We start from the raw sequence: 55,502 nt of genomic DNA on the forward strand, positions 1-55,502 counted from the left end.
CACCCGGTCGCGGAACAGCGCCCGGTACCGCTCGCGCATGGTGGAGTGGCCCGCGGCGTGCCGGCGCTGCTTCGGCAGCGTCTCGACGATGAGGAACGCGACGCAGACGACGACCACGACGCCGTAGACCGCGAGCACCCAGAAGATGCCGCGCCAGTCCATCACCTGCAGGAGCTGCGAGCCGATGACGGGAGCGAGCACCGGCGCGAGCCCGTTCACGAGCGCCAGGCGGGACAGCATGCGCACGAGCGGCTTGCCGCCGAAGAGGTCGCGCACCATCGCCATCGCGACGACGCCGCCGGCGGCCGCGCCGAAGCCCTGCAGCAAGCGGAAGACGGCGAGCCAGGTGAGGTCGGGGGCGAACGCCGCCCCGACCGAGGCCGCGATGTGCAGGAGCGTCGACAGAATCAGCGGCAGCCGCCGGCCGACCTTGTCGCTCCACGGCCCGACGATGAGCTGTCCGAACCCGAAGCCGATCATCGTGCCCGTGAGCGTCAGCTGCACCGCGGCGGCGCTCACGCCGAGCTCGGCCTGCAGCACCGGGAACGCCGGCAGGTAGAGGTCGACGGTGAACGGCCCGAGCGCCGTGAGCGCCCCGAGCACGAGCACGTAGACGAGCCGCTGACGCCCGCTCAACCGGTCGCCGGGGTGCGCGTGGGCGGCGGACACCGCGCCGGTGTCGTCGGGGCGGATGATCGGGATGGAGGCGGTGGACATGGGCTCCCTGGGCGGATGCGGCGGCTGGGCGGTGCCGGCTCGGCGGGCCGGGTCGGCGGGGCGGGCTGGGCAGTGCGGGCTGGGCGGTGCGGGTCGGCGGGCGGGGCTGGGGGGTGCCGGCCCGGCGGGCTGGCTCGGCGGGCGTGCTCGGCGGGCTGCCGGGGCCCGTCGTGCACGGAATCGTGCGCTCGGATCGAGTGCGCGGATGGCGCGGTTCGAGTGCCCGCGCCCGGGGAGCCGATGGCGCCCGCGGAGTCGAATCGATTCGAGAACGTCCATGGTAGCGCATCTCCCGCAGCGGGGCGAGCAATGCGCGCCGCGGCATCCGCCCTCCCCTCCCGCCCCGCCCGTCCCCCTTCTCCTCACCTCGCAGAACTCAGGAACTTCCCCGGCCGCCCCGCCCGTCCCCCTTCCCCGCCCCTCGCAGAACTCAGGAACACCCTCGGCCACCCCTGCCCGCCCCCTCCCCGCCCTCTCCCACAACTCAGGAACCGCCCGCCGCCGACCAGGCCTTTCGGCATCCGTGTCGCCCAGAACCGCCAGATGTTCCTGAGTTGTCGGAGGGGGCGGGTGGGGGCGTTCCTGAGTTGTGGGAGGGAGGCAGGTGGGGGCGTTCCTGAGTTGTGGGAGGGAGGCGGGCGGGGGCGTTCCTGAGTTCGGCGAGGGGCCCGCCGGCGGCGGGGTGGACGCTCAGGCGCGGTGGGTAGGGTGGCGGGCGTGTCGAGTGACTTCCGCGCCTTCCCCGCAGATCCCGCCGCCGTCGCACGCCTCGGCGGGCTCGGCCTCGACTACCGCGTGCTCTCCCCCGACGATCGCGAGGCGCTCGCCGTCTGGTCCGGCGCCGAGCACCGCGGCTTCCATCACCCGCGGCCGACCCCCGAGACCGTCGAGCGCGAGGTCGCCCTGCTCCAGGAGCGCCGGGTGCACGGGGTCTACGACCCCGAACTCGGCGACGGCATCCCCGTCGGGACGGTCGCGAGCTGGCCGACGGGCCTCAGCGTGCCCGGCGGCCGAAGCGTCGACGGCTGGGCCGTCTCCGCCGTGACCGTCGCCCCGACCCACCGCCGTCGCGGCATCGCGAGGGCGATGATGCAGGCCGAGCTCGCGAACGCGGTCACCGCGGGCGCCGCCGTCGCGATGCTCACCGCCACCGAGGCGACGCTCTACGGCCGCTACGGCTATGCGCCCGCCGCGCGCGCGGCGACCCTCGAGATCGATCGCCGCCGGGTCGAGTGGGCGGGCGCCGAGGTGCCCGGCCTGGTGCGCTTCGTGACGGATGCCGCGGGGTTCCGCCGTTCGGCCGGGCAGATCGTCCGGCGCCAGGTCGCCCGCACGCCCGGCGAGATCGACCGCTGGCCCGCGCTCGTCGACCGGGTCCTCGGGCTCGACGACCCCGACGGCGAATCGGCGCGGGCCACCCGCGTCGCCCGCTACGACGACGCTCGCGGCCAGGCGCATGGCTTCGTCTCGTACCGCATCACGCGCGACGGGATGGGTGCCGGCGTCGTCGAGTTCGACTTCCTCGCCGCTGCGAGCGACGAGGCCGAGGCGGCGCTCTGGCGTTTCCTGCTGGAGCAGGACTTCGTCTCGACCGTGCGCGCCCGGCTCCGCTCCGTCGACGAGCCGCTCCGGTGGCTGCTCGTCGACCAGCGCGCGATCACGACGACGGTCGGCGACCATCTGTGGCTCCGCATCCTCGACCCGGCGGCCGCACTCGAGGCCCGTCGCTACGAGGGTCCCGGCTCGCTCGTGCTCGAACTCGACGACCCGCTCGGCCACGCGTCGGGACGCTACGCGCTGGAAGTCTCGGCGCGCGGGGTCGCCGAGGTGCAGCGCCTCGACGGCGGCGCGCAGGATGCCTCGGGCGCATCGACGCCGACCGGCGCGACGGCCCCGACCCGACGTTCGAAGCCCGCGCACGGTCTCCGGCTCGGCGTCGACGCCCTCGCCGCCATGTACCTCGGCGACGCCAGGGCGAGCCTCCTGGCACGCGCCGGCCGGATCGAGGAGACCGGCCCCGGCTCGCTCGCCGTCGCCGACCGTCTGTTCGCGACGAACCGCGCGCCCCGCCTCAGCATCTGGTTCTGAGTTCGCGCCGCCGCGGAGGCGGCCCGGCGCGCTCGCCTCAGCGGGCGTCCTGGCGGGGGAAGACGACCTTCTCGAGGATGATGATGATCGACGCCGCGACGGGGATGGCGACGAGCGCTCCCAGGACGCCGCCGAGCGTGCCGCCCGCGACCGCGGCGATGACGACGAGGGCGCCGGGCACCGCGACCGCCTTGTTCATGATGCGGGGGCTGATGACGTAGGCCTCGACCTGCATGTACACGAGGTAGTAGATCGCCGCGGCGAGCGCCGTCACGGGCGAGGCCGCGAACGACACGAGCGAGATGATGACGGCGCCCGTCAGCGTGCCGATGAGCGGCACGAGCGAGCAGAGGAACGCGACGAAGGCGAGCAGGATCGGCGCCGGCGCCCCGATGATGGTGAGGTAGATGAGGCTCAGCACCCCGTTCACGGCGCCGAGCGTGACCTGCCCGATGACGTAGCGGCCGACGGCGCCGGTGATGTCGCCGGCGACGTCGAGATAGCCGCGGCGCGAGCTGGCCGGCACGAAGCGGGCCGAGGCGCGCTTCATCGACCGCAGCGAGGCGAGGAAGTAGAGGGTCAGGATGAGCACGATGGTCGCGCCGGTGAAGCCGCCCGCGATGCCCGCGCCGACCGCGAGGAGGCCGCCGCCGAGCGAGCCGATGTGCGCCGGGTCGCTCAGCCAGTCGCCGATGGCCTGGATCGCCTGGTCGATCGAGTCGCCGCCCGTGAGCCCGTTGATCCAGTTCACCAGCTGGCTCTCGCGCACGGCGACGACGATGCGGTCCCAGTCGTTCACGATGCGCGTGCTCTCGGTGATGACGATCGGCACGATGGTCGCGATGAGGCCGACGAAGAGGCCGATCACCACGGCGAAGACGATGAGGATGGCGGCCCAGCGGGGCAGGCCGCGCCGCTGCATCCAGCTGACCACCGGGTCCAGGCCGAGCGCCAGGAAGAGCGCGAGCGCGACGTAGAGGATGACGGTCGAGAGCTGGCCGACGATGCCGCCGAGCGCGAGCGCGACGAGCACGCCCAGGGTCGCGGTGAAGCCGATCCGGAACGCGTTGACGCGGAAGGACGGCAGCTCGACGACGTCGGCCGGCTTGCTCGAGGCGTCGCGCGCGGCGGTCTCGGCCTTCGCCTGGCCGGAGGTCGATCGGGACTTCGGCGTGTTCCGCATGCTCCGCATGTTCCGACCGTAGCCGCGCCGGGCACGCCGCGGAAGGTCCGCCGCGGCGAGTTGACAGGGCGGATCTCCTGTGCTCGGAATGAACGGGCGCGGAGCGCGTTGACCTCAAAGGGAAGACGCGCCCATGGGCGACGCGCGCCCGCCGGAAGGAGCACCGTGACCGCAGAGACCGCCGTCGGATTCCGCTCGGAGCGCGGCCCCGTGCTCATCGCGCTCATGCTCGCGACGGGCCTCATCGCCATCGACTCGACGATCCTCGCCACCGCGGTGCCGTCCATCGTCCGCGATCTCGGCGGTTTCGCGCAGTTCCCCTGGCTGTTCTCGGTGTACCTGCTCGCGCAGGCGGTCTCCGTCCCGGTCTACGCGAAGCTCGCCGACACCGTGGGCCGGAAGCCGATCATGCTCGTCGGCATCGGGCTGTTCCTCGTCGGATCGGTGCTCTGCGGCTTCGCCTGGGACATGACCTCGCTCATCGTCTTCCGCGCCGTCCAGGGCCTCGGCGCGGGTGCCGTGATGCCGGTGTCGATCACGATCACCGGCGACCTCTACACGGTCCGCGAGCGCGCCAGGGTGCAGGGGTACATCGCGAGCGTCTGGGCGGCCTCCTCCGTCATCGGCCCGACCCTCGGCGGGCTCTTCGCCGGCTACCTCGACTGGCGCTGGATCTTCTTCATCAACATCCCGCTGTGCATCATCGCCGCCGTCGTGCTGTGGCGCCGCTACCACGAGTCGCTCGACCGTGAGAAGCACACGATCGACGTCACCGGGTCGATCGTGCTCACGATCGGGCTGACGCTCCTCATCCTCGCGGTGCTGGAGGGCGGCCAGGCCTGGTCGTGGCTGTCCTGGCAGTCCCTCGGCGCGTTCGGCATCGGCGCGGCGCTCATCGTCGCCTTCGTGTTCATCGAGCTGCGGGCCAAGGAGCCCGTGCTGCCGCTCTGGGTGTTCTCGCGCCGCCTGATCGTCACGACCTCGCTCATCTCGTTGGGCGTCGGCGCGGTGCTGATCGGGCTCACCTCCTATGTGCCGACCTTCCTGGAGGTGTCGGCGGGGACGAGCCCGCTCGTCGCCGGCCTCGCGGTGGCCGCGCTCACCCTGGGCTGGCCGATCTCGGCGTCGCAGTCGGGACGCCTCTACCTGCGCGTCGGGTTCCGGACGACCGCGCTCATCGGCCTCGCGATCGCGATCGCCGGCTCGGCGGCGCTCATCGCCGCGTCATTCGTGCCGAACCCGTGGACGGCGGCGCTCGCGTGCTTCATCGTCGGACTGGGGCTCGGCCTCGTCGCCTCGCCGACGCTCATCGCGGCGCAGTCCTCGGTGCCGTGGTCGGAGCGCGGGGTGGTGACGGGGGCGAACATGTTCCTCCGCTCGGTCGGCAGCGCGGTCGGCGTCGCGGTGTTCGGTGCGGTGGCCAACGGCGTGATCGAGCGCTCCGGCCTCGGCGACCACTCCCCCGTCGCGGTGCAGGGGGCCGCGACCGCGGTGTTCGTCGCGGTGATCGTCGCCGCCGCGGCGACGATCGTCGCCGCCCTCGTGATGCCGCAGGCGCGCGTGGAGGACGTGGAGCTCGCCCCGAGCGCGCCGGCGGCGGCCGGCTGACCACCCCCCGCCCGCGCCGTTCTTGCCCTACTCCCGCTCGCTTCCCCCGCGCCGAGAGGGTCGGATTCCGGCGGCGCGAGCGCGGTCGGCTCGTGCGGATGCCGGGAAACGACCCTCTCGGCGGGGGCGAGGGGTGGGGGCGCAGGTGGGGCGCGGGTGGGGGTGGGGGCCGGGGCGGCTACGCCCGCAGCTCGGGCAGGCGGATGCCGAAGCGCTCGCGCAGCGCGAGCCGGGCCGCGTACCAGCCGTTCATGCCGTGCACGGCCGGCCCGGGGGGCGTGGATGCGGAGCAGAGATAGACGCCCTCGAGCGGAGTACGCCACGGTGCGCGGGACACGACGGGACGTTTCACGAGCTGCGCGAGCGTCGTCGCCCCGCCGCCGAGGTCCCCGCCGACGAGGTTCGCGTTGCCGCGTTCCAGGGCGACGGCGGAGCTCGCGGCGGAGGCGAGCACGAGGTCCCGGAAGCCGGGCGCGAATCGCTCCACCTCGGCGGTGATGAGCTCGGTCGCGTCGAACGTCGAGCCGGCGGGCACGTGCGTGTACGCCCAGAGCACGTGCTTGCCGGCTGGCGCGCGGCTCGCGTCGAGCACGCTCGGCTGCGTGACGAGCACGAACGGATGCCTCGGCGCGCCGTCCGTGCCGGGCTGACGCCCCGCGGCGACGGCGTTCTCGGCGGCGGCGATCTCGGCGCGGGTGCCGCCGAGGTGCACGGTGGGTGCGAGTCCGACCTCCTCCGCCGCCCAGGGGACGGGGCCGTCGAGCGCGAAGTCGACCTTCGCGACCCCGCTGCCGAAGCGGAACCGGTCGAGCGCGCGCGCGTAGCGCCGGGGCAGTCGGGCGGTGCGGAGCAGGCCCGGCCCGGTGTCGAGCAACACCGCTCGGCTGCGCGGCAGTTCGCCGAGCTCGCGCATGCGGACGCCGGTCTCGATGCGCCCGCCGAGACGGCGGAGCTCGGCCGCGAGCGCGTCGGCGATGCGCTGCGACCCGCCCTCGGGATAGCCCCAGCCGGCGGCATGGCCGTGCGCGGCGAGGAGGAGCCCTGCGCCCGCCGAGGCGAGGTTCGGCAGGCGCCCGGCGGCGTGCGCGACGACCCCGGTGAAGAGTGCGGCGGCGACGGGGCCGACGAATCGGGAGCTCCACAGACTGGTGCCCTGATCGACCGCCCTGGCACCGAAACGCAGCGCGGCGACGGGGTCGCGCGGCATCCGGAGCAGCTGGGAGCCGGTGAAGTCGACGACCCCGTCGATGCGGGAGACGAGCGGGGCGAGGAGCCGTCGCCACTGGCCGCCGTCGGCGCCGAGTCCGGCGATCGTGCGGTCGAGCTCGCGCCAGGCGAGCCCCGCCCCGCCGCCGGGGATCGGGTGGGCGTAGGAGAGCTCGGGCACGATCCAGCGCACACCCCGGTCGGCGCCGGCCTCGCCGAGCAGGCCGAGCTCACGGAGCACGGGCGAGGCGAGGGCCGCGGGATGCACCGCCGAGCCGACGTCGTGGCGGAACCCGGGCAGGGTGAGTTCGGCGGTGCGGGTCGCCCCGCCGATCGTGTTCTCCGCCTCGAGCAGGAGCACGTCGAGCCCGGCGCGCGCGGCCACGACGGCGGCGACGAGCCCGTTCGGCCCGCTGCCGACGACGGTGACGTCGGTCATCTCAGAAGGCCGAGACGTACTGCCAGGGCAGGCCGGTCATGACGAGCCGGTGCCTCGGGCCGTCGGCCCCCGCGCCGTGCTCGGCGCCGTCGACGGCGAAGTAGGCCGCGTCCTCCTGCCAGAGGATCGTCGTGCCGGCCTCGTCGAAGCGCCCGGCGAAGCGGTGCAGCTCGCGCTGACGGAACCGGGTGAGCGCGGCGTCGACGGATCGTTCTGCGGCGAGCCCGTGCAGGGTGACCCAGGTGGGCGGCCAGAGCGTCATCGCCCCCGCGGCGTGGCGGTCGAGCGCCTCGGCCGGACGGATCCAGGCGACGGCCACGAGCTCCTCGGGCGCCGGGCGCAGCTCGCCGTCGGGCATGCGGGCGGCGAAGAAGGTCGTCACCAGCCGCTTCTGCGCGATCATCGGCGGTACCCAGTGCGAGAACGCGACGAGCTCGCCGGGATCGATCTCGATGCCGATCTCCTCGCGGGTCTCGCGCACCGCAGCCCGGCGGGCGCTCTCGACGTCGTCGATCGTCTGCCCGTGGGCGTCGGCCGGATCGACGGCCCCGCCCGGGAACACCCAGGCGCCGCGGAACGAGCCGCGGTCGTGCGGGCGCTCGGCGAGGAGCACCTCGAGGCCGAGTTCGCCGTCGCGCAGCAGCACGACGGTCGCGGCGGCGCCGAGGGCGGGCAGCGCGGCCGGCGGCGCGGGCGGCGGCGCGGGCGTGGCCGTGGGAACGGCGGCAGCAGGCGGGGCTTCGGGCGGAGCGGTGCTGGCCGGCACCTGGTCGTTCAGGGCGTCCATGCCGACAGCCTATGCCCGCACGCCGCGCGGGTACACTGCCTGCGTGAGCGAGCGGAATCGGGCGGACGGCGAGCGGGCGAGCGAGGAGGCGACGGTCCTGCTGGCGCCGAACGCCGGACCGATGACCCTCGACGGGACGAACAGCTACGTGCTCCGGACGCCCGGTTCGCCGAGCGCGATCGTCGTCGACCCGGGCCCGGACGACCCGGCGCACCTCGCCCGTCTCGCCGCGGCCGGACCGGTCGAGCTCGTGCTGATCACGCACCACCACGCCGATCACGTCGCCGGCGCCGCGGCCTTCGCCGCGCTCGTCGGCGCGCCGACGCGAGCGTTCGACCCGGAGTTCTGCATCGGGGCGGAGCCGCTCGTCGACGGTGAGACGGTGCGGGCGGCGGGGCTCTCGCTCGAGGTGCTGCATACCCCGGGGCACACCGCAGACTCCGCCTGCTTCCTCGTGCACGGCGCGGCCGGGCCGGCGATGCTCACGGGCGACACGATCCTCGGCCGCGGCACGACGATCATCGCGGATCCCGACGGCGCGCTCGGCCCGTATCTCGCCTCGCTCGAGCGGCTGCGGGCGCTCGCGGGACCGGCGGACGGCCCGGTGCCGGCGCTGCCCGCCCACGGCCCGGTGCTGCCGGACCTCGTGGCGATCTGCGACGCGTACCTCGCGCACCGGGCGGAGCGTCTGGCCCAGGTGCGTGCGGCGCTCGCGGAACTCGGCGCGGACGCCTCGGCCGAGGCGGTCACGGACCTCGTCTACCACGACACGGATGCCTCGGTCCGCCAGGCGGCCGAGGCATCCGTCCGTGCGCAGCTCGCCCACCTTCGTGGCGGGCGGAGCTGAGCCGCGCTACTTGACGAGCGCGAAGCCGGCGGTCCAGGAGATGCGCTCCTGCACCGCGAGGGTGAGCTGGAGGAAGCCGATCGACTCGAGCTCGCGGGCCCGGGCGAGGCTGCCGGCGTCGACGGCCTCGAGGCCGCCCGCACGCACGACCTCGGCGAGCGCGGCCTTCGCCGATTCGTCGTCTCCGGCGATGAGCACGGTGGTGGGCGCGGCGCCGCCGACGGTCTTCGACGCGAGGGTCGCGGCGAAGTTGGTGTTGAAGGCCTTCAGCACCTTCGAGGCGGGCAGCGCCGCGGCGAGCTCGGCCGCGGCGGAGCCGTCGGAGGGCACGACCAGGCGGTCGAAGGTCGAGAAGTCAAGCGGGTTCGTGAGGTCGACGACGATCTTGCCGGCGAGGGCGTCGCGGTGGCGTTCGACGATCTCGGCGAGCGAGGGGTAGGGCACGGCGAGGACGACGATCTCGCCCGTGATGGTGCTCGCCTCGCGGCCGATCACCTCGACCGAGTTGCCGCCCGCGGCGACGATCGCGCCGATCGCACTGCCCATGTTGCCGCTGCCGATGATGCTGACCGTGGTCATTGCCGTTCCTTCCGGGCGTCGGTGCGACGCCATTAGTTGTTCCAACAACCAACACCATACGCTGATTCAGTTGTTGCGTCAACTATTGCGGTAGACTCGGACCATGACCGACCCGACCCCTTGGCTCTCGCCCGAGGAATCCGCCGCCTGGGTGCGTCTCGTCGCGGTCGCCGAGCTGTTGCCGACCGCGCTCGACGCGCAGCTCGGCACCGACGTCGGGCTCACCCACTTCGAGTACGTGACGCTCATGTCGCTCGCGGGCGCCCCCGAGCGCACGATGCGCATGACCGCCCTCGCCTCCCTCACGAACGCGACGCTCCCCCGGCTCTCGCACGTCATGCGCCGGCTCGAGGCGCGCGAGCTCGTGCGCCGCTTCCCCTGCCCCGAAGACCGCCGGGCGACGAACGCGACCATCACCGACGCCGGCCTCGCGCTGCTCGAAGCAGCAGCGCCCGGCCACGTGCGCACCGTGCGGCGGAACGTGCTCGACGCCCTCACGCCCGCACAGCTCGAACAGCTCTACGACATCGCCGGCGCGGTGCTCGGCAAGCTCGACCCCGAGCAGCGGCTGAACGCCACCTCGTGCCAGTTCAGCGAGGGTCCGCGCACGCGGATCGCCTAGCGCCGCCGCACCCGGAACGACGATGCCCGCCCCGGGACGGATCACCGGGGCGGGCGGTTCGTGGCGGTGCGGCAGCGCACCGGGCGGAGCGGCGCTCAGCGCACCTCGTAGGTGAGGCAGTCGGCGTCGTCGGCACCGGCGCCGATGCGGACGGCCGGGGCACTGCACTCGAGCTGCTCGTTGTGGATGCACTCCGCGCGCTGGCAGGCGCCGACGTGCGTGACGACCTTGTCGAGCCCGCCCTTCGCGCTCAGCGGGATGAAGGTCGCGCACTCGGCGTCGCCGACCGAGCCGCCGATGGTGACGGCCGCGGCGTGGCAGTGCGAATGATCGTTGTAGGAGCAGCCGGCCACCGAACACTCGGTGACGCGGGGCAGCTCGTCGAGGGTCATGCTCATGTCGGCCTCCGTCGTCTCGTTGCGGGCGATGCTACTCCGGCGAGTCGCCTCCCGCCACGCATTTGCCCGCGTTTTTCCGCAGATCAGACGAGATTTCTTGCTTAGGATTGCCTCACCTTGCCGGGGTTCGCCCCGCTGCACGGACCGTCGCGGAGGGGGTTCCGCGGCGCCGCCCTCGGCGCGAGGATGGGAGGCATGGATGCCGCCGCCGCGCTCGACGAGATCGCCCTGCTGCTCGAACGCGGACTGGCGAATCCGTACAAGGCCAAAGCCTTCCGGCGCGCCTCCGCCGCGATCGCGGACCTCGACGCCGACGAGCTCTCCCGACGCATCGCCGACGGCTCCCTGCGCCGCACCTCGGGCATCGGCGACACGAGCTACACGGTCATCGCGGAGGCCGCCGAAGGGCAGGTGCCCGGCTACCTCGCCGAGCTCCGCGCCAAGCTCGGCGGCGGCGAGGCCGAGAGCCCGCTCCGGCGCGAACTCCGCGGCGACCTGCACAGCCACACCGACTGGTCCGACGGCACCACGAGCCTGCCGGTCATGGCCGCGGCGGCCCGCGACGCCGGGCTCGAGTACCTCGTCGTCACCGACCACTCGCCGAGCCTCCGCGTCGCGAACGGGCTGAGCGCCGAGCGCCTCGAGACCCAGCTCGAGCTCGTCGAAGCCCTCGACACCGGGCACGGCGAGCGCGACGGGGGCCTCGGCATCCGCCTCGTCCCCGGCATCGAGGTCGACATCCTGGCCCGCGGCGAGCTCGACCAGCGCGACGAGCTCCTCGGCCGGCTCGGCATCGTGGTCGGCAGCGTGCACTCGAAGCTCCGGATGCCCGCCGAGGAGATGACGCCGCGGATGCTCCGTGCCATCGCGCACCCGCGCCTGAACGTGCTCGGCCACTGCACCGGGCGGCTCGTGCGGGGTTCCCGCGGCACCCGCCCGCAGTCGGACTTCGACGCGCGCGCCGTGTTCGCCGCCTGCGCCGAGCACGGCGTCGCCGTCGAGATCAACTCCCGCCCGGAGCGCGAGGACCCGCCGGACGAGCTCATCGCCCTCGCACTCGACGCCGGCTGCCTGTTCTCGATCGACAGCGACGCGCACGCGCCCGGGCACTTCGCCTTCCTCGGGCTCGGCGCCGCGCGGGCGGAGCGGGCCGGCGTGCCCGCCGAACGCATCGTGAACACCTGGCCGCTCGAGCGGCTGCTCGCCTGGGCGCACGACGAGCGCTGAGCCCGCTCAGGCGGGCGGCTGCTCCGGGTCGAGGCTCGCCAACTGGTCCTCCTCGACGGCGTTGTCGGCCTCGAGCTCGTCGAGCTCCTCGCCCTCGTGCGGCTCCAGCTCCTGCGCTTCCGGTTCGCTCCGGTCGTCGTCGGGGGAGTTCCTGTCGGTCATGGGCGTCGCTCCTTTCTGCGGCGGGCGCGGGCATCCGACGTCCATCTTCGGCCTCAGCACCGTTCTCGATCAATGGCTTGACGGCGTATCTGCACTCTGATGTGGACATCGCCAATGCGCTCGTGTACGGTCTCCGCGATTCGCTACCACCCGATTTGAGAACGTTCTCAACCTTGACCACGGTCGTTCGCTTTCAGACTCAGAGGAGAGCCCTGATGAGCCACAGAGCCACACTGCACGATGTCGCGGCGCAGGCCGGCGTATCCGTCGCCTCCGCGTCCCGTGCCCTCATCGGCGGCTCGGCCAGTCTCGAGATGATCAGCAAGGTTCGTCGTGCCGCAAAACAGCTCGGCTACGTGCCCGACGCAACGGCTCGATCGCTCCGGATGGGCGGCACCAGACAGGTCGTGTTCGCTGTGGATGACATCGGAAACCTCAACTACGTCGCGATGCTTCGAGCGATCGAACACGAGTTCACCGGCGCAGGAATTCGACTGAACGTGACGGCCACCGGACGCTCGGAGCGGCAGACGCTCGACCTCGTGCGCAGCATGAACTCCGGCGCGGGAGATGGGCTGATCATCTCTCCCCTCCGCGTGACGCCTGCTCTGCGTCGCGCTCTCCTCGAAACGGTCGTCCCGGTCGTCGTCATCGGATCGTTGCACCGTGACGTGGCGATCGATGTCGTCAGCGTCGACTCGGCTCTTGCCGTAGAACTGGCGGTGGCACACCTCGTAGCGACCGGACGCCGACGGATCGCGTTCCTCAACGGCCCGCTCGACACGCATCCTGGGGCATCCAGACGCCGTGGGTACCTTGCCGGCCTTGCCGCGGCCGGCATGACTCCAGACGAATCGGTCGTCGAGGTCGCCGACGACTTCACGATCGAGGCCGGGCGCAGATCCACTGCCCTGCTCATCGAGCGGCGGCCCTCGAACACCTTCGACGCGATCGTCGCTGCCAACGATCTGCTCGCCGTCGGCGCGATCAGTACCTGCCTGGCGAGCGGCGTCGGCGTGCCCGACGAGGTGGCCGTGACCGGCATCGACGACACGGAGTTCGCCGCAAGCTACAACCCCTCGATCACGAGCGTCTCGATCGGATCGGCCGAGCGCGGCAAACGCGCCGCCAGACTCCTGCTGGAACGATTTGCTGAGCCGACCCTCGCTCCCCGCACATCCGCAGTGCACCCGTCACTCATCGCCCGCGCATCGACCGGGGTGACCCGTGGCGCTTGATCTCCAACGGCGAGCGACGAACCTGGACGCCTCCGATCCGGCGTCCGACATCCGCACCACCCGACGGCGACCGAAGCGGCCGAGCAGGTCTGGCGAGACATTGATGCTCCTGCTCCCCGCGCTCATTCCAGTCCTCTTGCTCAGTGTCTATCCGCTGGTGCACGGCATCGTCCTGGGATTCACGGATGCACAAGCCGGATACAACCGGCCGGTTCACTTCAATGGGATCGAGAACTATGCGCGGCTCATGAGCAACGAGCTTTTCTGGTCCTCATTCCGTGTGGGGGTCATTTGGGCGCTCTCGGTCACGGTTCTGCAGTTCCTGGCGGCGCTTGGCCTGGCACTCCTGCTCAACCAGAACCTCCGATTCCGGGGCGCTGCCCGTGTGCTCGCTCTCATACCGTGGGCCATCCCACCGGTCATCATCGCGATCATCTGGCGCCTGATGCTCAATCCGACCGCTGGACCGGTGAACAGCGCGTTGGCCGCAGTCGGCCTCCCCCACGACATCAACTGGCTCGGTGACCCGACCTTCGCGCTCCCCGCCGTGATCGTGGTGGGAGTCTGGGCCGGAATGCCGCAGACGACGGTGGTCCTCCTTGCCGGGCTCCAGAACGTCCGAAGCGATCTTCACGAGGCTGCGGCGCTCGATGGCGCAGGAGCTCTGCGGCGGTTCTGGCACGTCACTCTTCCCTCGCTTCGCCCCGTCATCTTCGCGATCACCACACTCGACTTCATCTGGAACTTCAACCAGTTCGCCCTGGTCTACGTCCTGACCGCCGGAGGGCCGGGCGGACAGACGATGCTGCCGATGCTCTTCGCGTACAACGAGGCATTCAAGTACGGCAACTTCGGGTACGCCTCCGCCATGGGGAACGTGATGGTCGTCCTGATCGCACTCACCCTCGTCTTCTACCTCCGCCACCAGGCAAAGGAACGTCAGTCATGACTCGCTCGGTTCCCCCCTCTCCGCTCCGCCACAGCATCCGCCTGAACCTCACTCGTCCGATGCAGTACCTCGCACTCCTCGCCTATGTCGGGTTCCTGGCGTTCCCGCTCGTGTTCCTCGCAACGGCGGCGCTCAAGACCCCGGGCGAACTGCAATCCGCGAGTGGTGGCATCCTGCCCGCAACGCTCTATCTCGGGAATCTGGAGTCCGCCCTCACGAAAGTGAACCTGCTCGGGGCGCTGGGCAACAGCTTGGGGGTCGCCAGCGCATCGACCGTCGTGGTCATCGCCATAGCACTGCCGGCCGCGTACGCGATCTCACGCGCCCGAGCACGTCTCAAAGGAGTGGCGTTCGCTTGGATTCTGATCAGCCAGATGTTCCCCTTCATCCTGATCGTCATTCCGCTCTTCCTGCTCCTGACGAGCTTCGGCCTGGTGAACAGCCTCGCCGGGCTCACACTCGTCTACTCGGTCTGGTGCCTGCCGTTCGCGCTGTGGATGCTCCAGGGCCATCTTGCCCATGTGCCCCTGGAGGTCGAAGAGGCGGGAGCGATCGATGGAGCGGGTCGGCTCCGGGTGCTGAGTTCGATCGTGCTCCCGCTCCTTGTGCCAGGGATCGTGGCCACCAGTCTGTTCACGTTCATCACGGCATACAGCGACTTCTTCTTCGCGCTGGTGACGATCAGGGACGAACGGCTCCAGACGTTGCCGCTCGCCCTGGCGCGGTTCGTCGGAGCCGAAGGCGTGGTTCAACTCGGCCCGCTCGCCGCTGCATCCCTCATCGCGACCGTGCCGAGCCTCCTGTTCTTCGCCCTGATCCAACGCAGGCTTTCCTCCGGTCTCCTGGCCGGAGCCATCAAGGGGTGATCCCCGATCGATTCAAAGGAGATCGAATGAAACGACGTTCAACCCTGGCCGCGGTACTGGTACCAGCGCTCGCCGTCGCGCTCGGGGGTTGCACTAGTGACGCGAGCGCCGGCCGCGTCGAGCTCACATTCCTGAGCGTCGCGTTTCAGGATGCGACCGTCGAAGCCACCGATGACATCATTCAGAGCTGGAACGAGGCGCACCCGGACATCCAGGTCACCGTGCTGCAGAGCAACTACGATGACGTGCACGACCAGCTCGTAACCCAGTTCCAATCGAACACGCCCGCTGACCTCATCTACAACGAGGCATCCGATCTCGCCGGTTTCGCCCATCAGGGCTACCTCGCCGATCTTTCACCGCTTCTCTCTGAGGAACTCCGCGAGGACATCCCCGAAAAGTACTGGGACATCGTGACGATCGACGACCGCGTGATCGCTGCGCCGACGCTGGTGCAGTCATACGTGGTGTTCGCAAACACAAAGCTCCTGAGCGAAGCCGGAGTGGCGATGCCGTCCGAGACATCACTGAGCTGGTCCAGCCTGCGCGAGCTGGCGTCGAGCCTCACCACAGAATCTCGCTACGGCGTCGGATGGGGGCTCCGTCAGCCCGCGTCGGCGATGATGAACACCGCGTTGAACTACGGCGGGACCTTTTTCGACGTGGACTCCGACGGCTCGGCGACCATCGAGGTCGATGACGCCGAACTCGCCGTGCCAGACCAGGTTCACGGAATGCTCTTCGAAGACGGTTCGATGGACCCGACGTCGGTCACTCAATCGACCGCCGAGGTCGTGCCGGGATTCTTCGCCGGTGACTACGCGATGTTCATCGGGGCCAGCTACCTGGCGCAGCAGCTCACGGAGGGGGCACCAGAGGGGTTCTCGTTCTCCGTACTGCCGCCGCTTGCTGGTGACCGCGGGGCTGCGCAGGCAGCGAACCCGCAAACTCTGTCGATCGCGGCACAGAGCCCACATCAAGCTGAAGCGGCCGAGTTCCTGGAGTACTTCATGGCCGCCGAGCACATCTCCCGACTCGGGCAGAGCGACTGGCTCCGTCCGGTCCCGACCAGCGCCCTCGAGCACCTCGAGCAGGCGACGGCCGAGATCCCGGTGTGGCGGCCGCTGCTTGAAACCGGGGCCGACCTCGTCGGCGCGCCATTCACTCGTGCGCTCGACTACCCGCAGTGGAAGCTGCAGTACGCGACCCCCGGTCTCCAGAAGTACTTTGCGGGCAGCCTCAGCAGGGAAGAGCTCGCAGCGTTCTGGAGTGACGGCTGGGCATCCATCTCCGACCAGTGAGCACCGATGTCCCGGTCGCTCCTCTCCCTCCAGCCCCACAGAAAGCAGGAACATCGACATGTCATGGATTCGAGAACGTACCGCAGCGGTCCTCGCGGGCTCAGCGATCGGCGATGCCCTCGGCGGCGCGACCGAGGGATTCAGTCCAGAGCAGATCCAAACACGGTACGGCGGCCGGGTCACCGGCATCGTCCCGCCGTTCCATGCCGACTGGCCGACTCGCCGCCCGATCAGCCCGTATCACAAGGGGGACGGCCACATCACCGACGACACCTTGATGACCCAGGCACTCATCGAGGTCTACGCTGCCCGACGAACCCATCTCGATGCGTACAGCTTCACCGAAGAGCTGATCCCGCTCCTCGAGACACGTTTCCGTTGGATCCCCGAGCTCGAGCGAGAAGCGATCCTCTTGCACCGGGTCTTCCTTCCCGAGAAATGGATCGTCTCCCGGGTCAAGGTCGGGCACGCCGACCCGCGGGATGCGGGCGTCGGCAACGCGGTGAACTGCGGAGCCGCGATGTACATGGCCCCAACCGGAATCGTGAATGCCGGGACTCCGCGACGAGCCTATGCCGAAGCGATCGACATGGCCGGGGCACACCAGACCAGCTACGGTCGGGAGGCCGCCGGTTTGTTCGCAGCCGCCGTCGCCGCGGCTCTCGTACCGGGAACGACCATCGATCGGGTCGCCGATGTCACGCTCACGCTCGCGCACGATGGCTCGAAAGCGGCGCTCGAATCGGTCGTGGACGCAGCTCGACGGCTGCCGCGCTCCGCATCCGACGATGAGATCGCTTCCGCGCTTCGGGACGCGATCCGACCGTTCGACACGGTCGGCGAGATCTATCGTGAACCGCTCCTGGATGCACGCATCCCGTCACGTACCAAGTCGATCGAGGAGTTCCCGATCGCGCTGGGGATGCTCATCGCCTACGGAGCCGAGTTCCGCCCCAGCATCCTCGGTGCCGTGAATTACGGTCGAGACGCGGATTCCATCGCGAGCATGGCCGGGTCGATCGCCGGCGCCATCGGAGGCCCGGAAGCCGTAGCGAACGACTGGCTGGCAGACATCGCTGAGGCGAGTCGAGTGGACTTTCACCACTACGCCGAGAGGCTCGCGGATGTCGCGGAGGAGATCATCCTGGACGACGCGCTCAAGCTACAAGAAGAGCTTGAGGCGCTCACGACCGTCTCCACCTCGAAGGTGCGGGCAAGCGAGCGCACCAGGGGTTGACGCGCGGCCCGGCGAGCCGCCTCTGGTCACGCGCGGCCGTCAGGAGCAGAATGGCGTCATCGACCCCGGGGAGGGAACCATGACGATCGAAGCGGTGCTCTGGACGGTGCTCGGACTCATCGCCCTCGTGGGCGGGGTGCTGCTGCTCAGCGCCCTGTGGTCGCTCGTGAAGGCGAAGGACTGACGCCCGCCCGTGCCGACTCGGAGCTCAGCGGAGCGCCTCCGCGATCGGGGTCGAGCCACGGTTGAAGCGGATCGTGCGGCCGATCGTCGCCGGCTGCGCGAGCGTCTCGGCGATCACAGCGGCGACGTCGGCACGGTCGACCGTGCCGCTCTCGCGCGCCGTCGTGTCGATCAGGCCGGTGCCCGGACCCTGTTCGAGCGTGCTCGGGCCGAGGATCGTCCACGCGAGCTCACGGTCGGCGAGCGCCCGGTCGGCCGCCGCCTTCGCGGCCGCATAGTGCCGGAACGGACTCGTGTCGGGCTCGACCCGATCGGGCGATCCGAAGTACGACACCATCACGTAGCGTCGTACGTCGACCTGCTCGGCGGCGTGCATCGAGCGGATCGCCGCGTCGCGGTCGACGGCGTAGGTGCGCTCGGGGTTGCCGCCGCCGGCGCCGGCCGACCACACGACCGCGTCATGGCCCGCGATGAGCTCGGCGAACCCGTCGACGTCGAGCTGCTCGAGGTCGGCCAGTACGGCGTTCGCTCCGGCCGCCCGGACCGCCTCGGCATGCTCGGGATTGCGGATCACCGCGTCGACCTCGTCGCCGCGATCGGCGAGCAGGCGCTCGGTGAGGAGGGCGACCTTGCCGTGGCCGCCGATGATCAGGATGCGGGTCATGTCGGCTCCCTTCCGCTGCCAACGCTAGCGCGCGACCCTGAACGGAGCACCGGATGCCGGTGACGAGCGCCGGGCTGCTGCTGCACCGCGAGCGCGACGGCGGGCTCGAGGTCTTCCTCGGCCACATGGGTGGCCCGTACTGGGCGAAGAAGGATGCCGCGGCCTGGTCGATCCCGAAGGGCGAGCTCGACCCCGGCGAAACACCGCTGGACGCGGCGCGGCGCGAGTTCGCCGAGGAGATCGGGGTGCCGCCGCCCGCCGGCGAGCCCACCGACCTCGGCCCCGTGCACTACGCCTCGGGCAAGACGGTGCACGTGTTCGCCCTGCCGGCGGCCGGCTTCGAGGTCGACACGATCGTGAGCGAGACCTTCGAGCTGGAGTGGCCGCCGCGCTCGGGACGCCGGGTGGCGTTCCCGGAGGTCGACCGGGCGGAGTGGATGCCGCTGGGGCGCGCCGCGGAACGCCTCGTCGTCGGCCAGCGGCCCGCCCTGTCGGCGCTCGTGGCCCACCTCGGCGGCGGGACCGGCGGCCGCGGGAGCTGAGCCGCGCGGCTCGGGCTGGGCTCGGGCTCGGGCTCGGAACACGGCGTCATACGGGGACGGCGCTGCGTATCCTGACGGAGCGCCGATCCGACGCGAACGACGAGAGGAACGCATGACCCAGCCGCCCGCCACCGAGTCCGACGACTTCCAGCGCGAGACCGTGGCCGTCGTAGCTGGACGCCCCGCCCATACGCCCGACGAGCCGCTGAACACGCCCCTGCATCTCGCGTCGACCTATGTCGCCGGGGGCGCCCTGGAGTACGGCCGGTACGGCAACCCGAGCTGGACGGCGTTCGAGGAGGCGCTCGGCGCCCTCGAGGGCGGGCGCGCGGTGAGCTTCGGCTCCGGCATCGCCGCCGTCGACGCCGTGCTCGAGCTCGTGCCGCACGGCGGCCTCGTCGTCGCGCCGCGGCACTCCTACACGGGCACCGTGCTGCAGCTGGACGCCCGCGTCGAGACCGGCCGCATCCGCGTCGCCTACGTCGACGTCACCGACACCGCCGCGGTCGCCGCCGCCTGCGAGGGCGCCGCGCTGCTCTGGTTCGAGTCGCCCACCAATCCCGCCCTCGAGCTCGGCGACGTTCCCGCGCTCGTCGCCGGGGCGCACGCGCACGGCGCCCTCGTCGCGATCGACAACACCTTCGCGACCCCGCTGCGGCAGCGCCCGATCGCCGACGGCGCCGATCTCGTCGTGCACTCGGCGACGAAGTACCTCGCCGGGCACAGCGACGTGATCATGGGCGCGGTCGTCACGGCCGATGCCGCGCTCGCGCAGCGGCTCGTCGACCGTCGCTCACTCGGCGGGGCCATCCCCTCGGCCTTCGAGGCGTTCCTCGCGCTGCGGGGCCTGCGCACGCTGCACGTGCGTCTCGACCGGGCCGAGCGCAACGCGCGCGACCTCGTCGAGCGGCTCGCCGGCCACCCCGCGCTGGACGAGGTGCGCTACCCGGGCTTCGGCGCGGTGATCTCGCTCGTCGTGGCGGGCGGCGCCCCGGGCGCGGACCGCTTCGTCGCCGCGGTGCGGCTGTGGGTGCACGCGACGAGCCTCGGCGGAGTGGAGTCCACGCTCGAGCGGCGACGCCGCTGGGCGGCCGAGGCCGACACGATCCCCGCGGGCCTCGTCCGGCTCTCGGTCGGCATCGAGCACGTCGACGACCTCGCCGCCGACCTGCTGCAGGCGCTCGACGCCGCCCGCTGACCCCCCTCTTCTCGACTTGCCCGACTTTCATGAAAGTCGGGCAAGTCGAGAAGCAGGGCTGGTCAGGCGGGCGAGACGCCCTCGTAGAGCAGGATGGGCAGCGCTCCGAGCGGGAACGAGCGGGCGCGCACGCGGCGCACGTCCTCGGCGCGGAATCCCGCGTCCGCGATCACGCGCTCGGTGTCGCGGTCGAGATGGCAGCCGTGGCACCAACGCACCGACGCCGGGGTCGCGAGGCGCTGCACCGCGCGCTTCGCGCTGCCCTGCGGGGCCCCGACGTGCTCGGCGACGACGAGGCGGCCGCCGGGGACGAGCACCCGGCGCAGCTCGGCGAGCGCGGAGACCGGATCGGGCACGGTGCAGAAGACGTAGCTCGCGATGACCGCGTCGAACGAGGCGTCCGGCACCGGGATCCGCTCCGCGGAGGCCGCGAGCGGGGCCTGCTCGTGCCCCCACTCCCGCGCCCGGATGCTGAGCTCCGCACGCCGCGCATCGTCGGGCTCGAGCCCCGTCCACACGACGTCGAGCGCGAGGGCGCCGAAGTTCTCGCCCTCGCCGGCACCGATCTCGAGCACCCGGCCGTGCACGCGGCCGAACCAGTCGCGCTCGAGCGCGTCGAGCGCGTCGTCGTCGACGAGGGGCGGGCGTTCCGGCAGCGGCATCCTGCCATGCGACCACGCCGCGCCGCCCGCGTCAAGCCCGCCGCCGGGCACGTTCTCACATCACGCGCGTCCCGTCCGAGAGGACGGGCGAGATGAAGCCGATGAGGTTGTGGTCGGGGTCGAGGATCGTCGCCGTGCGGCCGACGCCGGCCATATCCTCCGGCGGCAGCGCATCGGTGCCGCCGAGCCCGATCGCGCGGCGGTACGTCTCGTCGACGTCGTCGACCGCGACGACGACGTTGCAGCCGTTCACGGGTGCGCCCACCGCAGGCGGCGGACCCTGACGCTGCGCCAGACCGCCGTTGATGCCGTGGCCGGCCGCGCCGTCGGTGTTGCCGATGGCCTCCTCGCCGGTGTCGATCGTCCAGTACGGGTAGTCGCCGAACCGGGTGAACCGCCAGCCCAGCAGTTCGGAGTAGAAGTCGACGAGCCGCTGCGGCTCGCTCGCGTGGATCTCGAAGTGCACGACGAGGTTGGCCATGGTCTCCCCTTCACCGTGCGCCCGGTTCGGGCGCCGCCATGTGCACGCCCGATCGGGCGTCGGCCGCCCGGCCGGCCGGCCGGGGCTCACGCTACGCCGCCCGGGCCCGCTCCTCCACCCCCGGTCCGCCTAGGCTGGGATCGTGCTGAGGGAGTTCGCCGCCGGGTTCGCGCTGCTGGGCCGCGGTTTCGGCTTCTGGCGCAGGCGCCCCGGTGCGATGGCCCTCGGCCTCATCCCGGCGGCGATCGCCTTCGCGGTGCTCGCCGCCGCGCTCACGGCACTCGGCCTCGCGCTGCCGGGGATCGTCGACTGGGCGACCCCGTTCGCCGATGGCTGGCCGGAGTGGTGGCGCGCGCTGCTGCGGATCTCGCTCGGCGTCGTCACCCTCGGCGCGGCGGCGGTGCTCGCCGCGGTCTCGTTCACGGCGCTCACGCTCGTGGTCGGCGACCCGTTCTACGAGCGCATCTGGCGACACGTCGAGGCGGAGCTGGGGTCACCGCCCACCGGCGACGGCAGCGGGTTCTGGCGCACGGTCGCGGATGCCGCGGCGCTCCTCGGCCTCGGCCTGCTCGCGGCGGCGGCGACCGCCGCCGCGGGGCTCCTCCCCCTCGTCGGCGCGGCGCTCGCGGCGGTGCTCGGCGTGGTGCTCACCGGGCGGCTGCTCGCCCGCGAACTGATGGGGCGGGCCTTCGACGCCCGGGCGATCGACCCCGCGCGACGGCGCGAGCTGCTCGCGGCCTCGCGCTGGCGGGTGCTCGGCTTCGGCGTCGCGACGCAGCTCTGCTTCCTGGTTCCGCTCGGGGCGGTGGCGACCATGCCGGCCGCGGTGGCCGGGGCCACGATGCTCGCGCGCGACGTGCTGGAGCGCGGCGAGGCTCAGCGGGCGCGCCAGTAGCCGCAGAAGTCGACGTCCGCCTTCGGCACGCCCCGCTCGACGACGAGGTGCCGCCTGGCGCCCGTCGCGAGCTTCGACTCCCCCGCGGCGAAGGCCGAGACGCGCGCGCCGAACGCGGGCAGCTCCCGGAGCTCCGCCAGCGCGGCGGCCCCGACGGGCTCGCCCGGGCGACGGACGACCCAGTGCAGCTCGACGCCCGCGGGCCCCTGGGCATCCTGCGCGTCGGCGAGATCGGGCACCTCGACGATCGCGTGGCCGCGCGCCTCGCGCGGGAGGTCGCGGAGGATGCCGAGCACCGCCGGGAGCGCGCTCTCGTCCCCGACGAGGACCACCTCGGCGCCGTCGACGTGCCGGTAGCCGCATCCCTGGTCGATCAGGCCGACGGCGGCCCCGAGCGGCAGTGACCCGGCCCACGGCCCGGCGATGCCGTCGTCGCCGTGCACGACGAAGTCGATGTCGAGCTCGCGGAGCTCGGGTCGGAACTCCCGCACCGTGTAGCTGCGGATGACCGGTCGCGTCGACTTCGGCAGCGTCAAGTACTTGAGGTAGCCGCTCATGTTGAAGGTGTCGGCGAGATTGTCGAAGCGGGTGTCGTCGTTCGTCGGCACGGCGAGCCGGAACCATTGGTCGAAGCCGAGATGACGCCACTCGGCGAGCGCCTCGCCCGCGACGGTGAGGCGCACGAAGTGCGGCGAGACCCGGCGGGCCTCGGTGACCTCGGCGAGGACGACGCCGAGCTCGGAATGGGTGACCGCGATGTTGCTGGATGCCACGGGTGCTCCTACAGGGGCGATGAGTTAGGTAATGCTTACCTTATCTGGATGCCGCGGTGGATGTCACGGACCCCGCCGTGCCATCCGTCCCGCTGCGCCTGGCCGGGATGGCCCGCGGCCATGAGCATGGCGGCATGGGCATCATCGCGGCTGACGTGTTCCTCACCCTCGACGGCGTCTACCAGGCACCCGGCGGCCCCGAGGAGGACCCCTCCGGCGGCTTCCCCTTCGGCGGCTGGCAGGGCGCCTACTGGAGCGACGAAGGCGGCGAGCTCGTCGGCGCCGACCTTGCACGCCTCGACGCGCTCCTCCTCGGCCGGCGCACCTACGACATCTTCGCCGCCTACTGGCCCCACCACGACGACGAGATCGGGACGAAGTTCAACAGCGTGCCGAAGTTCGTCGTCTCGCGCACCCTCGGCGAGCCCGAGTGGGCCGGTACCACCGTCGTGCGCGACCCTGCCGCCGAGCTCGCCGAGGTGAAGGCGCGCTTCGAGGAGATGCACGTGATCGGCAGCGGGGAGCTGACCCGGGCGCTCCTCGCCGCGGACCTCCTCGACCGCCTCCACCTGTACGTCTACCCCATCGTGCTCGGCCGCGGACGGCGCCTCTTCGACGGCGTGGTGCCCGCCGCGTTCCGGCTGACCGAGCCGGCGCAGACCCTGCCGAAGGGCGCCGTGTCGCTCGTCTACGAGCGCGCGGGCGAGCCGGTCACCGGGATCGACCTCGGCGAGCTCGACGGCTAGGTCGGAGCTTGCCCGGCGCCCGGCAGCAGCGCCCGCAGCGTCTGGATCGTGTCGGCCTCGGCCACCCGTTTGTCGTCGCGGTAGCGCTTCACCCTGGCGAAGCGGAGCGCGACGCCGCCGGGGTAGCGGCTGGATCGCTGCACGCCGTCGATCGCGATCTCGACGACGAGCTCTGGGCGGATGAAGACCGCCTGCGCCGTGCGGCTCGCCTCGAGCTCGGGGAAGCGTTCGGTCTGCCAGGCGAGCAAGGCGTCGGTCAGCCCCTTGAAGGTCTTGCCGACCATGACGAGCCCGCCGGGCTCGCCGAACTCCCCCTCGGGGTCGAGGGCGCCGAGGTGCAGGTTGGAGAGCAGCCCGGTGCGCCGGCCGTACCCCCACTCGGCGCCGAGCACCACGAGGTCGTAGGTGTAGACCGGCTTCACCTTGACCCAGCTCGCGCCGCGCCGACCCGCCGCGTATGGTGAGTCGATCGCCTTCACGACGACGCCCTCGTGCCCGGCGGCGAGCGCCTCGCGGGACACCCGTTCGGCCTCCTCGGGGTCGGCGGTGACCTCGCCCGGGATGGTCAGCTCACCCGCGACGCGATGCAGCTCCTCGCGGCGCACGGCGAGCGGCTCGTCGATGAGGTCGCGGCCGTCGAGGTGGAGCACGTCGAAGAACCAGGGTCGCAGCAGCGTCTCGCGCTCGGTCTCGGCGCCGAAGCGCGACATGGTCTCTTGGAACGGGCGCGGGGCGTCGTCCTCGTCGAGCGCGAGGGTCTCGCCGTCGAGGATGACGGCGTGCACGGGCAGCGCGAGCGTCGCCTCGACGACCTCGGGCACCCGCTCGGTGATCTCGGCCAGGCTGCGGGTGAACACGTGCACCTCGTCGCCCGAGCGGTGCACCTGGATGCGCGCGCCGTCGAGCTTGAACTCGACCGAGGCCTCGCCCGTGCCCGCCACCGCCTCGGCCGCGGTGGCCGCCGTCGCCGCGAGCATGGGCAGCACCGGTCGGCCGACGACGAGCCCCACCTCGGCGAGCGCCCCCGGCGCCCCGTGCAGCGCGAGGCGGGCGGTCTCGCCGAGCTCGCCGGAGAGCATGGCCGCGCGGCGCACCTCGGCGAGCGGGCGGTCTGCCGCCTCGGCGACCGCGTCGAGCAGCACGCCCTCGAGGGCGCCGGTGCGCACCTCGCCGAGGAGCACCCCGCCGAGGAAGCGCTGCTCGGCCTCGGTGGCGCGGCCCGTGAGTTCGCGGAGGAGGGCGGTGCGCTCGCTCGCGGAGCCCGGGCCGCCGAGCGCGGCGAGGCGGTCGAACGCGTCGTCGAGCTCGGCGACGGTGAGCGTGGCCTCGGCGGCCGGCGGGGCGCTCGCGGCCTGCCAGCCGCGCCAGCCGACCCCGATGCGCCCCTGGCGCAGCCGCCCGAGCAGGATGCCGACGGCGGGGATCACCTCGGCCTCCGGCACGCGGCCGAGCAACGCCGCGAGCGCGGCGCGCTTCTGGAGCCGGGAGCGGGTGGCGCCCACCGCCCCGGCCGTCTCGACGAGCTCCGCGAGCAGCATGGGCCCAGTGTGGCATCCGCCCCCGACATCTGCGGCCCGACATCTAGGCTGAAGGCATGACCCGGCTGCTCGACCCCGCCGACTGGCGCGCCCGCGAACGCGCGCACGCCCGGCGTGCCGACGCGCTCACCGCCGGGCACCGCGAGCGCAGCGCGCGCGGCGAGCGGCATCCCGTCGAGGACTTCCTCTTCACCTACTACTCGTACTCCCCCGCGCAGCTGCGGCGCTGGCACCCCGGCGCCGGGGTCGAGCTCGCGGAGGCGGCGGGCGAGGAGCGCGCCGGCTGGCGCTGGTACGCGCCGGGCGAGGCGCCCGGCTCGCTCCGCGTGGACGACGCCGCGATGCGCGCCGAGAAGGCGCCGCTCCTCGCCGCGGTCGAGCGGATGCTCCGGCTGACCGCGTCCCGGCCCGGGAGCTTCGGCTGCTTCGGTCTGCACGAGTGGGCGATGGTGTACCGCCAGGACGAGCACCGTCACGCCGTGCCGCTCCGGCTCGGCCAGGCGGCGACCGACGCCGTCGTCGACACGCACGAACTGCGCTGCACGCACATCGACGCCTACCGCTTCTTCACCCCCGAGGCCGTGCCGCGCAACCGCTTCGCGCCGAGCCGCGAGACGCAGCCCGAACTCGAGCAGCCCGGCTGCCTGCACGCCGGCATGGACGTCTACAAGTGGGCGATGAAGCTCGGCCCGCTCGTGCCGGGCGAGCTGCTGCTCGACGCGTTCGAACTGGCCCGCGACATCCGCTTCCTCGACATGCAGGCCTCGCCCTACGAGATGCGCGCGTGGAGCGGCGAGCCCGTGCGCATCGAGACCGCCGAGGGCAAGGCCGAGTACGTGCGCCGGCAGCGCGGGTTCGCCGAACGGTCGAACGCCCTCCGCCTTGCCGTGCGCGAGGCGGCGTTCGGCGACGCCGCCGTCAGTCCAGCCACTCCTTCGCCGCGGTGACGAGGGCCGCGACGCCGACCGTCAGCGTCGGCTGCGGCAGCGGCGCGAACTCGGGCGAGTGGTTCGAGGGCAGGTGCTCGGGCAGCCGCCCCTCGGCGAGGCCCGCGCCGAACAGCGCCGGGTCGGCGCCGCCGAGGAACCAGTAGACGAGCGGCGCGCCGGCCGCCGTCGCAAGCACCCCGACGTCCTCGCTGCCGGACACCGCGCCGGGCTCGAGCACCCGCTCCGCGCCGAACGCCGTCCGGAGCGCCGCGGCGGTGCGGGCGCTCGCGGCACGATCGTTCACCGTCACCGGGAAACGCTCCTCGTAGGCGAAGTCCGGCTCGCGGGGCGCGGCCGAGGCGGCCGCCTCGGCGCGGGCGATCCGCTCGATCGCGGCGAGCACCCGCTCGCGCACGTGCTCGTCGAAGGTGCGCACGCTCAGCCCGAGCTTCGCCTCGGGCGGGATGATGTTGTTCTTCGTGCCGGCGTGCAGCTGGCCCACGGTCACGACCGCGGCATCCCCGGCGGCGATCTCCCGCGAGACGATGCCCTGCAGCCGCACCGCCGTCGACGCGGCGAGGTAGACGGGGTCGACCGTCGTCTCCGGGCGCGAGCCGTGGCCCCCGGTGCCGTGCATGGTGATCGTGAGCGAGTCGGCGCCCGCCATCGCGGGCCCCGGCTGGAGCGCCACGAGGCCGGCCGGCAGCGGCGCGACGTGCTGGCCGAGCACGACATCCGGGGTGGGGACGCGGTCGTACAGGCCGTCGGCGAGCATCGCCTCGGCCCCGCCGCCCCACTCCTCGGCGGGCTGGAACAGCACCACGAGGGTGCCCCGCCACGAGGCATCCGCGGCGAGCGCCTCGGCCGCGCCGAGCAGGCAGGTGACGTGCACGTCGTGGCCGCAGGCGTGCATGACGGGCACCTCGGCGCCGTCGGGGTCGACGCCCGTCGCGGTGCTGGCGTAGTCGAGCCCCGTCGCCTCGCGCACGGGCAGGCCGTCCAGGTCGGCGCGGAGCAGCACGGTCGGCCCCGCCCCGCGCGCGATGACGCCCGTGACGCCGGTGCCGCCGATGCCCTCGGTCACGGCGTAGCCGAGCTCCCGCAGCGCCGCGGCGACGATGCCGGCGGTGCGGTGCTCCTGGAACGACAGCTCGGGGTGGCGGTGCAGGTCGCGGTAGATCGCGTCGAGGTCGAGGCTCATGGGCCGAGCCTAGCCGGGCGCTCCCCCCTCGCTGCCGGCGGAGTGCTGCGGCACGCGCCGGCGCCCGGCCCCACGCGGGGACCGGGCGCCGGACGGCGTTCGAACGGATGCCTCGATCAGGCCTCCGGTGCGTCGCCCGCCTGCTGACGACGGCGGCGCACGGCGATGATCGCGGTCACCGCACCCGCCGCGAGCAGCGCTCCGGCGAGCCAGAGGGCCGTCTGGATCTCGGCGCCGGTGTGCGCGAGGCCGTCGCCGGCCGAGGCGGAACCGTTCCCCGAGCCGGAACCGTTCCCGGCACCGGGCCCGCCCGTGCCGGGGCCGCCGGTGCCGGGCTCGCCCGTCCCTGGGCCCGTGCCCGGGTCGGCCGCGAGCCGGATCGGCGCCCAGCCGATGAGCTGCCCCTCGCTCGACTGCACGACGAGCCGGTGCTCGCCCTCGGGCGCATCGGCCGGGATGGTCGCCGACACGGTGCCCCCGGCGTCCGCGGTCGGGGTGCCGAGCAGGTGCGGCTCGGAGTGCAGCCAGACGTTCACGGCCAGCTCGGCCCGTTCGGCGCCGAGCTCGACCTCGATCTGCTCACCCGGCTCGGCGTTCGCCGGTGCGGTCACGCCGCCGCGGTTCGCCTCGGTGAGGAGGGACTCGTCGACGGGCGTCGGCTCGACCGGCGGGTTCGGGTCGACGGGCGGCTCGACGCCGGCCTCGGTGACCCACTTGCGCCCGTCCGCGAGCTTCGTGACGGTGAACTCGTCGTAGACGGCGCCGACCGGCAGCTCGGTGGTCGCGCTCGAGGTCTTCTCGGCGAGATAGGAGCGGTAGACGAGCTGGTTCTTCGTCACATCGATCACCTGGTACGTCGTGACCCCGGCGCCGCGGAGCACCTGCGTGGCGTTGTTGTTCGTCCACACGTTCTTCTCGGGCGTCTCGAGCTCGTAGTGCTTCGCGCCCGAGTTGGACACGATGTAGACCGGGCCGTCGGTGATGCCGGCGGTCTCGGTGACGTCGTCGTTGTGGTAGCCGCGCGCATAGGTGTGGTCGTGGCCCATCATCACGAGGTCGATGTCGTGCTCCTGGAACACGGGCACCCAGTACTTGCGGAGGATCGGCTCGTCACGGCCCGAGGAGGTCGAGTAGACCGGCTGGTGGAAGGTGACGACGTTCCACTTCGAGGGGCTCGCGGTGAGCACGTGGTCGAGCCAGGCCGCCTGGAACTGCGTCCACAGCTCGCCGACCTTCGTCTGCGGGCACTCGACGCCGGTGCACGAGGGCAGCACGTCCGGGGTGAGGAACGTGGTGTCGCGGGTCGCGTTCACCGTGATGAAGCGCACGCCCTGGTAGTCCGTGAAGTACACGGTCTCGGCGGCGAAGGCGGTCCAGTGCGCGAAGTAGGCGGCGTACTGCTTGGCCACGTCGCTCTCACCGACCGCGCGCTCGGCGAGCTCGCCGATCGTCTCGGTGGAGGGGTTGTTGTGCGGGTACTCGAAGTTCGCCTTCCACGACTTCAGCAGCTTGTCGCCGGAGTACTCGTGGTTGCCGGGCGCCGCCATGACGTTCGTCGTCGCGGCGGAGGTCTGCATCCCCTTGAACCAGTTCAGCCACTCGGTCTCGTTCGAGGAGGTGTTGATGAGGTCGCCGGCGTGCACGGAGCCGATCGAGCGCGGGGCCTTCGCCTCGGCCTGCGCGACGACGTTCGACCAGGTCGAGTCGAGCCCGATCTGCGCGTCGCCGTAGTAGACGAACTGGAAGTCCGTCGCCTTCGGGTTCGCGGTGGTGAAGCGCGTCCAGTCGCTCCAGGCGCCTTCGAGGCCGACGCGGTACTCGTACGCCGTCGCGGCGGTGAGGCCGTCGACGGTCGCCGAGAAGTGCTGCAGCGGGTTGCCGTTGACGGTGCCCGCGGCGTAGGCGTCGACGGTGCGGGTCTCGCCGCCCGCGGCCGGCCGGATCTGCACCTGGCCGCTCGTGTGCGACACGTCGCCGGCGAGCCACGAGAACGACTGCGAGGTCGCGGGCGTCTCGGTCGGTGTGAGGATCACCCGGGTCGGCGGCACCGCGACGGGCTCACCCGGGGTGCCCGCCTCGGGCAGCAGCGCGATCTTCGGCACGTCGAGGTAGATGTCCGAGCTCGAGGCGCGGTCCTGGAAGAGCGCGATGGCGACGGTGTTCGTGCCGTCGACGAGCACGTCGCCGTCGGCGGTGAAGGTCGAGACGAGCGGGTCGCCGTTGCTGTCGCCCGCGTACTCGAGGTTCGTGGTGCCGGTGACCCGGCCGTCGACGAATCCGGCGACCTTCTCGCCGTTCACCCACACCTGTACGGCGTCGTCGTAGACGAGGTCGCCGACGAGCTGGCCGACCTCGGCCGCGATGCCGGGCTCGAGCTCGAAGCTCGTGCGGAAGAAATAGGTCGGCACGGTGGGCGCCGCCGTGCCGTCGAGGTAGTGGTTCAGCAGCGTCGCCGGCAGGTGCGGGCCGACGGCGGCGAGCTTGCCGCCCTTCGCGCCGAAGCTGCCGGGCGCCTGCTTCCAGTCGGCGTCGTCGTATCCGGTGGTCGTCCAGACCCGCAGGTTCGCGTCGCCGCGGGCGGGGTCGGTGCCGTCGTCGAGGTAGTGCCAGGTGGTGGTGCCGTCGACCACCGGAGCGGTCGGCACCTCGATCGCGGGCTCGGCGGCGGCGGCCGTGGCCGGCACCGCGAGCGCGGCGACCGCGAGGCCCAGCAGGGCGGCGGTCGCCGCACCGCGCCGGGCCCGGCGCTTCGTCGTCATCGTCATCGTCGTCTCATCCTCATTCGTCTCGCGCAGTGGCTCGTCCGGGCGCGCGCGACCGCACCCGCCCCAGGGACGGGCGGCTGCGGAGCGCGGGCTTTCGCCCAGTGAATCGGCGACGGATGACCCTCGGCTGGCCCTCGGGTGGCGTCTCGGTGAACCCGGGGTGCACGAGGGAGCCTCGGCTTCGGTCGGCGGCTACCGCTCGGCGAGCCACTCCGCGAAGCTCTGCCGGGCGAGCTCGGCGTCCGGTCCGGGCAGCGCGGCTCCCGCGCGCATCTCGGCCATGCCGCGCATCGGCAGCGAGACGGGAAGCACCGGACCGCGCCGCCCCTCGGCGCGCACGAGTCGGCGGATGAGCTCGGCGAGCTGCTCCTCGCGGGGGCCGGCCAGGTCGCGCGCCCGGCCGCGGGGCTCGCCCTCGGCGAGCACGACGAGGTGCTCGGCGACCTCGCGGGCCGCGATCGGCTGCGTGCGCATCCGTGCGGCGAGCTGGAGGCCGGCGACGCGCAGCCGCCCCGCCATCTGCCCGGCGAACTCGTGGAACTGCGTCGCCCGCAGGATCGTGGACGGCACGCCGCCGGCCGCGACGACGCCCTCCTGGGCGAGCTTCGCCTGATAGTAGGCGTAGGGGATGCGGTCGATGCCGACGATCGAGAGCAGCACGTGATGGCGCACCCCGGCCTCGCGCTCGGCGGCGAGGAGCACACGCGAGGTGCCGGTGAAGAAGCGCTCGGCGGTCTTCCGGTCGATGGCGTTCACGTTCGCCGCGTCGACGACGGCGTCCACCCCGGCGAGCGCGGGGGCGAGCCCGGCGCCGGTGGTGAGATCGACGCCGGCGGACCGTGCGAGCACGACGACCCCGTGCCCGCGCTCGCGCGCGACGTCGACGATGTGCCGGCCCACCGTGCCGGTTCCTCCCGCGATGGCGATCTTCACCAGGTCCTCCGTTCCGGGCCCGCGGCCCCGGCAGGCGCCGTGCCCGCCCTCCTGTTCCGACGATGCAGCCCGACGGAATGTCAGCCGGCGCGTGGCAGGCTTGGCCCATGAGCACGGTGGATGCCTCGTCCGACGCAGTCGCTGCGGAACGCCCGGCGCTCCTCGGGGTCGCCTACCGGATGCTCGGCTCCTTCGCCGAGGCGGAGGACGCGGTGCAGCTCGGCTACGAGCGGTGGCTGCGGCTGCCGGAGGCGGAACGGGCGGGGATCCGTTCCCCGGGCGCGTGGCTGACGAGAGTCGTGGGCCGGATCTGCCTCGACGAGCTCGGCTCGGCCCGCGCCCGCCGGGAGGCGTACGTGGGCGAGTGGCTGCCCGAGCCCCTCCCCGACGCGCCCGGTGCGTTCGGCGGCGGGCGCTTCTCGGCGGCACCGCCGGCGGACCCGGCCGAGCATGCGGAGCTCGCGGAGGAGGTCTCGACCGCCATGCTCCTCGTGCTCGAGACGCTGACCCCGGCCGAGCGGGTGGCCTTCGTGCTGCACGAGGCGTTCGGCCTGCCCTTCGCGGAGATCGCCGAGGTGCTGGGTCGCTCGCCGGGCGCCTGCCGCCAGCTCGCCTCGAGCGCCAGAGCGCGGGTGCGAGCGGGACGCGCGGGTGCGGCATCGGCGGAGCAGCACGCGGCGGTGGTGCACGCCTTCCTCGCAGCGGCCGCGACGGGCGAGCTCGACGCGCTCGTGCGTCTCCTCGACCCCGACGCGCGGCTCGTCGCGGACGGCGGCGGCCTCGTCTCGGCCGCCCGCCGTCCCGTCCTCGGCGCCGAGCACGTCGCACGCTACGTCCTCGGCATCATCGAGAAGCGCGGCGCGGGGCTGTCGATCTCGCTGCGGGACTCGGCGTCGGGCTACGTCGCGGTCTTCGCCCAGGACGGCGTCGTCGACACAGTCGTCTCGGTCGAGGTGCGCGAGGGGCGGCTCTCGGAGCTCTGGCTGGTGCGGAACCCCGAGAAGCTCGCCCGCTGGCAGGAGGGCGCCGCGTAGCCTCGGGCTCTTGCGCCCGTCCGACGGCCGGTGCTACGGTCGTGCACCTATGGGTACGCTGATCCGCCACTGAGGTGGCCCCGCCGCGTGGAGCTTCGCTCCGCGGCATCCGTTCCGGGCACTGTCAGGTGCCGGCCATCCTCACCCCGATCCGTGATCGCGCGCCGCGCCCGCTCCGCGCGCCCGCCACCGGCGCTTCGACGACGAAGCCGGCCCGTGCGCCGATCGACGGATCGAGATTGCGAGTCGTTCATGACCGCCCGAATCCATCTCTCCCTCCGCGGCGCGAGCCTGCGCTTCGCGGAGCACCTCGTGCTCGACCGGGTCGACCTCGAGCTCGGCGCCGGCGAGCGCATCGCGCTCGTCGGCGACAACGGCGCGGGGAAGACGACACTGCTGCGCCTCATCGCGGGCGAGCTCCAGCCCGACGCCGGCGAGCGCGTGCTCGTCGCCCCCGGCGGAGTGAGTGCGCTCGAGCAGTCGCTCGAGCTCCCCGACCACGCCACGGTCGCCGACGCGGTCGATGCCTGCTGGCGGGAGCTGCGCGAGCTCGAGCGCGAGCTGGCCGAGGCCGGTGCGGCGCTCGCCGGGCCCGACGGTGCCGGCCTCCGCGGAGCCGAGCTCGAGGCCGCCCTCGCCCGCTACGCCGCGATCGCCGACCGCTCCGATGCCCGCGACGGCTACGGCGCCCCGGCGCGGCTCGCGGCCGGGCTCACCGCGCTCGGCGTCGGCGGCATCGACCGTTCGCGCGCCTGGCACCGGCTCTCCGGCGGAGAGCGCGCGCGGATCGTGCTCGCCGCGGCGCTCGCCTCGAACGCGGAGCTGCTGCTGCTCGACGAACCCACGAACGACCTCGACGACGGCGCCTGGGAGTGGCTCGTGGCCGCGCTCGCCCGGCACCGCGGCACGGTCGTCGCCGCCTCGCACGACCGCGCCTTCCTGGATCGCTGGACGAGCGCGATCTGGGAGGTCGCCGACCGCGGCGTAACGCGCTACGGCGACGGCTACGCCGGCTACCTCGCGGCGAAGGCCGCCGAGCGGGAGCGGCAGCGCCTCGCGCACGAGGCCTGGCTCGCCGAGCGGGACCGGCACCTCGCCCTGCTCGACGCGAACGCGGGGCGGCTGGCGGCGATCCCCCGCAAGCTCGACAAGCCGGGGATGGGGGCGGGGGCGTTCCGAGCCCGCGGCCGTGACCACGGCGCCATGGGTCGCATCCGCAACGCGAAGGAGCGGCTCGCCCGCCTCGCGGCCGAGCCGGTCGCCGCGCCGGCCGAGCCGCTCCGGTTCACGGCGGGCGCGCTGCGGGCGGACCCCTCGACGGGAGCGGTCCGGGCCGGCGATGCTCCGGCCGGGCCGATCCTCCGGATCACCGGCCTCGCACCGCTCGGCGAGCTCGTGCCGGAGATCGAGCTCGGCTCCGGCGGACGCCTGCTCGTCACCGGCCCGAACGGCGCCGGCAAGACGACGCTGCTGCGCACGATCGCGGGCGAGCTCCCGGCCGGCGGCGGCGAGGTGATCCGGAACGGCACCGTCGGCTGGCTGCGCCAGCAGGCCGGCCGGATCGCCGAGCCCGGGCGGACGGTGGTCGAGGCGTACGCGGCGGGCCTCCGCGAAGGCCTGGATGCCGCGGCGGAGCGACTCGCCGAGCTCGGTCTGTTCCACGAGTCGGAGCTCGGCCGCCCGATCGGCGGGCTGTCGTACGGGCAGCGGCGGCGGCTCGAGCTGGCCCTCCTGGCGAGCCGTGAGGTCGAGCTGCTGCTCCTCGACGAGCCGACGAACCACCTCGCGCCGCTCCTCGTCGACGAGCTCGAGGCGGCGGTCGCCGGCTTCGCGGGCGCGGTCGTGCTCGTCACGCACGATCGGCGGCTGCGCGAGCGGTTCCGGGGCGAGCGGCTCGAGCTCGGCGCGCACGCCGTGCGGGCCGGGTGAGCCGGCGCGGGCGAAGCGAGCCGACGCGGGGAGCGACCCGGCGCGGGCGAAGCGAGCCGGCGCGGGGCGCGCACCCGGGCGCCCCGGTTCAGTCGAAGGCGACCGCGCGCACAGGCGCCCCGTCGAGATCCACGCGGAGCGGGAAGAACCCGACGCGCACCCGCTCCGGCAGCCCGCCGAGCCCGCAGAGGTTCTCGACGATGAGCCGGTCGTCGCCGAGCACCACCTCGTGCACCGGGAACGCGGCCGCGGCGGACTCGCCCGAGCTCGGGTCGGGGCTCAACGTGTCCACGGCGAGGACGTGCAGGCCGCGGCGCACGAGTTCGGCCGCGGCGGCCGGGTCGAGCGCCGGGTGGTCGAGCGCCTCGTCGGTGTCGAAGCGTTCGGCCCAGCCCGTGTCGAGGATCACGATCGGCGGCACGCGTTCGGGCAGCGTGCCCCCGAGCGCCCGCTCGAGCTCGGGGAGGCCGTAGCGCTGACCCGCGACGAGGCCGTCGAGGTGCACGACGAGTGCGTCGCCGACGAGCTCGTCGAGGCCGATGCCGCCTGTCGTCCGGCCGCCGGCGACGGTGTGCGACGGCGCGTCGAGGTGGGTGCCGGTGTGCGAGCCGAGGTGCAGCCGGGCGACGTCGACGCCGTCACGGTCGAGGTGGAGCGCCGGCTCGATCACGACCTCGGGGTCGCCCGGGTAGACGCGCATGCCCGAGCCGATCGGGCGACTGAGCTCACGCATCGCGGCCGGGCCCGGTTCCGCTCGAGGCATCCGCGTCCGCCGCCGCTTTCGCGCGCCGCCTCGCCTCGAGGGCGCGCTCGGCGTCGCCGAGCACCGCCTCGTCCATCGCCTGGATGCCGCTCGTGTCGGCCTGCACGAGCGCGTCGGCGAGATGCACGCTCGCCTCGCGGCGGGTGCGCGCCCGCTCGGGGAGCATCGCGAGCAGGTAGATCGTGAACGTCACCGCGAACGCGGGGATCGTCGCCCCGACCGGGCTCGGCCAGACGTACACCCAGAGGTACGACGCCGTCGCCCCCGCCGCCCAGGCGCCGACCGCGATCCAGTTCACCCCGCCGAGGTACCAGTAGCGGCCGCCGCGGCGGCGCAGCAGCTCGGCCGTGTAGCTCGCGCGTTTCACGAGGTAGTAGTCGACGATCATGATCGCGAACACCGGCACGAAGAACGCGCCGATCACGATGAGGAAGTTCGTGAACTGGTCGAGCAGGGCGAGCCAGGTCGCGCCGGTGATGGAGATCGCGCCGACGACGAGCGCCGTCGGCAGGAAGCGCAGCTTCACCCGACCCGCCGCGGCGTGCACGATCGAGGTGGTCATGCCGTAGACGACCATCGAGTTCGTCGCCATCACCGAGACGAAGATGACGATCGCGATCGGCGCGCCGAACGCCGCCACGAGCACGCTCGGGTCGAAGGCGAGCGGCTCGCCGCCGCTCAGGATGACGTAGCCGATGGCGGTCGCGCCGAGCGTCATCGCGATCACCGTCGAGAGGGTGTAGCCGAGACCGGCACCGAGGAAGCCGGCTCGGCTCGTCGCGGCCAGCCGGTTGAAGTCGGCCGAGAGCACCGTCCAGCTCACCGCGGTCGCGACGACGATGTCGAGCACGATCGCGGGGGTCTGCCCGAGCGAGGGATCGGCGGGGATCGCGAGGTAGTCGCCGGGCGCGAAGCTCGTGAAGGCGATGAAGAAGATCCACGCGATGATCGCGAGCATCAGCACGGCGAGCCAGGGCTCGACCTTCGCGATGCCCTCGTGGCCGAAGATCGCCAGGATGACGACGATCGTCTGGCACAGCACCGAGAAGAGGATCGGGTTCGAGAAGCCGGTGAGGCTCGACACGAGCGCGTCGACGGTGACGCCCGCGAGCATCGCCTGCACCCAGCTCCAGCCCATCAGGATGACGAGGTTCGCCGCCATCGGCAGGAACCCGCCGCGCGTGCCGAAGGCGCCGCGGGCGAGCGCCATCGTCGGCAGGCCCGTGCGGGTGCCGATGTTCCCGATCAGGGTGAGCACGACCGCGCCGGCGATCGTGCCCGCGACGATCATCGTGATCGCGGTGCCGTACTCGACGCCCGGCACGAACAGGGTGCCGGTGAGCAGCGTCGTCACGACGAGGTTCGCGGCGAGCCAGATCATGCCGATGCGGGGCGTGGACAGGGTGCCGCGGACCGGCCCCGAGGTGTCGGACTGCGCCGCGAGGCGGCGGTCGAGGCGGCGATACAGCGACATTGCGTGCTCCTGGGGCTGGGGGATGAAGCGGGTGGGGCGGGCCGGCCGAGTCGGCCGGGGACGCGGATCCGGTCGGGCGGGCCGGATCAGTCGGCGGATGCCGCGGAGAGGTGCTCGTGCACGGCGAGCAGCTGCTCGCCGTCGACGCGGAAGACGATGGTCTCCCGCTCGCGGTACGCGTCCTCGCCCTCACCCGTGTCGACGCGGGTCGCGACGTCGTGGCTGAACACGGCGCCGCCCGGGTACGCCTGCACGAGGCGCGCGGTCGAACGGCAGTCGAGGACGCGCCATCCGCCCTCGACCCAGTCCTGCCAGAGCGCCTCGTACGCGGCGCGGTCGTCGAGCCTCGCCGCCTCCGTGTGGAAGAGGAAGCTGGCGTCCGGGGCGAAACCGGCGAAGTAGCGCTCACCGTCGGTCGCGGTGAAGGCGTCGATGATCGCGTCGGCGGCGGCGAGCACCTCCGCGGTGCTCGGGGTGCGGGTGGTCATCGGGGGCTCCTTCGATCCGGGTGAAGCGGGTATGGCGGGGCCGGGCAGCTCAGCCGCGCGGCGCCATCGCGCTGATGAGTTCGTACGCGACGTGCGAGGCGGCGACCGCGGTGAGCTGGGCGTGATCGTAGGCGGGGGCGACCTCGACGACGTCGGCGCCGACGATGCGCTGGTCGGCGAGGGCGCGGATGATGCGGAGCAGCTCCCGGCTCGTCAGCCCGCCGGCCTCCGGGGTGCCGGTGCCGGGCGCGTGCGCCGGGTCGAGCACGTCGATGTCGATCGAGATGTAGAGGGGCTTGCCGCCGATCCGGGCACGGATCCGCTCGATCGCCGCTTCGACGCCGCGCTCCTCGATGTCCTCGCTCGTGACGATCGCGAAGCCGAGCCGGGCGTCGTCGCTCAGGTCCTCGACGCCGTAGAGCGGCCCGCGGGTGCCGACGTGCATGCTCGCGGTGAGGTCGATGAGCCCCTCCTCCGAGGCGCGGCGGAACGGGGTGCCGTGCGTGATCGGGGCGCCGAAGTAGGTGTCCCAGGTGTCGAGGTGGGCGTCGAAGTGCAGCACCGCGACCGGGCCGTGCTTCGCCGTGACGGCGCGGAGCAGCGGCAGCGCGATCGTGTGGTCGCCGCCGATGACGACGAGGCGGTCGGCGTGCTCGGCGAGCGCGCGGGCGCCGGTCTCGACGTCGGCGACGGCCTCGTCGATGCTGAACGGGTTCACCGCGAGGTCGCCCGCGTCGGCGACCTGCTGCACGGCGAAGGGCTCGACGCCCTGCGCCGGGTTGAAGGGGCGGAGCAGGCGCGAGGCCTCGCGCACGTGCGCCGGACCGAAGCGCGCCCCCGGCCGGTAGCTCACGCCGCTGTCGAAGGGCACGCCGACGACGGCGATGTCCGCGTGCTCGACGTCCTCGAGGCGCGGCAGGCGAGCGAAGGTGGCGATGCCCGCGAAACGCGGCACCCGGCTCGCGTCGACCGGGCCGATCGGCCGCGGGCGCTCGTGCTGCTGCTGGTCGGGCACGTCACTGGGGTGCAGAGCGCCATTGGGTTGCATATTAGTAAACCTTTGATATTCTGGATGAAACTTGCGGGCAATGCTACGGCGTGAGATGCGGTGACGCAACCATGCGGCCGCGGCATCCGTCCGCCTGGCGCTTCGGCCGGTCGGGCCGGCCGAGGCATCCGCGATCCGAACCGAGCGAAGGAGCCGCATGCGCCGCGCCGTCCCACCTGGCCCCAGCTCCTCACCGCTCGCGATCGGTGCGCACCTGCGCAACGCCCGCACGGCGCAGGGGCTCACCCTCGCCCAGCTCGCCGAGGCGAGCGGACTGACGAAGGGCTTCCTCAGCCGTCTCGAACGCGACGAGACCTCCCCCTCCGTCGCCACCCTGCTGCAGCTCTGCCAGGTGCTCTCCCTGCCGATCGGTTCACTCTTCGCCGAGCCCGAGATCCAGGTCGTGGGCTACGACGACGCGCCCCGGGTGAACTTCGGCGGCACCCACGTGACCGAGCGGCTCATGTCGCCGCGCAGCGAGTCCCGCGTGCAGCTGCTGCGCTCCGAGATGGCGCCCGGGGCATCCGGGGGCGGCGAGCTCTACACGATCTCGAGCGACGTGGAGGTGCTGCACGTGCTGTCGGGCGCGCTGACGGTGCGCTTCGTCGACCGCGACGTCGAACTCGCCACGGGCGACGCGCTCACCTTCCCGGGCCGCGAACCCCACAGTTGGACCGCCGATCCCGAGCTCGGCGCCGAGGTCATGTGGGTCATCGTGCCCGCCCCGTGGAGCGGCACGAGCTAGGCACCCTCGACCTCGGGCCGCACGCGCGGGGCTCGCGGCGAGCTGGCCGGCTCGCGGCCCGCTCGTCGGCCGGCTCGTCGGCCGACGCGTCGGTCAGCGCGTCGGCCGACTCGTTGGTCAGCTCGTCGGCCGACGCGATGTCGATCACCGAGCTCGCCGCCGAGCTCGGCGAGCCGTCGGAGTGGCGGCCTCCTCCGCTGCCCTCGACGGTCGTCTCAGTACGCTCGCCGTGCGCAGCACGGGGCCGAGCCGCGGGGAGCATCCGCTCACAATCGGCACGCCGACCGACCTTTCCACACTCGAACAGCGGTTCGAGGCTCACCGCCGCGATCGGCCTAGCGTCGAAGCATGGAACCTCCCGACCAACCGAGCCTCCAGCCGGCTGCGCTCGCCGCACTCACGGCGCGTCTCGCCGCCCTCGGCTCGGCGTGGGAGGGCGGAACCCTGCTGAGCGCCCGGGGCCGGTCCCCGCGCGACACCGGCGCCGTCGATGCGCGCGCGCTGAGTGACGACGGGCTCATCCGGGTGCTCGGGGCGGTCGCCGACCTCGCGCGAGCGGCCGACGCGCTCGGCAGCGCCTGCGCGGCCGAACTCGCGTCGCGGTGCACCGGTGTCCCGGGCGACGACCCGGCGCGTGATCGCGGCTACCCGAATCCCGCCCGGCTCGTCGCCGAGACGACACGCACTCGCGCTCGCACCGCGCACGCCCTGATCACCGTCGGGGCGGCGACCGCCGAGCGCGGCTCGCTGACGGGCGAGCCGCTGCCGCCGCGGTTCGCACACCTCGCCGCTGGCCTCGCGCTCACGACCGTCGGGCTCGAGGCCGCGGAGACCATCCGGCGCTTCCTCGAACGCGTCGCACCTCGCGTCGCCGCTCCCGCCCTCGAGGCCGCCGAGCGATTCCTCGTCGAACAGGCCGGCGAGGTCGGTCCCGAACGGCTGACACAGCTCACCGCGCTCCTCGAAGCCCGGCTCGACCCCGATGGCGTACGGCCGCGCGAAGACGAGCTGCGCGCACGGCGGGGGCTCCGCATCTGGGAAGACGCGGCGGGCATGGTCAACATTCGCGGCGCACTCGATCCGGTGAACGGGGCCTCGCTGAAGGCGGCCGTCGACGGGCTCGTCGGCGCCGAGCTGCACCGGGCGCGCGACGCCGGGCACGGGCACGGGCACGGGCACGGGCACGGGCACGGGCACGGGCACGACGATGCCCGCACCGCCGAGCACCGCACCATCGCCCAGCTGAACGCCGACGCGCTCGCCGATCTCGCGCGGCACGCGCTCGGCTGCGCTTCGGTTCCCACGCTCCGCCAGACGACCGTGGTGGTGCGCGCCGATGCCGAGGCGCTCCTCGCCGAGCGCGGGCACGGCACGATCGACGGGCTCGAACAGCCGATCTCGATCGCGAGCGTCCGGGCCCTCATCACCGCCGCGGGCGTCGCGCCGCTCTTCGTCGGCGGCGACGGCGAGCCGCTGGAGCTCGGTCGCTCGGCGCGCCTGTTCAGCCCGGCCCAGAAGCTCGCGCTGGCCGATCGCGACGGCGGATGCGCCTGGCCTCGCTGCTCGCGACCACCGTCGCACACCGAGGCGCACCATCTTGCCTGGTGGCACCGCGACGAGGGCCGCACCGATGTCGACAACGGCATCCTGCTCTGCAGCCACCATCACCACCGCGTCCACGACGACGGCTGGCGCATCGTCGTCCGCGAGCGCGAGCGCTGGTTCATCCCGCCGCCGCACGTCGACCCGCACGGCACTCCGATCGCCGCCAACACCTCGACCGATCGACGCATGCGGCTGCTCGCGCGCGATCTGGCGGCGGCGTGACTCGCGGCGGCGGCACTCGCGGCGCCGGCCCGGTGTCAGACCGGGCGCACCGGTTGGCGGAGCACCGTGCGGAGCTTCTCCGGGGCGGTGCGCCGTGCATCGCTCAGATAGATCTCGTGGTGATCGCCCGCGAACGTCAAGCCGTGCTCGGGCATGAACTCGTCGTGCAGCCGCGCGAGCGTCGGCCCTTCGTCGTCGTACGAGCCGAGGTGCATGGTCTGCACGCAGCGCCCCTCGTGCAGCCGTCGCAGCTCGAGCGCCCCGATCGCACCGCCCAGCTCGGCCGGCGCCTTCTGGAGGGCGCGCTCGCGGGCGACCGCGAGGTGCCCGTCGTCGAGCCAATCCGGCTGCACGATCAACATCGTCCAGCTCCATGCCGCTTTGTCGCGACTGAGGAAGCTCGCCGGATCGTCGGCCCGCCACAGCCCCTCGAGCGGCGCGACCACGAAGTCTCGGCCGAGCTCCCGCTTGCTCAGGAACTTGAGCGGGTAGGCCACCGAGTAGAGGGCCTGCACCGCGGCGGAGTACGCGGGGACGGTGTTCGGGTCGCCGTGGCCGTCGATCGCGAGCACCTGCATCGGCGGCACCTCGACGAGCTCGAAGCGCCCCGCACCCGGCGCGTACAGCGATCGGAATTCGCGTTTGACGTCGTACTTCCGCTCGGCCATCAGAACGCCGAGAGCAGGGCGCTCTGCATGAGCGTGGCGACGAGCGTCGCGAGGGCGCCGCCGCCGAGCGCGAGGCCCGCCCCGGCGCGCGCCCGCCCCGGCCCCCGCCGCACGAGCACGATGAGCCCCGTCGCCACCGCCACGATGGCGCACATCGCGACGAGCACCCCCTGCGCGAGGTGGACGACGTTCAGCAGGGTGACGAGGTCGGCCGATCCGTCGGTGGTCGAGTAGATGAGCGGCAGCACGAGCTGCACGGCCACCTGCAACGCCACGATGACGAGCCCCGCGACGAGCGACACCACGGCGAGCGCGGCCGACTGCTCCGGCTGCGGCTGCGGCTGCTGGGACTGGTACTGCGGCGGCACGGTCGGGTCGTTGGCGCTCATGGGCCTCATGATGCCGCATCCACCACCCCCTGGTCGAGGGGCAGGACTCCCCATCGCCACCCGGGCTACGCCTCGACGGTCCGCAGGTGCACCCGCTCGCCCTGCGCGCTCAGCAGGTTCAGCACCTCGGCCGGCTCCAGCGAGGCGCTCACCATGCCGTGCGGCACACGGGTGTCGAACTCGGCCGCCTCGCCCGGCTCCAGCACGAGCTCCTCGTCGCCGAGGGCGAGCCGCACCCGGCCGCTCAGCACGTAGATCCAGTCGTACCCGCCGTGGGTGCGTTGCGGCACGGCCGACTCGGGCGGATGGCCCGGCAGCACCATCTTGTACGCGTGCAGACCGGGGGTGTCACGGGTCAGCGGGATGATCGCCTTCCCGTCGCGGTAGAAGGGTTTCGGCCGTACCCGCGGGTCGGCGATCTGCGGGGCGCCGACGAGGTCGTCGAGGCTCACCCGGTAGGCGGTCGCGAGCCGCATCAACAGGTCCAGCGTCGGCCGGCGGCCGCCCGACTCGAGGCGCGACAGCGTGCTCACCGAGATCCCGGTGCGCTCGGAGAGCTCGGCGAGCGTCGCCTCACGGCGCTGGCGGAGCGCCCGCAGCCGCGGCGCCACGGCGTCGAGCGAGCGCTCGAGCTCTTCACCGGCCGGTTCCGTCGATGCGTCCGCCGCTCGTTCCGGCTCCCACTCGTGCGCCATCCCCGCCTCCCGTCGCCACGTTTGCCGCTTCGGCAAACCAGCTTGCCACATGCATCCGCCCGCCGCAGGATCGGGAGCATGGAGAACCGCACCCCGCCCCAGTACGACGTCGTCATCGTCGGCGGCGGCCCCGCCGGCCTGAGCGCCGCCCTCATGCTCGGCCGCTCGCGTCGCCGCGTGCTCGTCGTCGACGAGGGCCGCCCCCGCAACCGCTTCGCGGGCCACATGCACGGCGTGCTGGGCCGCGACCACACCTCCCCGCTCGAGCTGCTCGCCGAGGGCCGCCGCGAGCTCGGCCGCTACGACGGCGTCGAGCTTCGCGAGGGCTCCGTGGTCGGCGCGGCGCCCACGCCCACGCCTACAGCCACAGCCACCGCCACCGCCACAGCCGAGACCGGGACCGAGCCCACGGGCTTCCGCGTCGAGCTCGACGACGGCGCGACGGTCACCGCCCGCCGCCTGCTCGTCACGAGCGGCCTCCGTGACGAGCTGCCCGCCGTCCCGGGACTCGCCGAGCTCTGGGGCCGGGGCGTCTTCGTCTGCCCCTACTGCGACGGCTGGGAGGTGCGCGACGGGCGCATCGCCGTGCTCGCCGGCGAGCAGCCGAATCCGCACCAGGCGCAGCTCATGCGCCAGCTCTCCGACGAGGTCGTCTTCCTCACCGGCGGCCGTCCGATCGACGAGACCACCCGGTCCGGCCTCCTCGCCCGCGGCATCCGAATCGAGGAGCGCCCGCTCGCGCGCGTGGCGAGCGATGCCGACGGCGAGCTCGTCGCCCTGGAGCTCGCCGACGGTGAGGCGGTCCCGGTGGACGCGCTCTTCGTCGCGCCCGGCCCGGCGCCGCTCGACGGGCTCCTCCGGTCGTTGGGAGCCGAGCACACCGAGCACCCGATGGGCGGCTCCTTCGTGGTCGTCGACGCGATGGGGCGCACGAACGTGCCGGGACTCTGGGCGGCCGGCAACGTCACGGACCCGCGTTCCTCGGTGCCGTTCGCGATGGCGGGCGGCAACTTCACGGGCGCGGCGATGAACGCCGCCCTGGTGGAGGAGGAGATCGCGGCGGCGCTCGCGGCGCGCGAGAGGATGGAGGCATGGACCTCATCGTGATCGGCGCGGGCGCCTGGGGGCTCCCCGCCGCGGCCGAGCTCGCCGAACGCGGCCACCGGGTGACCCTCGTCGACCGCTACGGGCCGGGCAATCCGTTCTCGTCCTCGCACGGCCCGACCCGGATCTGGCGGCTGGCCGACCCCGACCCGGCGAAGATCCGGATGACGGCGGCGAGCCTCGCCGCGATGGAGCGCCTCTCGGCGATCGCCGGCGAGCCGGTCTTCCTCCGCCGCGGCCTCGTCTGGCGCGACGAGGCCGTGGCCCTCGACCCCTTCGAGCATTCCCTCGCCGAACAGGGGGTCGCGTTCGAGCGGCTGCCGGCCGGGCGCGTGGGCGACCGCTTCCCCGGTCTCGTCCCCGACGGACGCGACGCGCTCTGGACGTCGGAGGCGGGCCCGGTGCTCGCCGAGACCTCCCTCTCGGCCCAGCGCCGACGCTTCGAGCGGGCGGGCGGCGAGCTCCTCATCGGCCACGCCGTCGGCCTCGACGAGACGCCGGGCGGCGGGCAGCGGGTGCGCCTCGCCGACGGCCGGGCGCTCGAGGCGGAGCTCGTCGTCGTCGCCCCAGGCCCGGGCGCGCCCCCGCTCGTCGCGGAGCTCGGGCTCGATGTGCCGCTCCGCCCGCACCTCGAGCAGGTCGTCCATGTCGCGGACCCCGGGGTGCCGAGCGACGAGCTGCCCGACCTCATCGACCTCGCCGCCGACGGTCGGCCGACGCTCTACGCCATGGCGACGCCGGGCACGGGGTACAAGCTCGGCCTCGACGCGCCGCTCCGCGAGGTGGTGTGGGGCGAGGACGAGGACCGCGAGCCGGATGCCGCGCGCACCGCGGTCCTGCTCGACTACGCGCGCCGGGCGCTCGGCATGCGCGGCGCCGCGGTGGTCGATGCCAAGGTCTGCAGCTGGACGGACTCGCCCGACGGGCGCTTCGTCATCGGCTCAGCGCGGCCGGGCGTCGTGCTCGCCTGCGGCGACTCGGGCGAGGGCTTCAAGTTCTCGGCGCTCATGGGGCTCGTGCTCGCGGACCTCGCCGAGGGGCGCGCTCCGGCGCTCGACCTGGAGCCGTTCCGGCTCGACCGTTTCAGCCGGGCGGATGCCTCGGGCCTCGACGCTCCCACCTCGCTCGGCACCACGACGCCCTGACCGCACCCCGACGTCGCGCGAACGGCGCCGGGCAGGGCCGATCGCGAGCACTTCTCGCGACGTCGGCGGCCCGGGGCAGACGTCCGTCAGCCGGCGATCGGGGGCCGTGCACCCTCCCAGCCGACGGCGGCGGCTCCCGCGGCGGCCGCGGCTCCGGCGGCATCGCGGAGGGACGCCCCGAGGGCGAGCGCCGCGGCGAGGGCTCCCGCGAAGGCATCGCCCGCGCCGGTGGTGTCGACGACCCGGTCCACGCGCACAGCGGGGACGGCGTCGACGCCGGACTCGTCCGCGACGAGGCATCCCGCAGAGCCGAGCGTGACGACCACCGAGCGTGCGCCGGCCGCCTCGCGGAGGGCGAGCGCGGCGTCGGCCGGGGTCCCGGTGGCCGACGCGCCGCCGAGGAGCTCGGCGGCCTCGTGCTCGTTCACGATGAGCGGATCGGCGCCGCGCGGCACCTCGTCGAGCGAGGCCGGGGCGGGCGCGGCGTTGAAGGCGAAGCGGGCACCGATCGCCCCGGCGAGCGCGGCAGCTTCGGCGACGACGGACGCCGGGATCTCGGCCTGCGCGAGCACGACCGCGGCGCGAGTGGCGCCGGGAGCGAGCTCGACGCGCACGTGCGAGTTCGCCCCGGCGTCGACGATGATGGCGTTCTCGCCGTCCTCGGAGACCTGGATGAACGCGGTGCCGGTGGTGACGCCGGGGACGGTGCGGAGCTCGGCGACGTCGATGCCGAGGGCGGTGAGCTCGGCGCGCAGCGTCCGCCCGGACTCGTCGTCGCCGACCGCCCCGACGAACGCGACCCGGGCGCCGGCCCGGGCCACCGCGGCCGCTTGGTTCGCCCCCTTGCCGCCCCCGGAGACCTGCACGCCGTCGGCGAGGATCGTCTCGCCGGGCCGCACGTGCCGGCGCACGGCGATCATGCGGTCTTCGTTGACGGATCCGACCACGAGGACGTCCGTGTCCATGGGGCACTCCTTCTCTGCGGCTCGTCTGAGCCCGGTTCGGCAGCTCGAGATCTTGCGACGATCTACACGAGTAGATCCGCCTCGATCGTAGGGATAGCATGGCCGGGACGCAAGCCGTCGGGCACCGGCCCTGCGGCCCGGGACCCGGCACGAGGAGGCGCGATGCACCCGCACGGCGCCGCCCCGCGCGCCGCGACGCGCAACGACGTCGCGCGACTCGCGGGCGTCAGCAGCGCCGTCGTCAGCTACGTGCTGAACGACGGGCCCCGGCCCGTCGCCGAGCCGACCCGGGCCCGCGTGCTCGCCGCGATCGCCGAGCTCGGCTACCGGCCGAACGCGGCGGCCCGCGCGCTCCGCCTCCGCCGCACCGGCACGCTCGCCCTGCTCGTGCCCGACATCGGCAACCCGTTCTTCGCCGAGCTCGCGAAGGCCGTGCAGACCGCGGCGTTCGGCCGCGGCTACGCCGTCACCTACGGCGACACCGAGTACGACCCCGAGCGGGAACGCGCGCAGCTCGCCGCCCTCGCCGAGCGGCAGCCCGACGGCATCCTCGTCATCGGCGGGACCCCCGGCCTGCTCGCCCCGCTCCTCGAAGCCGGCCTGCCCGTGGTGACGCTCGACCGCAGCGGGGCGCCCGGCAGCCCGGCGGACGCGCCCGAAGTCCCGAGCGTCGGGATCGACGACGAGGCCGCCGCGCGCGCCGGCATCCGCCACCTCCAGCAGCACGGCCACGAGCGGATCGCGCTCATCGCCGGCCCGCACGACTCCCCCGCCGCCCGGGCCCGACGACGCGCCTGGACCGAGCTCGTCGCGCCGGCGATCGGCGCGGGCGCGCTCGACGCGCTCGTCGCGACGGCCGAGTACCGTCGCGAGGGCGGCTACCGGGCCGCGCTGGAGCTCCTCGACCGCGGCGGCGCCCCGAGCGCGGTCTTCGTCAGCGCCGATGTGCAGGCGATCGGCGCGCTGCGGGCGTTCGCCGAGCGGGGGGTGCGTGTCCCCCACGAGCTCGCGGTGCTCTCCTTCGACGGCACGAGCGAGGCGGAGTTCACGTCCCCGCCGCTCTCGGTGATCCACCAGCCGCTCGACGCGATCGCCGAGGCGGCACTCGGCCTGCTGCTCGACGGCGCCACCCCCGGGCACGTCGTCGTCCCGCACCGGCTCCTCGCCCGCGCCTCATGCGGGCCGCACCACGGCTGAGCCGCCGTCGCCGATCCGACCGGCGCCACGCCGGGTACGGGTCATCCGCCGTCGCATCGCCCGCGCCGGTGCGGCGGATGGTTAGAGTAAGCGCCGAGGCGAGACTTCTGTTCGACTTCGGGGGAACAGCATCGATTCTCGGACCAATCGTCTCGGAGAGAGGTGCAGCGTGGCCACGACGAGCAGCGCGACGGCGGGGGAACTCTTCCGGCTCATCCACACGGGTCGCGCGGACTCGCGCGCCGAACTCGCCCGACTCACCGGGCTCAGCGCCTCGACGGTGGCGATGCGCGTCGACGAGCTGATCGCGCACGGCTACCTCGAGGAGGCCGGCCGCGGCGAGTCCACCGGGGGCCGCCGCCCGCGGCTGCTCGCGGTCCGCGAGGGCGGCTCCGTCATCGCCGCCGCCGACCTCGGCGAGCGGCACGTCACGCTCGTGCTGATGAACCGCCGCGGCGAGATCGTCGCCGACGCGGTCGAGCCCATCACGCTGCGCGACGAGCCGGCCGCCGTGATCGAGGCGGTCTGGTCCGCCGCGCAGACGCTCGCCGCCGGCCTCTCCCCCGCCCCCGGGATCGAAGGCATCGCGATGAGCCTGCCCGGACCGGTCGACTCGCGCGACGGGCGCCTGCTCGCGCCGATGCGGATGCCGGGCTGGAACGGCCTCGTCGTCGGCGAGATGCTCGGCCGCGCCACCGGGCTGCCGACGCACGTCGACAACGATGCGAACGCCATGGCCGTCGGCGAGTTCGTCGAGCGCGGCCAGATCGTGAACGAGCTCGTCTTCGTGAAGGCGGGCAGCGGCATCGGCTGCGGCATCATCGCGGGCGGTGAGCTGTACCGCGGCTACCGCGGCGTCGCGGGCGACATCAGCCACGTCGCGCTCGCGGGCGCCCCGCCCGTCGTCTGCTCGTGCGGGCGCGTCGGCTGCCTCGACGTCGTCGCGAGCGGCACGGCGATCGTCGACGCGCTGCGCAGCACCGGGGTCGAGGTCGAGCACCTCGACGACGTGCTGCGCCTGGCTCGGGACGCCCAGCCGCGGGCCACGGCCCTCCTCCGGGAGGCCGGCCAGCGCACGGGCGAGGTGCTCGCGACGATCATCAACTTCTACAACCCTCAGCTGCTCGCCCTCGGCGGGCAGCTCTCGACCGCCGACGCCTTCGTCGCCGGGGTGCGCCAGGCGATCTACACGCTCTGCCTGCCGATGTCGACGGACCTGCTCGAGATCGGCGTCAGCGCGGCCGGCCCGCTCGCGGGCGCGCGCGGCGTGGGCAGCTCGCTGCTCGCCCGGCTGCTGGAGCCGGCGCGGATCGACGACGCGATCGCCGCGGCCGTCGCCGAGGGCGTGGCTGAGGGCCGCCCGGGCCCCGGCCCTGGCTCTGGCCCCGGCCCCGGCCCCGGCCCCGGCCCCGGCCCCGGGGCATCCACGCAGTAAATCCATGGATCGAAGGAAGTTGCCGGACTTCCGAGAAGTTGGGTCCGGGTTCACTCGACCCGTGTTCTAAGCTGGCCGCATGACCCAGCGCCCCCGCATCGCGATCGCCGGCATGGCGATCGAGTCCAGCACCTTCTCCCCCCACCGCGCCGGCGCGCGCGACTTCCAGCGCGCCGAAGGCGACGAGCTGGTCCAGCGCTATGCCTCGCTCCGCGACGGCACGCTGACGGATGCCGCGGACTGGCTTCCCGTGTACTACGCCCGCTCCATCCCGGGCGGGGCGGTGCTCCGCGAGGTCTACGACGACATCAAGGGCCGCATCCTCGACGGCCTCCGCGCCCTCATGGCCGACGGCGGGCTCGACGGCCTGTTCTTCGACATCCACGGCGCCATGAGCGTCGACGGCCTCGACGACGCCGAGGGCGACCTCATCACCGCGATCCGCGACGTCATCGGCGCCGACGTCATGGTCTCCGCCTCGATGGACCTGCACGGCAACGTGTCCGACGCCCTCGTCTCGCAGGTGGACCTGATCACCTGCTACCGGCTCGCCCCGCACGAGGACACCTGGGAGACCCGCGACCGGGCCATCCGCAACCTCGTCGAGACCCTCCGCGACGGCCGCACCCCGCGCCGCGCGCACGTGACCGTGCCGATCCTGCTGCCGGGCGAGAAGACCTCCACCCGCGTGGAGCCCGCGAAGAGCCTCTACGCCCGCATCGACGAGGTCGAGCAGCGCCCCGGCATCATCGACGCCGCCATCTGGATCGGCTACGCCTGGGCCGACGAGCCCCGCTGCCACGGCGTCGTCGTGGTCACCGGCGACGACGACGCGGCGATCACCGCCGCGGCCGAGGAGCTCGGCCGCGCGTTCTGGGACGTGCGCGACGAGTTCGAGTTCGTCGGCCCGCCCGGGACCCTCCCCGAGGGCGTCGACGCCGGCCTCGCCGCGAGCGACACCCCCTACTTCATCAGCGACTCGGGCGACAACCCGGGCGCGGGCGGCACCGGCGACGTGACGTGGACGCTCGCGCAGCTGCTGCAGGACGAGCGGCTCACCGCCGAGGGCGCCCCCACCGTGCTCGTCGGCTCGATCTTCGACCACGAGGCGCTCGCCGAGCTCCGGGGGAAGACCGTCGGCGAGCCCGTCACCGTCACCGCGGGCGCGCGCGTCGACCACGGCCCGCACGGCCCGGTCACGATCACGGGCGTGCTGCACTCGCTGCACGAGGGGGACCCCGACGCGGGCGGCGTCGCCGTGATCCGCGTCGGCGGGCTGCACGCGATCATCACCGAGTACCGCAAGGCGTACCACGACATCGCCGACTTCACCGCGATCGGGCTCGACCCCTTCGCGGCGCAGATCGTCGTGACGAAGATCGGCTACCTCGAGCCGACCCTCTACGACGCGCAACGCGGGTGGACGCTCGCGCTCACGCCGGGCGGCGTCGACCAGGACCTCGGCCGGCTCGGGCACCACCGCATCCAGCGGCCGATGTTCCCGTTCGACACGTTCGAGACCGAGCCCGCGCTCACGGCTCGCCTGTTCGGGTAGCGGAGGCGGGGCGGCGGATGCCCCGCGAGCGCCACTTCAGCGTCCTCGGCGGGCGAATGCTCACGGGCACCCCGTCGCTCGCGCGCTCGCGCCACTTCAGCGCCGTTGCGCCACCACAAGTGGCGCACGGCGGCGGAAGTGGCGCAGGCGCCCGGGAATCGAGCCCGAGCCGGACGGCGGATGCCCCGAGAGCGCCACTTCGGCATCCTCGGCGGGCGAATGCCCACGGGCACCCGGTCACTCGCGCGCGAGCGCCACTTCAGCGCCGTTGCGCCACCACAAGTGGCGCGCGGCGGCGGAACTGGCGCAGGCGCCCGGGAATCGCGCCCGAGCCGGACGGCGGATGCCCCGAGAGCGCCACTCCGGCATCCTCGGCGGGCGAATGCCCACGGGCACCCGGTCGCTCGCGCGCTCGCGCCACTTCAGCGCCGTTGCGCCACCACAAGAGGCGCGCGGCGGCGGAAGTGGCGCAGGCGCCCGGGAATCGGGCCCGAGCCGGACGGCGGATGCCCCGCGAGCGCCACTTCGGCGCTGGGGCGCCTGGCCCGCCGGGCCGGAAGGAGACCCGGCCCGTGGCGGTGGAAGTGGCGCGTGCCGCCGGAAGTAGCGCATGGAGGCTGAAGTGGCGCATGCCGGCGGAAGTGGCGCATGGAGGCTGAAGTGGCGCGTATGCGCGGGAACGGGCCCCACAGACCGCAGAAGGTGCCTCGCGAGCGCCACTTTGACGGCATTGCGCCAGCAGAAGTGGCGCAATGCGGCAGAAGTGGCGCGGACGCGCAGCGCCACCCAGCGACGGACGACCGCAGACATCCAGCACCGCCCAGCGGCCACCGCAGACATCCAGCGCCGCCCCGCGCCACCGCAGACGCTCAGCACGCACAGACACCGCACGCACGCACACCGCGCCGCCCACGCGCCGCCGAGGCATCCCACCCTACCCACTTCCTCCAATTTCATGAAAACTTAGTTACGTAAACGTAATAAGTTCGTGATTGTTGGCGTTGTTCCTTCGTGCAGGATGAATCTGCGTCGAGATTCTGCACGAATTCCATCCCTCGACGAATAAACAAGGAGGTTTGATGCGTACGACTGTGATGCGGCGCCTGCTCGCCCCCATCGGGATCGCCGCGGCCGCGGTCCTCGTGGTCACCGGCTGCACCGCGCAGGGCGACGAGGCGTCGAGCGGCAAGGACTCCGTCAGCTACGCGCTGCCGGCCGGCACGGGCCCGAACTGGATCCTGCCGATCTCGAGCCCCGACACGATGGCCACCCACAACAGCGCGATCAAGGCGACGATGTGGCCGCGCCTGTTCGAGTACAACGGCACCAGCGGCACCATGGAGTGGGACCAGAAGGCCTCCGCCGCCAAGGAGTACGAGTTCTCCGACGACAACCTCTCGGTCACGATCACCCTGGCCGACCTCGACTGGTCGGACGGCGAGCCCGTCTCCTCGCGCGACGTCGAGTTCTGGTACAACCTCGTGCGTTTCAACGCCGAGAAGACCGGCGGCTACTCGGCCGGCCTGATCCCCGACAACATCACGAACTTCGAGATCGTCGACGAGAAGACCTTCACGCTGACCTTCAGCCAGGTCTACAACGAGGAGTTCCTCCTCGCCAACCAGCTGAGCCTCGTCTACCCCATGCCGCAGCACGCCTGGGACAAGACGAGCGCCGACGGCGAGATCGGCGACTTCGACCGCGACGAGGCATCCGCCGTCCAGGTCTTCGACTACCTCTTCTCCGAGGCGAAGGACATGAAGACCTACGCCACGAACGAGCTCTGGCAGACCGTCTCGGGTCCGTACGTCGTGAAGAGCTGGTCGGACTCCGGCCAGGTCGAGCTGACCGCGAACACGAAGTACACGGGTGAGGACACGCCGTCCATCCCGAACGTCACCTTCCTGCCCTTCACCTCGGCGGATGCCGAGATGAACGTCGTCCGTTCGGGCGAGGTCGACTACGGCTACGTCACGAGCGCGCAGCTCACCAACGAGGCCCAGTTCACCGACCTCGGCTACCGCGTCGAGCCGTGGGCCGGCTGGTCGATCACGTACATGCCGTACAACTTCGCGAACCCCGAGATGGGTCCGATCTTCGACCAGCTCTACATCCGCCAGGCGCTGCAGCACGCCGTCGACCAGGAGACCATCTCCGACGTCATCTGGCACGGTGCGGCGACGCCCGACTACGGCCCCGTCCCGCAGACGCAGGACAGCGCCTACCTGTCGAAGGAGCAGAAGGACAACCCCTACCCCTTCGACCTCGACGCGGCGGCGAAGCTCCTCGCCGACCACGGCTGGACCGCCGGCTCCGGCGGCACCCTCGAGTGCACCGCCCCCGGCACCGGTGCGGACCAGTGCGGCGCAGGCATCGAGGCGGGCAAGAAGCTCGAGATCGTCGTCACCACGCAGAACGGCTCGCAGGAGACCGACAACATGATGAGCGAGATCCAGTCCTCGCTCGGCAAGATCGGCGTCGCCATGACGATCGACTCGAAGCCGCTCGACTCGGTGCTCACCGAGGCGCAGTCCTGCAAGACCGAGGGCTCGACCACGTGCTCGTGGCAGCTCGTCTTCTTCGGCACGGCCGGCTCGTGGTACTTCCCGGCCTACCCGACCGGTGAGCGCGTCTTCGCGAAGGACACGAAGTGGAACGCGGGCCAGTACGACAACCCGGAGGCCGAGGAGCTCATCACCCAGATGACCGCGTCGACCGACAGCGAGATCTCGCAGAAGTACTCGGCCCTGCTCGCGCAGGACCTCCCGGTCATGTGGATGCCGAACCCGGTCTACCAGGTCTCGGTGATCAAGGACGGCCTCGACGTCGGGCACCAGGACCCGGGCGCGTCGTTCTTCCCGCAGCGCTGGTCCTGGAGCGAGTGACCGGGCCCGTCCCGGCACGAACGTGAAGTGAAGTAAGGCAGTAGTCATGGTGGAAGCAGCGCGGACCGCGGTCCGAACCGCGTCGGGCGGTGCCGGGATCCTCCGGTTCCTCGGCCGACGACTCGTTCAGGGGGTGATCGTGATCCTGATCGTCACCCTGATCGTGTTCGCGCTGCTCCACCTGGCCATGCCGCAGGGGCCCGCCCAGGGCATCCTCGGCATGCAGGCGACGCAGGAGCAGATCGACGCGTTCAACCGCGCGAACGGCTTCGACCGCCCGCTGTGGCAGCAGTACTTCACGTTCCTCTCGCAGATCGCCGTCGGCGACCTGGGCGACTCGTTCAAGTTGAACCGCCCGGTCGCCGACGCGATCGGCCAGCGTCTGCCGAAGACGCTGGTGCTCGCGCTCATCTCGATGGCGGTCGCCCTCGTCGTGGCGATCCCGATGGGCATCTACCAGGCGGTCCGTCGCGGCAAGACCGGCGACTACGTCTTCACCACGATGAACTTCATCATCTACTCGACGCCGTCGTTCTTCCTCGGCCTCGTGCTCGTCATCGTCTTCGCCCAGTGGCTCGGCCTCGTGCCCGCGCTCGCCCCGCAGGGCGACACCGTCGCCCAGGTGCTCGCGAAGCCCGCGGGACTCGTGCTCCCCGTCGCGACCGCCGCGCTCGGCATCATCGCCACGATCTCCCGCTACATGCGCTCGGCGACGATCGACAACCTCTCCGAGGACTACGTCCGCACCGCCCGCGCGAAGGGCACCCCGATGCCCGTCGTCATCCGCCGGCACGTCGTGCGCAACTCGCTGACGCCGGTGATCGCGATGCTCGGCTACTACCTCCCCGTGATGTTCGGCGGCATGATCGTCGTCGAGTCGCTCTTCAACTACCCCGGCATGGGCCTCCTGTTCTGGACCAGCGCGCAGACCGGCGACTACCCGGTGCTGCTCGGCTGCGTGCTCGTGATCGCGGTCGCCACCGTCGTCGGCTCGATCCTCGCCGACCTCGTGCAGGCCCTGCTGAACCCGCGCACCCGAGGAGAGCTCGCATGACGACCGCCACCGCAGCCCAGCCGGCGACGCAGCCGGCCGCCCGCTCGCCGTTCCGCCGCGGGCTCCGCCGATTCCTGCAGAACAAGCTCGCCCTCTTCGGCGTCGTCACGATCGTGCTGTTCCTGCTGTTCTGCTTCCTCGGGCCGCTCCTGCACCCGACCGATCAGGTGCACACCGACCTGAAGAGCACGATGCTCCCACCCGGCACGCCCGGTCACCCCCTCGGCACCGACGACGTCGGCTACGACGTGCTCGGCCGGCTGATGATCGGCGGGCAGGTGTCGATCCTCATCGGCCTCGCCGCCGGCATCCTCGCGACCGTGATCGGCACCCTGTGGGGCGCCATCGCCGGCTACGTCGGCGGCACCGTCGACGCCGTGATGATGCGCGTCGTCGACGCGGGCATCGCCATCCCGGCGACGTTCCTGCTGCTCATCCTCTCCGCGATCATGCGGCCGAGCGTGCCGCTCATGATCGTCGTCATCGGCCTCGTCTCGTGGCTCGTACCGGCGCGGCTCGTGCGCGCCGAGTCGATCTCGCTGAAGTCCCGCGAGTACGTGCTCGCAATCCGTGCGATGGGCGGCACCCACGGCCGCGCCGTGGTGAAGCACATCGTGCCGAACACGGTCGGCACGATCGTGGTGAACGCGACCTTCCAGGTCGCCGACGCGATCCTCCTCGTCGCGTACGTCTCGTTCCTCGGCATGGGGCTGCAGAAGCCCGCGACCGACTGGGGCGCGATGCTCACGGGCGGGATGACGTACACCTACGCCGGTGCGTGGTGGCTGATCTTCCCCGCCGGCCTCTGCATCGTGCTGACCGTCTGCGCCTTCAACAGCATCGGCGACGGTCTGCGCGACTTCTTCGACGTGAAGGGACGCGACCGTTGAGCGCCACCGACCGCACGGCCACCCCGGTCCAGGGCACGGATGACGCGGAGGCGCCCATGCTCCGCATCCGCGATCTCGCCGTCACCTTCCGCACCGACGACGGCCCCGTCGAGGCCGTCCGCGGCATCGACCTCGACGTGCGCCGCGGCGAGGTGCTCGCCCTCGTCGGCGAATCGGGCTCCGGCAAGTCGGTGACCGCGATGGCGGTGCTCTCCCTGCTGCCGGCGACGGCGACGCGCACGGGCTCGATCGAGCTCGACGGTCGCGAGCTCACGACGCTCACCGAGGCGCAGCTGAACGGCGTCCGCGGCAAGGAGATCTCGATGGTCTTCCAGGAGCCGATGACCGCGTTGAACCCGTCGATGCGCATCGGCGACCAGATCGCCGAGGCACTGCTGAACCACGGTGTCGGCACCAAGCAGGAGGCCGCGCGCCGCGCCGTCGAGCTGCTCGCCCGGGTCGGCATCCCCGAGCCCGAGCGCCGCGCCGCCGGCTACGCGCACGAGATGTCCGGCGGCCAGCGCCAGCGCGTCGTCATCGCGATCGCGCTCGCCTGCGAGCCGAAGCTGATCATCGCTGACGAGCCGACGACGGCCCTCGACGTGACGGTGCAGGCCGAGATCCTCGACCTGATCCGCGAGCTCGCGCACTCGAGCGGCACCTCGTTCCTCCTCGTGACGCACAACATGGGCGTCGTCGCCGACATCGCCGACCGGGTCGCCGTGATGTACCGCGGCGAGATGGTCGAGCACGGCACCGCCTTGCAGGTGCTGCGCGAGCCGACCGCCGACTACACGAAGCGCCTCCTCGACGCCGTGCCGCGGCTACCGGAGGGCGGCGAGACGGTGCCGCCCGCGGGCGAGCCCGACGGCACGGGTCCCGGCGGCGTCGCGCTGCCGGTGCCGGTGCTCTCGCTCCGCGAGTCGAGCGTCACGTACCGCAAGGCGGGCAAGAGCTTCACCGCTCTCGACGGGGTCTCCGTCGAGATCGCGGCGGGCGAGATCCTCGGCCTCGTCGGCGAGTCGGGCTCCGGCAAGTCGACGCTCGGCAAGGTCGCCCTCGGCCTCGCGCCGACCTCCGGCGGCGAGCTGCGCCTGTTCGGCGAGAAGCTCGGCCGCGGGGGTCTCCGCGGCCGGGCGGAGCGCCGGCTCCGCGGCCGCGTCGGCGCGATCTTCCAGGACCCGGGCTCGAGCCTCGACCCGCGCACCACGGTCGGCGAGGCCATCGCCGAGCCGCTCGTCGTGCACC

At 72.8% G+C, this 55,502-nt stretch carries 51 protein-coding genes (2 of these 51 cut by a window edge); 28 read left to right on the plus strand and 23 right to left on the minus strand.

The window, feature by feature from the left end:
• Window positions 1-717, minus strand: partial view of a multidrug effflux MFS transporter gene (locus M3147_RS16050; protein ID WP_251204422.1) — the 5' portion only. The gene continues 567 nt to the left of window position 1, outside the view; the window shows 717 of its 1,284 coding nt (coding positions 1-717); it begins with the start codon at window positions 715-717; the stop codon falls past the left edge of the window.
• A 717-nt stretch (window positions 718-1,434) separates the two neighbouring features.
• Here M3147_RS16050 and M3147_RS19575 point away from each other — a divergent pair.
• The gene (locus M3147_RS19575) at window positions 1,435-2,805 is read left to right on the plus strand and encodes a GNAT family N-acetyltransferase (RefSeq protein WP_251204423.1); all 1,371 of its coding nucleotides are present in this window, start codon (window positions 1,435-1,437) and stop codon (window positions 2,803-2,805) included.
• A gap of 37 nt (window positions 2,806-2,842) precedes the next feature.
• Here M3147_RS19575 and M3147_RS16060 read toward each other — a convergent pair whose 3' ends face one another.
• Window positions 2,843-3,997 (minus strand): AI-2E family transporter, encoded by a 1,155-nt coding sequence (locus tag M3147_RS16060; protein WP_251204424.1) that lies wholly within the window; start codon window positions 3,995-3,997, stop codon window positions 2,843-2,845.
• Between the two features lie 216 nt (window positions 3,998-4,213).
• Between M3147_RS16060 and M3147_RS16065 the strand changes: the two genes are divergently transcribed.
• Window positions 4,214-5,596, plus strand: a complete 1,383-nt coding sequence (locus M3147_RS16065; protein ID WP_251204524.1) for an MDR family MFS transporter — start codon at window positions 4,214-4,216, stop codon at window positions 5,594-5,596.
• A gap of 178 nt (window positions 5,597-5,774) precedes the next feature.
• Here the strand turns inward: M3147_RS16065 and M3147_RS16070 are convergent, their stop codons facing one another.
• Both M3147_RS16070 and M3147_RS16075 read right to left on the minus strand, forming a co-directional pair.
• Window positions 5,775-7,241, minus strand: a complete 1,467-nt coding sequence (locus M3147_RS16070; RefSeq protein ID WP_251204425.1) for a phytoene desaturase family protein — start codon at window positions 7,239-7,241, stop codon at window positions 5,775-5,777.
• Window position 7,242: 1 nt separating this feature from the next.
• On the minus strand, window positions 7,243-8,028 hold the full coding sequence (locus M3147_RS16075; RefSeq protein WP_251204426.1) for an NUDIX hydrolase: 786 nt from the start codon (window positions 8,026-8,028) through the stop codon (window positions 7,243-7,245).
• Window positions 8,029-8,071: 43 nt separating this feature from the next.
• On the opposite strand from M3147_RS16075, the gene M3147_RS16080 reads away from it, so the two are divergent.
• Window positions 8,072-8,875, plus strand: coding sequence for an MBL fold metallo-hydrolase (locus M3147_RS16080; protein ID WP_308201078.1), 804 nt, complete (start codon window positions 8,072-8,074; stop codon window positions 8,873-8,875).
• A gap of 6 nt (window positions 8,876-8,881) precedes the next feature.
• On the opposite strand, the gene M3147_RS16085 is transcribed toward M3147_RS16080, so the two are convergent.
• On the minus strand, window positions 8,882-9,454 hold the full coding sequence (locus M3147_RS16085) for an NADPH-dependent F420 reductase (RefSeq protein ID WP_251204427.1): 573 nt from the start codon (window positions 9,452-9,454) through the stop codon (window positions 8,882-8,884).
• A gap of 103 nt (window positions 9,455-9,557) precedes the next feature.
• Here M3147_RS16085 and M3147_RS16090 point away from each other — a divergent pair, with 103 nt between their 5' ends.
• On the plus strand, window positions 9,558-10,076 hold the full coding sequence (locus M3147_RS16090) for a MarR family winged helix-turn-helix transcriptional regulator (protein WP_251204428.1): 519 nt from the start codon (window positions 9,558-9,560) through the stop codon (window positions 10,074-10,076).
• 95 nt (window positions 10,077-10,171) lie between these two features.
• On the opposite strand, the gene M3147_RS16095 is transcribed toward M3147_RS16090, so the two are convergent.
• Window positions 10,172-10,474 (minus strand): DUF1540 domain-containing protein, encoded by a 303-nt coding sequence (locus M3147_RS16095; RefSeq protein WP_251204429.1) that lies wholly within the window; start codon window positions 10,472-10,474, stop codon window positions 10,172-10,174.
• Between the two features lie 195 nt (window positions 10,475-10,669).
• Between M3147_RS16095 and M3147_RS16100 the strand changes: the two genes are divergently transcribed.
• Window positions 10,670-11,701 carry a PHP domain-containing protein gene (locus tag M3147_RS16100; RefSeq protein WP_251204430.1) on the plus strand — a complete coding sequence of 344 codons (1,032 nt, stop codon included), beginning with the start codon at window positions 10,670-10,672 and terminating at the stop codon, window positions 11,699-11,701.
• Between the two features lie 6 nt (window positions 11,702-11,707).
• Here the strand turns inward: M3147_RS16100 and M3147_RS16105 are convergent, their stop codons facing one another.
• The gene (locus M3147_RS16105) at window positions 11,708-11,863 is read right to left on the minus strand and encodes a hypothetical protein (RefSeq protein ID WP_251204431.1); all 156 of its coding nucleotides are present in this window, start codon (window positions 11,861-11,863) and stop codon (window positions 11,708-11,710) included.
• 101 nt (window positions 11,864-11,964) lie between these two features.
• Between M3147_RS16105 and M3147_RS16110 the strand changes: the two genes are divergently transcribed.
• The 5 genes from M3147_RS16110 to M3147_RS16130 all read left to right on the plus strand — a co-directional run bounded on the left by M3147_RS16110 (window position 11,965) and on the right by M3147_RS16130 (window position 17,454).
• Window positions 11,965-13,101 (plus strand): LacI family DNA-binding transcriptional regulator, encoded by a 1,137-nt coding sequence (locus M3147_RS16110; protein ID WP_251204432.1) that lies wholly within the window; start codon window positions 11,965-11,967, stop codon window positions 13,099-13,101.
• Window positions 13,102-13,204: 103 nt separating this feature from the next.
• The gene (locus tag M3147_RS16115; RefSeq protein WP_251204433.1) at window positions 13,205-14,050 is read left to right on the plus strand and encodes a carbohydrate ABC transporter permease; all 846 of its coding nucleotides are present in this window, start codon (window positions 13,205-13,207) and stop codon (window positions 14,048-14,050) included.
• A gap of 59 nt (window positions 14,051-14,109) precedes the next feature.
• Window positions 14,110-14,916, plus strand: a complete 807-nt coding sequence (locus M3147_RS16120) for a carbohydrate ABC transporter permease (RefSeq protein WP_251204434.1) — start codon at window positions 14,110-14,112, stop codon at window positions 14,914-14,916.
• Between the two features lie 26 nt (window positions 14,917-14,942).
• A complete protein-coding gene (locus M3147_RS16125; RefSeq protein WP_251204435.1) occupies window positions 14,943-16,217 on the plus strand; it encodes an ABC transporter substrate-binding protein in 1,275 nt (424 codons plus the stop codon).
• A gap of 58 nt (window positions 16,218-16,275) precedes the next feature.
• Entirely contained in the window at window positions 16,276-17,454 is a 1,179-nt protein-coding gene (locus tag M3147_RS16130; RefSeq protein WP_251204436.1) for an ADP-ribosylglycohydrolase family protein, read from the plus strand.
• Between the two features lie 208 nt (window positions 17,455-17,662).
• Here the strand turns inward: M3147_RS16130 and M3147_RS16135 are convergent, their stop codons facing one another.
• Complete coding sequence (locus tag M3147_RS16135; protein ID WP_251204437.1) at window positions 17,663-18,301, minus strand: SDR family oxidoreductase; 639 nt, start codon at window positions 18,299-18,301, stop codon at window positions 17,663-17,665.
• 53 nt (window positions 18,302-18,354) lie between these two features.
• On the opposite strand from M3147_RS16135, the gene M3147_RS16140 reads away from it, so the two are divergent.
• Together M3147_RS16140 and M3147_RS16145 are read left to right on the plus strand one after the other, a co-directional pair.
• Window positions 18,355-18,843 (plus strand): NUDIX domain-containing protein, encoded by a 489-nt coding sequence (locus tag M3147_RS16140; RefSeq protein ID WP_251204438.1) that lies wholly within the window; start codon window positions 18,355-18,357, stop codon window positions 18,841-18,843.
• Between the two features lie 112 nt (window positions 18,844-18,955).
• Complete coding sequence (locus M3147_RS16145; RefSeq protein WP_251204439.1) at window positions 18,956-20,041, plus strand: trans-sulfuration enzyme family protein; 1,086 nt, start codon at window positions 18,956-18,958, stop codon at window positions 20,039-20,041.
• A gap of 62 nt (window positions 20,042-20,103) precedes the next feature.
• Here M3147_RS16145 and M3147_RS16150 read toward each other — a convergent pair whose 3' ends face one another.
• Window positions 20,104-20,703 carry a class I SAM-dependent methyltransferase gene (locus tag M3147_RS16150; protein WP_251204440.1) on the minus strand — a complete coding sequence of 200 codons (600 nt, stop codon included), beginning with the start codon at window positions 20,701-20,703 and terminating at the stop codon, window positions 20,104-20,106.
• Window positions 20,704-20,758: 55 nt separating this feature from the next.
• A complete protein-coding gene (locus M3147_RS16155; RefSeq protein WP_251204441.1) occupies window positions 20,759-21,184 on the minus strand; it encodes a VOC family protein in 426 nt (141 codons plus the stop codon).
• Between the two features lie 142 nt (window positions 21,185-21,326).
• On the opposite strand from M3147_RS16155, the gene M3147_RS16160 reads away from it, so the two are divergent.
• Window positions 21,327-22,079 carry an EI24 domain-containing protein gene (locus M3147_RS16160; RefSeq protein ID WP_251204442.1) on the plus strand — a complete coding sequence of 251 codons (753 nt, stop codon included), beginning with the start codon at window positions 21,327-21,329 and terminating at the stop codon, window positions 22,077-22,079.
• On the opposite strand, the gene M3147_RS19580 is transcribed toward M3147_RS16160, so the two are convergent.
• On the minus strand, window positions 22,061-22,852 hold the full coding sequence (locus M3147_RS19580; protein ID WP_251204443.1) for a siderophore-interacting protein: 792 nt from the start codon (window positions 22,850-22,852) through the stop codon (window positions 22,061-22,063). The two genes, M3147_RS16160 and M3147_RS19580, sit on opposite strands and share 19 nt — an antisense overlap.
• A gap of 134 nt (window positions 22,853-22,986) precedes the next feature.
• Between M3147_RS19580 and M3147_RS16170 the strand changes: the two genes are divergently transcribed.
• Window positions 22,987-23,598, plus strand: coding sequence for a dihydrofolate reductase family protein (locus M3147_RS16170; protein WP_251204444.1), 612 nt, complete (start codon window positions 22,987-22,989; stop codon window positions 23,596-23,598).
• Here the strand turns inward: M3147_RS16170 and M3147_RS16175 are convergent.
• Window positions 23,595-25,136, minus strand: coding sequence for an ATP-dependent DNA ligase (locus tag M3147_RS16175; RefSeq protein ID WP_251204445.1), 1,542 nt, complete (start codon window positions 25,134-25,136; stop codon window positions 23,595-23,597). The genes M3147_RS16170 and M3147_RS16175 overlap by 4 nt on opposite strands.
• A gap of 56 nt (window positions 25,137-25,192) precedes the next feature.
• On the opposite strand from M3147_RS16175, the gene M3147_RS16180 reads away from it, so the two are divergent.
• A complete protein-coding gene (locus M3147_RS16180; RefSeq protein WP_251204446.1) occupies window positions 25,193-26,083 on the plus strand; it encodes a 3-methyladenine DNA glycosylase in 891 nt (296 codons plus the stop codon).
• Here M3147_RS16180 and M3147_RS16185 read toward each other — a convergent pair.
• The 3 genes from M3147_RS16185 to M3147_RS16195 all read right to left on the minus strand — a co-directional run bounded on the left by M3147_RS16185 (window position 26,055) and on the right by M3147_RS16195 (window position 30,964).
• A complete protein-coding gene (locus M3147_RS16185) occupies window positions 26,055-27,266 on the minus strand; it encodes an amidohydrolase (RefSeq protein WP_251204447.1) in 1,212 nt (403 codons plus the stop codon). The two genes, M3147_RS16180 and M3147_RS16185, sit on opposite strands and share 29 nt — an antisense overlap.
• Before the next feature lie 116 nt (window positions 27,267-27,382).
• Complete coding sequence (locus M3147_RS16190; protein WP_251204448.1) at window positions 27,383-30,031, minus strand: purple acid phosphatase family protein; 2,649 nt, start codon at window positions 30,029-30,031, stop codon at window positions 27,383-27,385.
• Between the two features lie 192 nt (window positions 30,032-30,223).
• A complete protein-coding gene (locus M3147_RS16195; RefSeq protein WP_251204449.1) occupies window positions 30,224-30,964 on the minus strand; it encodes an SDR family oxidoreductase in 741 nt (246 codons plus the stop codon).
• Between the two features lie 107 nt (window positions 30,965-31,071).
• Here M3147_RS16195 and sigJ point away from each other — a divergent pair, with 107 nt between their 5' ends.
• A complete protein-coding gene (gene sigJ, locus M3147_RS16200; protein WP_251204450.1) occupies window positions 31,072-31,998 on the plus strand; it encodes an RNA polymerase sigma factor SigJ in 927 nt (308 codons plus the stop codon).
• A gap of 252 nt (window positions 31,999-32,250) precedes the next feature.
• Entirely contained in the window at window positions 32,251-33,927 is a 1,677-nt protein-coding gene (locus tag M3147_RS16205; protein ID WP_251204451.1) for an ATP-binding cassette domain-containing protein, read from the plus strand.
• Between the two features lie 88 nt (window positions 33,928-34,015).
• Here the strand turns inward: M3147_RS16205 and M3147_RS16210 are convergent, their stop codons facing one another.
• The 4 genes from M3147_RS16210 to speB all read right to left on the minus strand — a co-directional run bounded on the left by M3147_RS16210 (window position 34,016) and on the right by speB (window position 37,700).
• On the minus strand, window positions 34,016-34,627 hold the full coding sequence (locus M3147_RS16210) for a cyclase family protein (RefSeq protein WP_251204452.1): 612 nt from the start codon (window positions 34,625-34,627) through the stop codon (window positions 34,016-34,018).
• Window positions 34,628-34,652: 25 nt separating this feature from the next.
• Entirely contained in the window at window positions 34,653-36,164 is a 1,512-nt protein-coding gene (locus tag M3147_RS16215) for a purine-cytosine permease family protein (protein ID WP_251204453.1), read from the minus strand.
• Window positions 36,165-36,250: 86 nt separating this feature from the next.
• On the minus strand, window positions 36,251-36,652 hold the full coding sequence (locus M3147_RS16220) for a nuclear transport factor 2 family protein (protein WP_251204454.1): 402 nt from the start codon (window positions 36,650-36,652) through the stop codon (window positions 36,251-36,253).
• Between the two features lie 49 nt (window positions 36,653-36,701).
• Complete coding sequence (gene speB, locus M3147_RS16225) at window positions 36,702-37,700, minus strand: agmatinase (RefSeq protein ID WP_251204455.1); 999 nt, start codon at window positions 37,698-37,700, stop codon at window positions 36,702-36,704.
• A 157-nt stretch (window positions 37,701-37,857) separates the two neighbouring features.
• Between speB and M3147_RS16230 the strand changes: the two genes are divergently transcribed.
• Window positions 37,858-38,445, plus strand: a complete 588-nt coding sequence (locus M3147_RS16230; protein WP_251204456.1) for a helix-turn-helix domain-containing protein — start codon at window positions 37,858-37,860, stop codon at window positions 38,443-38,445.
• Between the two features lie 348 nt (window positions 38,446-38,793).
• The gene (locus M3147_RS16235) at window positions 38,794-40,272 is read left to right on the plus strand and encodes an HNH endonuclease signature motif containing protein (protein ID WP_251204457.1); all 1,479 of its coding nucleotides are present in this window, start codon (window positions 38,794-38,796) and stop codon (window positions 40,270-40,272) included.
• A gap of 35 nt (window positions 40,273-40,307) precedes the next feature.
• On the opposite strand, the gene M3147_RS16240 is transcribed toward M3147_RS16235, so the two are convergent.
• From M3147_RS16240 to M3147_RS16250, 3 genes are all read right to left on the minus strand, one after another.
• Window positions 40,308-40,940 (minus strand): GyrI-like domain-containing protein, encoded by a 633-nt coding sequence (locus M3147_RS16240; protein ID WP_251204458.1) that lies wholly within the window; start codon window positions 40,938-40,940, stop codon window positions 40,308-40,310.
• Window positions 40,940-41,329 (minus strand): hypothetical protein, encoded by a 390-nt coding sequence (locus tag M3147_RS16245; protein WP_251204459.1) that lies wholly within the window; start codon window positions 41,327-41,329, stop codon window positions 40,940-40,942. Before M3147_RS16245 ends, M3147_RS16240 begins: the two co-directional genes overlap by 1 nt.
• A 65-nt stretch (window positions 41,330-41,394) precedes the next feature.
• Complete coding sequence (locus M3147_RS16250; protein ID WP_251204460.1) at window positions 41,395-42,024, minus strand: helix-turn-helix domain-containing protein; 630 nt, start codon at window positions 42,022-42,024, stop codon at window positions 41,395-41,397.
• 78 nt (window positions 42,025-42,102) lie between these two features.
• On the opposite strand from M3147_RS16250, the gene M3147_RS16255 reads away from it, so the two are divergent.
• Together M3147_RS16255 and M3147_RS16260 are read left to right on the plus strand one after the other, a co-directional pair.
• Window positions 42,103-43,131 carry an NAD(P)/FAD-dependent oxidoreductase gene (locus tag M3147_RS16255; RefSeq protein ID WP_251204461.1) on the plus strand — a complete coding sequence of 343 codons (1,029 nt, stop codon included), beginning with the start codon at window positions 42,103-42,105 and terminating at the stop codon, window positions 43,129-43,131.
• Window positions 43,116-44,273: an FAD-dependent oxidoreductase gene (locus tag M3147_RS16260; RefSeq protein WP_251204462.1), complete on the plus strand. Its 1,158-nt coding sequence runs from the start codon at window positions 43,116-43,118 to the stop codon at window positions 44,271-44,273. Before M3147_RS16255 ends, M3147_RS16260 begins: the two co-directional genes overlap by 16 nt.
• Window positions 44,274-44,359: 86 nt before the next feature.
• Here M3147_RS16260 and M3147_RS16265 read toward each other — a convergent pair whose 3' ends face one another.
• Window positions 44,360-45,238 carry a PfkB family carbohydrate kinase gene (locus M3147_RS16265; protein ID WP_251204463.1) on the minus strand — a complete coding sequence of 293 codons (879 nt, stop codon included), beginning with the start codon at window positions 45,236-45,238 and terminating at the stop codon, window positions 44,360-44,362.
• 162 nt (window positions 45,239-45,400) lie between these two features.
• Between M3147_RS16265 and M3147_RS16270 the strand changes: the two genes are divergently transcribed.
• The 7 genes from M3147_RS16270 to M3147_RS16300 form a co-directional block, all read left to right on the plus strand.
• Window positions 45,401-46,435, plus strand: a complete 1,035-nt coding sequence (locus tag M3147_RS16270) for a LacI family DNA-binding transcriptional regulator (RefSeq protein ID WP_251204464.1) — start codon at window positions 45,401-45,403, stop codon at window positions 46,433-46,435.
• A gap of 169 nt (window positions 46,436-46,604) precedes the next feature.
• Window positions 46,605-47,870 (plus strand): ROK family transcriptional regulator, encoded by a 1,266-nt coding sequence (locus M3147_RS16275; RefSeq protein ID WP_251204465.1) that lies wholly within the window; start codon window positions 46,605-46,607, stop codon window positions 47,868-47,870.
• Between the two features lie 79 nt (window positions 47,871-47,949).
• Complete coding sequence (locus M3147_RS16280) at window positions 47,950-49,425, plus strand: M81 family metallopeptidase (protein WP_251204466.1); 1,476 nt, start codon at window positions 47,950-47,952, stop codon at window positions 49,423-49,425.
• 1,079 nt (window positions 49,426-50,504) lie between these two features.
• Window positions 50,505-52,310, plus strand: coding sequence for a peptide ABC transporter substrate-binding protein (locus M3147_RS16285; RefSeq protein ID WP_251204467.1), 1,806 nt, complete (start codon window positions 50,505-50,507; stop codon window positions 52,308-52,310).
• Window positions 52,311-52,356: 46 nt separating this feature from the next.
• Window positions 52,357-53,364: an ABC transporter permease gene (locus M3147_RS16290; protein ID WP_251204468.1), complete on the plus strand. Its 1,008-nt coding sequence runs from the start codon at window positions 52,357-52,359 to the stop codon at window positions 53,362-53,364.
• Window positions 53,361-54,254 (plus strand): ABC transporter permease, encoded by an 894-nt coding sequence (locus M3147_RS16295; RefSeq protein ID WP_251204469.1) that lies wholly within the window; start codon window positions 53,361-53,363, stop codon window positions 54,252-54,254. Before M3147_RS16290 ends, M3147_RS16295 begins: the two co-directional genes overlap by 4 nt.
• Window positions 54,251-55,502, plus strand: partial view of an ABC transporter ATP-binding protein gene (locus tag M3147_RS16300; protein WP_308201079.1) — the 5' portion only. 485 nt of this gene lie beyond the right edge of the window; the window shows 1,252 of its 1,737 coding nt (coding positions 1-1,252); it begins with the start codon at window positions 54,251-54,253; its stop codon lies beyond the right edge, outside the window. Before M3147_RS16295 ends, M3147_RS16300 begins: the two co-directional genes overlap by 4 nt.

The organism is Agromyces mediolanus, from assembly GCF_023715325.1.
Taxonomy (GTDB): domain Bacteria; phylum Actinomycetota; class Actinomycetes; order Actinomycetales; family Microbacteriaceae; genus Agromyces; species Agromyces mediolanus_A.

What these genes read in the sequence shown, in the direction of transcription:
- M3147_RS16060 (WP_251204424.1), bottom strand. Translation starts at nt 3,997, where the DNA reads ATGCGGAGCATGCGGAACACGCCGAAGTCCCGATCGACCTCCGGCCAG.
- M3147_RS16065 (WP_251204524.1), top strand. Translation starts at nt 4,214, where the DNA reads ATGCTCGCGACGGGCCTCATCGCCATCGACTCGACGATCCTCGCCACC.
- M3147_RS16070 (WP_251204425.1), bottom strand. Translation starts at nt 7,241, where the DNA reads ATGACCGACGTCACCGTCGTCGGCAGCGGGCCGAACGGGCTCGTCGCC.
- M3147_RS16075 (WP_251204426.1), bottom strand. Translation starts at nt 8,028, where the DNA reads ATGGACGCCCTGAACGACCAGGTGCCGGCCAGCACCGCTCCGCCCGAA.
- M3147_RS16085 (WP_251204427.1), bottom strand. Translation starts at nt 9,454, where the DNA reads ATGACCACGGTCAGCATCATCGGCAGCGGCAACATGGGCAGTGCGATC.
- M3147_RS16090 (WP_251204428.1), top strand. Translation starts at nt 9,558, where the DNA reads ATGACCGACCCGACCCCTTGGCTCTCGCCCGAGGAATCCGCCGCCTGG.
- M3147_RS16095 (WP_251204429.1), bottom strand. Translation starts at nt 10,474, where the DNA reads ATGAGCATGACCCTCGACGAGCTGCCCCGCGTCACCGAGTGTTCGGTG.
- M3147_RS16100 (WP_251204430.1), top strand. Translation starts at nt 10,670, where the DNA reads ATGGATGCCGCCGCCGCGCTCGACGAGATCGCCCTGCTGCTCGAACGC.
- M3147_RS16105 (WP_251204431.1), bottom strand. Translation starts at nt 11,863, where the DNA reads ATGACCGACAGGAACTCCCCCGACGACGACCGGAGCGAACCGGAAGCG.
- M3147_RS16115 (WP_251204433.1), top strand. Translation starts at nt 13,205, where the DNA reads ATGCTCCTGCTCCCCGCGCTCATTCCAGTCCTCTTGCTCAGTGTCTAT.
- M3147_RS16120 (WP_251204434.1), top strand. Translation starts at nt 14,110, where the DNA reads ATGCAGTACCTCGCACTCCTCGCCTATGTCGGGTTCCTGGCGTTCCCG.
- M3147_RS16125 (WP_251204435.1), top strand. Translation starts at nt 14,943, where the DNA reads ATGAAACGACGTTCAACCCTGGCCGCGGTACTGGTACCAGCGCTCGCC.
- M3147_RS16130 (WP_251204436.1), top strand. Translation starts at nt 16,276, where the DNA reads ATGTCATGGATTCGAGAACGTACCGCAGCGGTCCTCGCGGGCTCAGCG.
- M3147_RS16135 (WP_251204437.1), bottom strand. Translation starts at nt 18,301, where the DNA reads ATGACCCGCATCCTGATCATCGGCGGCCACGGCAAGGTCGCCCTCCTC.
- M3147_RS16140 (WP_251204438.1), top strand. Translation starts at nt 18,355, where the DNA reads ATGCCGGTGACGAGCGCCGGGCTGCTGCTGCACCGCGAGCGCGACGGC.
- M3147_RS16145 (WP_251204439.1), top strand. Translation starts at nt 18,956, where the DNA reads ATGACCCAGCCGCCCGCCACCGAGTCCGACGACTTCCAGCGCGAGACC.
- M3147_RS16150 (WP_251204440.1), bottom strand. Translation starts at nt 20,703, where the DNA reads ATGCCGCTGCCGGAACGCCCGCCCCTCGTCGACGACGACGCGCTCGAC.
- M3147_RS16155 (WP_251204441.1), bottom strand. Translation starts at nt 21,184, where the DNA reads ATGGCCAACCTCGTCGTGCACTTCGAGATCCACGCGAGCGAGCCGCAG.
- M3147_RS16170 (WP_251204444.1), top strand. Translation starts at nt 22,987, where the DNA reads ATGGGCATCATCGCGGCTGACGTGTTCCTCACCCTCGACGGCGTCTAC.
- M3147_RS16175 (WP_251204445.1), bottom strand. Translation starts at nt 25,136, where the DNA reads ATGCTGCTCGCGGAGCTCGTCGAGACGGCCGGGGCGGTGGGCGCCACC.
- M3147_RS16180 (WP_251204446.1), top strand. Translation starts at nt 25,193, where the DNA reads ATGACCCGGCTGCTCGACCCCGCCGACTGGCGCGCCCGCGAACGCGCG.
- M3147_RS16185 (WP_251204447.1), bottom strand. Translation starts at nt 27,266, where the DNA reads ATGAGCCTCGACCTCGACGCGATCTACCGCGACCTGCACCGCCACCCC.
- M3147_RS16190 (WP_251204448.1), bottom strand. Translation starts at nt 30,031, where the DNA reads ATGACGATGACGACGAAGCGCCGGGCCCGGCGCGGTGCGGCGACCGCC.
- sigJ (WP_251204450.1), top strand. Translation starts at nt 31,072, where the DNA reads ATGAGCACGGTGGATGCCTCGTCCGACGCAGTCGCTGCGGAACGCCCG.
- M3147_RS16205 (WP_251204451.1), top strand. Translation starts at nt 32,251, where the DNA reads ATGACCGCCCGAATCCATCTCTCCCTCCGCGGCGCGAGCCTGCGCTTC.
- M3147_RS16210 (WP_251204452.1), bottom strand. Translation starts at nt 34,627, where the DNA reads ATGCGCGTCTACCCGGGCGACCCCGAGGTCGTGATCGAGCCGGCGCTC.
- M3147_RS16215 (WP_251204453.1), bottom strand. Translation starts at nt 36,164, where the DNA reads ATGTCGCTGTATCGCCGCCTCGACCGCCGCCTCGCGGCGCAGTCCGAC.
- M3147_RS16220 (WP_251204454.1), bottom strand. Translation starts at nt 36,652, where the DNA reads ATGACCACCCGCACCCCGAGCACCGCGGAGGTGCTCGCCGCCGCCGAC.
- speB (WP_251204455.1), bottom strand. Translation starts at nt 37,700, where the DNA reads ATGCAACCCAATGGCGCTCTGCACCCCAGTGACGTGCCCGACCAGCAG.
- M3147_RS16230 (WP_251204456.1), top strand. Translation starts at nt 37,858, where the DNA reads ATGCGCCGCGCCGTCCCACCTGGCCCCAGCTCCTCACCGCTCGCGATC.
- M3147_RS16235 (WP_251204457.1), top strand. Translation starts at nt 38,794, where the DNA reads ATGGAACCTCCCGACCAACCGAGCCTCCAGCCGGCTGCGCTCGCCGCA.
- M3147_RS16240 (WP_251204458.1), bottom strand. Translation starts at nt 40,940, where the DNA reads ATGGCCGAGCGGAAGTACGACGTCAAACGCGAATTCCGATCGCTGTAC.
- M3147_RS16245 (WP_251204459.1), bottom strand. Translation starts at nt 41,329, where the DNA reads ATGAGCGCCAACGACCCGACCGTGCCGCCGCAGTACCAGTCCCAGCAG.
- M3147_RS16250 (WP_251204460.1), bottom strand. Translation starts at nt 42,024, where the DNA reads ATGGCGCACGAGTGGGAGCCGGAACGAGCGGCGGACGCATCGACGGAA.
- M3147_RS16255 (WP_251204461.1), top strand. Translation starts at nt 42,103, where the DNA reads ATGGAGAACCGCACCCCGCCCCAGTACGACGTCGTCATCGTCGGCGGC.
- M3147_RS16260 (WP_251204462.1), top strand. Translation starts at nt 43,116, where the DNA reads ATGGACCTCATCGTGATCGGCGCGGGCGCCTGGGGGCTCCCCGCCGCG.
- M3147_RS16265 (WP_251204463.1), bottom strand. Translation starts at nt 45,238, where the DNA reads ATGGACACGGACGTCCTCGTGGTCGGATCCGTCAACGAAGACCGCATG.
- M3147_RS16270 (WP_251204464.1), top strand. Translation starts at nt 45,401, where the DNA reads ATGCACCCGCACGGCGCCGCCCCGCGCGCCGCGACGCGCAACGACGTC.
- M3147_RS16280 (WP_251204466.1), top strand. Translation starts at nt 47,950, where the DNA reads ATGACCCAGCGCCCCCGCATCGCGATCGCCGGCATGGCGATCGAGTCC.
- M3147_RS16285 (WP_251204467.1), top strand. Translation starts at nt 50,505, where the DNA reads ATGCGTACGACTGTGATGCGGCGCCTGCTCGCCCCCATCGGGATCGCC.
- M3147_RS16290 (WP_251204468.1), top strand. Translation starts at nt 52,357, where the DNA reads ATGGTGGAAGCAGCGCGGACCGCGGTCCGAACCGCGTCGGGCGGTGCC.
- M3147_RS16295 (WP_251204469.1), top strand. Translation starts at nt 53,361, where the DNA reads ATGACGACCGCCACCGCAGCCCAGCCGGCGACGCAGCCGGCCGCCCGC.